This window comes from Anaerostipes sp. 494a (genome assembly GCF_001940315.1).
Lineage (GTDB): Bacteria > Bacillota > Clostridia > Lachnospirales > Lachnospiraceae > Anaerostipes > Anaerostipes faecalis.
In genome coordinates, this window is record NZ_MJIF01000001.1 from 1,840,686 (window position 1) to 1,898,356 (window position 57,671).

Consider the following 57,671-nt stretch of genomic DNA (forward strand, 5'->3'; position numbering starts at 1 on the left):
AAGGATGAGGATATTCAATATGGTCGAAAGGTTTTAAAATTAATTGTGTCAGAAAAAAATATTGTTACCTGTATACGAACCAATACTTATCAAAGAGAGGATTACAAAAAAGGCTTTACTGTTGCAATTTCCAACGTCCGAAGAAATGAAACTTCTCCTTTTACCTACCATAAAACGTTAAATTATGGTGACTGCATTATGGAAAAACGCCATGCCAGAAAATCAGGAATTGATGAGCCTGTTTTCTTAAATACAAAGGGGGAAATCGCGGAAGGTGCTACAACCAATGTTTTTTTTGTTAAAAATAAAGAAATATTTACACCACCTCTTTCATGTGGACTGCTTCCTGGTATAATAAGAGAATATTTATTACATACGTTTAAAATTCAAGAAAAAATCATTTTGCCTGAAGATGTTACAAAATATGATGAGATGTTTTTGACCAATTCTTTATTGGGAATTATGCCTGTTAGAAAAATGGAACAGCATGTTTTTGAAAGCATGACCATCGGGACACGATTATCACAAGAACTTTTTCAAGGTTAAATGTTGTTGTATGGGAATTTTTTAGATTCGAGGTGAACATATGCTGAAAAACAGTGATTGGATAATCCTTAACTCAATAACTTATAAAATCCATAGTATATCTGATGAGAAACAAATGAGGCTTTCAATTATGAAGAGGCTGGAGAATTTGATAGATTTTGACAGTGCTTCTTTTTATCTTGCATCTCCGTTTAATGAAAAAGAATTGACAGAACCTGTGGGTATTGAATATTCTCTGGAAGATATGAATGATTATGTGTCACACTTTAAGAATATGGATTATTCTGAGGGGTTGATGTTTACCGGGAAAAATATTGCTTATCGGGAAAGTGACCTGGCAGAGGATGAGGTTCGTAAGAATACAGACTATTATAAAGCGGTTTATGATGTGCAGGGATGGCATTATTCTCTACATTTAAATATTTGCTATCAGGAGCAGTTTTTGGGAGTCATGTCTTTTTTTAGAAAAAAGGGAAAGGAAGATTTTCGATATGAAGATATTTTTGTCCTGGATATGCTAAAAGATCACCTTGCTCTTCGTCTCTATCGGGAAAGGGAAAGCAAAATACATCAGAAATTTTCAGTGTCCCAGTGCGCGGACCAATATCACCTGAGTCCAAAAGAGACTATGGTACTCGGTTATTTGATACATGATGCTTCAGCAGAAGAGATCGCACAGGAATTAGGCATAAGTATCAGTACCTTGAGAAAGCATTGCAATCATTTGTATCAGAAAATGGGAATTAGTCAGCGGATACAGCTTTATGAGATGGTAGATTCCAATTCGGTGGAATAAATGATAAATAGAACTTAGATTCTGCTTTATAGAATCAAAGTTCTATTTATTTATCATAAACAATACATTATTTCTATAATGATAGAATTGAATTTCTCCTTTTTCTTGAATTATAATTACTTCAACAAATAAATTTTCTCTCAAATAAGTTGCAAAGAGGCAATTTCCCCAAAGGGGAGGTTGCCTCTTCTTTTCAATATATGATAGCAATGTTAAGAGAGACATATCAAGAAAGGAAAGACGCACATGAGAAATGTAAAAGTAGCAGCCACACAAATGGCGTGTACATGGAATCTGGAAGAAAATCTGAATAAAGCAGAGAGTATGGTAAAAGAAGCAGCAGCTTGTGGAGCCAATATTATTTTGCTGCAGGAATTATTTGAAACACCATATTTCTGTCAGAGACAGGATTTTAAATATTTTGATATTGCTTCTGCTCCAGAAGATAATAAGGCCATTGCCCGTTTTAAAAAAGTTGCAAAGGAATTAAATGTAGTAATTCCTGTCAGTTTTTATGAAAAAGCAGGAAATACAGCATTCAATTCCATTGCTATTATTGATGCAGATGGAACGGTTCTTGGAATTTACCGTAAAACCCATATCCCAGATGGTCTTCCATATGCAGAAAAATTTTATTTTACACCGGGAGATACAGGATTCAAGGTCTGGAAGACAAAATTTGGAACCATTGGTGTAGGTATTTGCTGGGATCAGTGGTTTCCAGAATGTGCAAGAAGCATGGCACTGCTTGGCGCAGAAATGTTATTTTATCCGACAGCTATTGGAAATGAACCGATACTTCAGCATGATTCCATGCCGCACTGGCGTCATTGCATGCAGGGACATGCGGCAGCAAATATTATGCCGGTAATTGCATCAAATCGAGTTGGTACCGAAAAAGATGGTACGGAAATGACATTTTATGGTTCTTCTTTTATTGCCGATGAACATGGTGATATTATTGAAGGAATGGACAGAGAATCCGAAGGTATTCTAACTGCAGAATTTGATTTGGATGAGATTGCAGAAACCAGAAGAAACTGGGGTGTATTCAGAGATCGTCGTCCGGAAATGTATCAGACATTAATGAGTCACGGCAGATAAGGAAAGGACAGTAGTATGAAGAAAGAATTTCATTTAATGGATGCGGTTATGACGGTTATCTGCGTTGTGTTTGTTGCGGAGGCAGCAGCACCGGTGGCGGCCGTTGGAAATTCACAGTATTTCTGGTGGATTTTCTTATTGATTACATTTCTTCTTCCGTATGGATTGATTTCAGCAGAGCTTGGAACAACCTATGAAGGAGAGGGAGGAATTTATGATTGGGTATCTAAGGCCTATGGAAAGCGTTGGGGCGGACGGGTGTCCTGGTATTACTGGATTAATTTCCCTTTATGGATGGCATCTCTGGCACTGATGTTTCCGGATACCATCGGTATGCTGACTGGAATACAGATGGGAGTGGTTCCGTCATTGATTATTGAACTGGCTTTTATATGGATTGTCATATTTATCAGTTTTTTCCCGGTCTGTGACAGCACATGGATTTTAAATGGTGCAGCTGTGATTAAGGTACTTATTGCACTGACCCTTGGAATTCTCGGAATTTACGGTGCTGTCAATCATGGAATGGCCAACACCTACACGTTGAAATCTTTGTTGCCAAGCTTTGACCTGGATAGTTTATCTTATATTTCCGTTATTATTTTTAATTGTCTGGGATTTGAAGTTGTATGTACCTTTGCAGACGATATGGAAAATCCCAAAAAGCAGATACCACAGGCAATCATTATTGGAGGAGTTGCTATTGCTGCCATTTATATTTTTATGGCATTTGGTATCGGAGTAGCGATTCCTACAGATCAGATCAGTACCAGCACAGGACTTTTGGATAGTATTCAGCTGCTGACCGGACATCCTACAGGAATTATTGTAACTGTGGTTGCAATAGCATTTCTGCTTACTCTGTTTGGAAATATGATTTCCTGGTCTTTGGGTGTTAATAATGTTGCAGCATATGCGGCAGATAATGGTGATATGCCGTCTGTATTTGGTATACGCAGTGCAAAAAATGATATGCCGGTCGGGGCATCTATTATGAACGGGATTGTTGCAAGTCTTATTTTGATCATTGCTCCGTTTATTCCTAATCAGGAATTGTTCTGGTGTTTCTTCGCACTGAATCTTTTTATGTTCCTGCTGGCTTATGTGCCGGTATTTCCAGCATTTTTGAAGCTTCGTAACATAGATGGAGATCGTCCGCGGCCGTTTAAGGTGCCGGGCGGACCGGCTGCAATTCACATCATTGCCATTGTGCCTATGATTATGCTGGTGATTTCATTAATTTTTACAGCAGTTCCGTTATCTTTAGATAGGGAAACTCTGGAAGGAGTGCTGCCGATTACCATAGGAGCTATTTTGTGTATTCTTATAGGAGAAATTATTGTATGTATGAAACGAAAAAACTGCAGAAAGGAAGGTTGCTAGTTATGTCAAAAAGAATTTTAAATACAACACCGAAACAGGATGGATTCCGTATGCCTGGAGAATTTGAGGAACAGGAGCAAATCTGGATGCTTTGGCCGGAACGCACGGATAACTGGAGAGAAGGGGCAAAACCAGCCCAGAAAACATTTATGGAAGTAGCTAAAGCTATTCGTCAGTTTGAACCTGTGACTGTCTGCGCATCTCCTGCTCAGTATGGAAACTGCAGAGCGCAGCTGCCAGATAACATCCGGGTTGTGGAAATGACAAGCAATGATGCATGGATTCGTGACTGTGGACCGACATTTGTCATCAATGACAATGGAGAGATCCGAGGATGTGACTGGACTTTCAATGCATGGGGAGGTCTGGTGGACGGACTGTATTTCCCATGGGATCAGGATGATCAGGTTGCACAGAAAGTATGTGAGATGGAAGGAATCGATTCTTATCGTACTGAAGGATTTGTTCTGGAAGGGGGATCTTTCCATGTGGATGGAGAAGGAACAGTTATTACTACAGAAATGTGTCTGTTGAGCGAAGGAAGAAATTCACATATGACGAAAGAGGAAATTGAGCAGATGCTGAAAGATTATCTTAACTGTGAAACGGTTATCTGGGTTAAAGATGGTGTGGATCCATATGAAACCAACGGACATATTGATGATGTGGTACAGTACATCCGTCCGGGAGAAGTAGCATGCATCTGGAGCGATGATCCAAAACATCCATTTTACAAAGAAGCAAGGGCTGCTTATGAAACACTGTCTCAGGCAGTGGATGCCAAAGGACGTAAGCTTAAGGTACATAAAGCCTGTGTTACTAAAAATCCTGTATATTTAAAGGGTGCAGACACCATTGATAAAATGGAAGGAACCATTCCAAGAGAAGACGGTGAAATTTCTATCGCATCTTATATGAATTTCCTGATTGTTAATGGAGGAGTTATTGTACCACAGTATGGAGATGAAAATGATGCTCTGGCACTGGAACAGATTCAGGCAATCTTTCCTGAACGAAAAGTTGTAGGAGTACGGACAGAAGAAGTTGCATATGGTGGTGGAAATATCCACTGTATTACACAGCAGCAGCCAAAAGTGAAAAATAAATAGATTCAAAGATTAAACTTGAGGATATGCTTGACATATTATATATGAATTTTATAATCCCATCTTTGACAGTTAATAAAAGACAAAACAGCCGAAAAGCCTGTATTTATAGGCTTTTCGGCTGTTTGTTCGTTTGCATCGATATGTGCTATATTTTTGCTTTTGTGCTAGTTATCTTTTTTGTCTTTGAAATAATTCCTCGCATGGAGGCTTTTGATATAAATTCAAAGTCTGTTCTTAATCCAAATGAACTGTGAAGAGCATCTGTTAGTTTTGTGCGTTTGTAAGAAGGAATGTAACCACTGTCCTTGCTTAATAGTGTCATATTCATACCACGTAGTGTTTCCAAAATCTGAGTACATGTAAACCCTTCCCCCAGTTTCTTTTCTAATAATCTATATACTAAGAGACTGATATAACACGTAAGAAAATGTGCTTTGATACGATCGTCTCTCTGTACATAGACGGGTCTGGCTTCGAAATCGGATTTCATGATCCGAAAGTTCTCTTCGATTTCCCAACGTTGCTTGTTAATCTTAATGATTTCTGCTGGGTTATCTTCAAGGTTTGTTACAACAGCATAAAAACCATCATACATGGATTCTTCATTTATGCGTTCTTCATCCAATTCATAAACAGACTTATCTGCGATTTCACCATCTGGTGTAATGCTAGTCTTTTGAATGAATCGTGCAGGATCGTTTTGATTCTTCCCTCGTCTGCATTTTCCTGGAGACTGAATCATTTTCAGTGCACGGTCAATCTGACGATTACGAATTTTTTGTTGATAAGCTTTATATTTAGGAGAGTAAGTAACAATAATCGTTTCATCCATATCTCCGGTCACAAGAGGTACTTCTTTGTAATAAACCGTATGAAATACATCCGGATCCGTTTCGTCAAGGGTTCTTAGATCAATCATTTTATTCGAACCAGGAACTTTAAATTGAGTTGGATTCAGGGCTATTTCACGATCTTCCTGTTTCATTTTTTTTAATGAGTAAGTGATCACATAAGAACGATTCCCAAAGCTGTTTAGAAATCTGTTTTTTACGCTTCCTAAGCCGGCATCCGAACAAAAGATAAATTCGCTGCAATCAAAATCTTTAATTACTTTTGTCTCTAATGGTTTTAGTGTGAGCTGTTCGTTTTGATTTCCGGGGAAAATATCAAAAGCAAGTGGTATGCCATCAGCATCCATAAAAAGTCCCATAGTAACGATTGGATTCGGCCTATGTTCTTTATTTTTACCGTATTTTTTGTCACCACTTTCTTCTTCGATTTCGAAATAGTAATTCGCGCAATCGTAATACAAGATTTTTGAATTGCGATGATGAACAAAGTTTGAATTTCGATAAAGTTCTTCTTGGATGTAATCCGATTCCTCTGCCATAACAGAAAGAGCACGATAAACATTCTGCAAAGAATATTTAGGCGGTTCCAAAAGAGAATGACAGAAAGAATAGCTGCTCATCTTGCTGGAAGGAGATAGGATTCTCACATAGATCAAATCTGTGAGAATCGCGTGAAAGTCGTAAGTGAATTTATGACGGTTACGAATGTTCCTGCAAATGTTAGTTAGTCTTAATTCGGAACATAACTGCTGCAAAAAGAGATATCCTATGTTGAATAAACGCTCTTCCTCCAAAGGAATACGTGCTGTTTGAGAAAATCTGACAGAGATTTGTTCTCTTTGCTGATTATAAAGGGCAGTTTCTTTCGCAGCTTCTGCCTTGGCCCAATCCATCATTTTTTCTTTGTCGCCTGAAAACCGTTCTAAAAGGTCATTGTATTTTCCAAGTTTTTTGTAAATGCGAGAAGACGATTTTCCGTTTTCTTTTCTGTAAGATTGGTAAATATATACGTCCTTGTTGTTTTGACTACCAGTAATGTTTATATACATAACAAATCACTCCTTATATATATTATAACACACAAGCACAAACAAGCACAGATAAAAACGTTAAATTTGACAAAAAAATAAGCCATAAATGGCTTAAATAAAGGATTCTTTATAATATTACTAAAATACAAGTGTCAAAGACCCGTCTTCAAGATAAAAGATAAAAATTTAATATAAACTTCTTTATAACGGTAGCTTATATGCTATGGTTAGGCACCAAAAATATCACGGCAAAAGTCGTGATATTTTTGCGTTTAGATAAAAAGGCAAAACTTGACGTGAAATCTGCAAAGATATATAATGGAGCTTCAATAAAAAAGTTAATTCATAATAATTGTCCGTTTTTTACAATTATTTTGTAAAAAAAAGAATAAAATAATAGATATCAGGAAGACAATGGTGTCTGCGATAGCAGATGCTGTTGTCTTCTTTTTTTGTATAAGAAATGCCGTCAGATTCTTTATACAATAAAAAATTCAGGAGGGATAATTTATGGATAATAAAAGGAAAATTGATTTTTTATATTTAAGTGAGCCAGATATGATTAAAGCAGGGGTCACAGATATGGCAGGCTGTATTGACACAATGGAAGAAGTGTTACAGTTACTTGCAAAGGGGGATTATATGATGGCAGGATCCAATCATAATTCTCATGGAGCAATGGTATCATTTCCAGATGATCCAGTTTTTCCAAATATGCCAAAAAACGGACCGGATCGAAGATTTATGGCAATGCCGGCATATCTTGGTGGTGACTTTGATATGGCAGGGATGAAGTGGTATGGATCTAATGTTGAAAATCATAATGTGGGATTACCAAGATCAATTTTGACTATGATGCTAAATGATAAGGAAACCGGGGCACCTGTTGCCATGATGTCTGCTAATCTGGTAAGTGCATATCGGACCGGAGCTGTTCCTGGAGTAGGAGTTCGTTATCTGGCAAAAAAAGATGCGAAAGTCTTAGGGATTATTGGTCCTGGAACCGTAAGTAAGGCGATGGTTGAGGCTTTTGCAATTGCATGTCCTACATTAGATACCCTAAAGATTAAGGGAAGAAGAAAAGAAACGATAGATGCTTTTCTGGAATTTGTAAATGAAAAATGTCCACAGTTTACAACGATCCAGGTGGTAGACAGTAACGAAGATGCAGTTAGAGACTGTGATATTGTTGGTGTTGCAACATCCAGTCCTGTGCTGGTAAAAGATTATGTGTTTATCAAAGAAGAATGGATTAAACCAGGTTGTTTATTCTGCCTTCCTGCAACTGTAAATTTCGATGATGATTTTATTGCAAACAGATGCACAAAAATTGTTGATAATCAGGCGTTATATGATGCCTGGGCAGAAGAATTTCCATATCCGACATTTGGCGATATTACAATTATAGGTTCCAAATTTACAGATATGATCCACGAGGGAAAAATGAGTCCGGACGAGATTACCAATATAGGAGATATTATCAGTGGAGACAAGCCGGGTAGAACCAGTGATGATGAAATTATCTTATATTCTGTCGGAGGAATGCCGGTAGAAGATGTTGCATGGGGAAAACGTGTATATCAAAATGCGAAGAAAAAACATATAGGAATAGAATTGAATTTATGGCATGAGCCGACAATGGCTTAAGTTAGGAGCTTTTCATGAAAGAACAAAATATATTAATACCACGTCAGCCATATATGGTCATGGTGGCAGATCACTATTAAAAAAAAGTGATCGCAAAGTATGGTATATCACATTTTTATTATTTTAAGGCTAAAGAAGATATAAATGAGATACCCACGTCTTTTCCAGATGGCTGTGTGGATCTGATGTTCTTTCGTGATAAAAAAAGTGGAAAATATGGGGCCGAGATTTATGGAAGTCTGATGACACCACATCCGGTAGAAATCCATCCTGGATATGAATATTTTGGTTTGCGTTTTCTGCCGGGGATGAATCCTTTGGTAGTAGATGCTCGTTTAGGAGATCTGATTGAATTAGTTTCACCTTTGCAGGAGATGATTAAAAATCCGTATTTGGAAAAACGGATCTGTATGGCTGAATCGTTTGAAAATCAGATTTATATCTTTATGGAGCAATATGGTAAGGAATATGATGAGGTTTCAGAATACTGTCCAGTATTTAGAACAGCAGCATTTGAAAGGAATTCATTTTACGGAAATATGTAATGAAAAATACTATGATCAGTCCCATATGATTAGAGAATTTCGAACAATGGCAAAACGAAGTCCCAGTGATTTTATCAAACGATCTAGCAAGAATACTCCCACTTCAAGCCCGTAGAGGGATAAGTGGTGAGATGAATTGCCGAAGCCGTGCCCTAGTAGAAAATAGAGCCGGAATTTCCGGCTCATACGCCTACTCTCGTCCAATCCCACATCGCACCATTTCACGCTGCATTGCTCGTGTTGCTGGCGCTTGGGTTTTGGCTGAATCAATTAAATTATCAACAGATTTCGAGTCTATAGTATTCCTCTCTTTCATTTTGGGCTATTTTATAAAAAGCTTTTGCCAACTCAAACTCATTCTCGCAATCCCACCCTATCCATTACGCACTCTTCAAGTTCGTCTCAATGATAATCATTCAACCTTGAAATAAATATATTCGAAAACGTTTTCCTTGGGCGTTTCTGGTCTTGATTTGTCATATTTGTTTTCTTCCAAATATTCACAAATCATATCCTCCTTAAATTATATTCTTATATACAATTATACCTCGTACGGCAATAAAAACGTATAGTATCTGGTTGAAATTTTCAAAAAATCCCCTTATAATAAAATCAGTCTTAAATGTAGAAAGGGCTAGATACCAATGGAATTACAAACAAATAACCATTCAGTCTTTGCATTGCACTATCATCTGGTGATGGTAGTCAAATACCGCAGGCGTGTACTGGATGACACTATCTCTGACAGACTGAGAGAAATCTTTGAAAACGTGGCCGGTAACTATCACATTACCGTGGAAGAATGGAATCATGACATTGATCATGTCCATGTATTGTTCCAGGCACACCCAAAGAGCGAATTATCCAAATTCATCAACGCCTACAAGTCTGCCAGTAGCCGTCTCATCAAGAAAGAATATCCGGCCATCCGGAAGAAACTCTGGAAGGAAATGTTCTGGAGCCGTTCTTTCTGCTTGTTGACCACAGGCGGTGTCACCATGGATGTCATTCTGCAGTACATCGAGGATCAAGGAGAGAAAGAGTAAGTATGAAAGGAAAGAAAAAGGACAAACACTATCTTTGTGTAAAACAGCAATTGAAACGTCTGACGAAGGAAGAATACCTCATCCTTCGTGAACTTTGTCATGCTGCAAAAAACCTCTACAACGAGGGCTTATACAGTGTTCGTCAGCATTTCTTCCAGACGGAAGAATATCTTCCTTACGCCAAAAACTATCATCTCCTTAAAAACAGCGAAAACTATAAGCTGTTAAACAGTAACATGGGCCAACAGATTCTCAAAGAAGTAGACGGAACTTTTCAATCCTTCTTTGGACTCTTAAAATTGTCCAGACAGGGAGAATACAGCTTCCAGGATATTTCCCTGCCTCATTATCTGCCAAAAGACGGATACATGACGCTGGTAGTGGGATTTGTACGCTTAAATGGGAACCAATTCATCCTCCCTTACTCCAATGCGTTCAAAAAGAACCATAAACCAATCATTATCACCATCCCACCAATCCTGATGGATAAAAAGATCAAAGAGATCCGCATCATTCCAAAAGCCAATGCAAGGTTTTTCGAAATTCAGTATACATATGAAGCTGAACCTATCGAAATACAGATCAATCCAAACAAAGCACTTGCCATTGATTTTGGAATCAATAACTTAGCTACCTGCGTCACTGACGAAGGTGCTTCTTTCATCGTGGACGGAAAACACATCAAATCCATCAACCAGTGGTACAACAAGGAAAACGCCAGGCTGCAGAGCATCAAAGACCTGCAAGGCATCAAAGGAAGCACCAAACGCCAGGCTATCCTTGCCAGAAAACGCAACAATGCAGTGAATGACTATATCAACAAGACTTGTCGCTATATCATCAATTACTGCATCGATAACCAGATTGGTCATGTAGTCATCGGCTACAATAAGGATCTGCAGAAGAATTCCAATATCGGACATCGAAACAATCAGAACTTGGTGAATATCCCAGTTGGTGAGATCCGCAAAAAATTGGAGTATCTTTGTGCCCTCTATGGCATCCACTATATGCTGCGTGAAGAAAGCTATACATCCAAAGCTTCCTTTTTTGATAGGGATGTTATGCCTGTCTATGGCGAAGAAGATAGCCAAACACCTGCAACATTCAGCGGAAAAAGAGTGAAAAGAGGACTCTATCGGACTTCCACGGGCTATGAATTCAATGCAGACGTAAACGGTGCACTCAATATCCTTCGTAAAAGTAATGTTGTGTGCTTAGATGCACTATACAGTAGAGGCGTCGTGGCAACGCCTATGAGAATACGTATGGCTTAATTGCCATGCGCTGTTCTCATGAAGCCCCCACTTCTATAAGTGGTGGGTAGTTCACTTGTCCTTCAGTCCATTTTAGGAGTTGGAATGACCCAGTATGTAAAATTAAGCCAACTGGCAGGAAGTGACACGCCACATATGATTTTCGCAACAAATCTTTTAGGCCATGCAGGAAGTATTTGGATGGGGCTGGTAACAGTACTGGCAGGAATTTCAACATTGAATACGATACTTCCAAGTACTTCGAAGATTATGCAAGGCATGGCAGAAGAAGGAATGTATCCGAAAATTTTTGCAAAAACCAATCGTCATGGGGTTGCATTGGCCGGCATGTGCCTGATGTGTGGAGTTGTTGCCATGATTTTGATTACAGGATATGCAAATTCCAGTGGCTTATCTAATATGATCCTTGCCGCTTCATGTTTTTGGTTGGTATCTTATGCACTGACACATTTAAATGTTATGGTTTTAAGAAAAAGATATCCGGAGGCACCAAGAAATGAGAAACTTCGACTTGCAAATATTCCACAGATTATCGGAATCATTGGGATAATCTATATGATCTGGAATATCAGTTCAGATATGGAAAGCCGCTTGATGATATACAAACTATTTTTTATAATTTTTGCATTACTAGTCATCTTTGCTTTTTGCTGGGTCAAATTTGTCATGAAAACAAAACCATTTAAAGCAGTACCTATCGAAGAAGTAAGTGAGGAAGCTTCCAAATGGAGAAAGGAAGCGGAACGTCAGGAGTATGTCTATCAGGAAGGGCAGACAGTATTATTATAGAAATTGTTATAGAAAACTAAAGTTGCAGAATCTGTCGGTTATGGAATATAATAAAAGAAATATGTATTCAATGAACAATGTGATAAAATAATAAAAAGGAATTATTATGGACATAAAGCAACGTTTTTTAAATTATGCAACGATATATACAGGAAGCTCTGAAGGCAGTTCTGTCACTCCGTCTACAAAGGAACAGTTTAATCTGGCGCATGAGCTGGAACAGGAAATGAATGAAATCGGATTATCAGATGTGCTAGTAGACGAGAACTGTTATGTGTATGGCTTTTTACCTGCCACAAAAGGCTACGAAAACTGTAAACATATTGGGTTTATTGCACATCTGGATATTGTGAGCGATTTTGGAATAAGGGAAATTAAACCACAGGTTGTAAAAGATTATAATGGGAATGCTATTTCTCTTGGAACCAGTGGACGTTTTCTGGATACAGAACAATTTCCTCATTTGAAAAATGCCTTGGGAAAGACAATTATCACAACAGATGGAAATACAGTACTGGGTGCTGATGACAAAGCGGGAATTGCCGAAATCATGACCATGTGTAGTGAACTGATAGAGAAACAGATTCCACATGGAAAAATCAGCATTTGTTTTACTCCTGATGAAGAAATCGGTCATGGAGCAGCATTGCTGGATCTGGATAAATTTGATGCAGATTATGCATTTACTGTGGATGGAAGCAGTCCCGGTGAAATTGAATATGAAACATTCAATGCAGCCAGTGGAATATATGAAATTAAAGGGATATCTGTGCATCCGGGAGATGCCAAGGATAAGATGGTAAACGCATCTCTTGTGGCAATGGAAATAAACAGGATGCTTCCAGAAGAAGAGATTCCTGCTAATACAGAGGGAAGAGAAGGTTTTTTCCATCTGTGCTCCATGGAGGGAGATGTAGGAAGGGCAAAATTAACCTATATTGTCCGTGATCATGATTCTCATATTTTTGAAAATCGTAAAGATAAAATGAAGAAGATTGAAACTGTCTTAAATAAAAAATATGGAAAGGGTACCGTAACATTAACTTTAAAAGACCAATATAAAAACATGGCAGAAATTATGAAACAACATCCTGAAGTTATTGGAAAAGCCCGAAATGCCATCAGTGAAAGAGGATTACAGCCGGTTTCTAATCCTGTAAGAGGAGGAACAGATGGAGCACAGCTTTCTTTTCGTGGATTACCATGTCCGAATCTTGGGACAGGAGGATATGCAATGCATGGACCATATGAACATGTTATTGTGGAAGAGATGGAAGAAATAGTCCAGATATTAATAAATATTGTTAAGGAATCTTATAACTGATGAAGCCTCCGATAGACCCCGTTATTTAAGCAAAAAATATCTCTTGACAGTGATGGAAGACAGTGCTATATTCAAATCAAGCAACAAAAGGGAGTAGCTGAACATCCATTTATGGATGGGTTTGAGATCGTCAGCCGATACTGTAAGGTATCCGTATCAAATGAGATAGCAAGACTTTTATTGTGACGAATGTCATGATAAAGGTCTTTTTTTATTACATAGGAAAATCCTTTGAATTGCCTATGTAATAAAAAACGCTCCGCAGGAAAGACCTTGTCGGCTTTGTTTATAAATCAAATGATATCCGTCACGAAAGTTGCCGAGAAAGTGAGGTATTACAATGGAGGAAGTAATGAAAAGTGAAATGAGAGAAGCTGTGGAAGCTGGAGAGAAGGTACTGATAACTTTAAAAGCTGCACAGAAGGAATTAAACAGTGCAGGATGTCGAAATTCCGATGGATCTTCATGTAGAAGTGGAAGGGTTTTTAAAATTTGCAGATTTTTTCTTTGATGGAATTGTGGCAGATTATTTTGTCCAGTCAAAGATCGAGAATGCAAAGAAACAGCTGAATGATGCCGTTTATCAGGTAGAAAGTATACTTATGGATCTGAAAGAAAGGAGTAGATAAAGGAGAAAGCAGATGTATTAAAAACAGCAGAATTATATTATAATGGATGTAAGGATATAAAATAATTGTTTTGAAGGGAGAAATAAAATGATTGCAGGAATTATTATTGGAGTGCTGATATTATTATTGGTGATTTATGTTGTAAGTTCATACAATGGTTTTGTCAGTTTGAGAAATAAGACAGAAGAAGCATTTTCAGCTATGGATGTATCTTTGAAAAAAAGATATGATCTGATTCCTAATTATGTGGAAACTGTAAAAGGGTACGCAAAGCATGAATCAGAAACTTTAGAAAAGGTTATTTCAGCAAGAAACTCAGCTATGGGGGCATCTTCTGCAGAAGAGCGTATTGAGAATGAAAATGTATTAAATGGTGCTTTAAAATCTTTGTTTGCTGTAGCCGAGAGTTATCCGGATCTGAAAGCAAATCAGAACTTTTTACAGCTTCAGGATCAGCTTCAGAGGCTGGAGGAAGAAATTGCAGGTTCCAGAAGATATTATAATGGAGTTGTTAATAAATTTAATACAAAAACAGAGATGTTTCCTGGAAATATTATTGCAGGTATATTTGGATTTAAACGGAAACCTTTATACGAAGTAGAAAATACAGAAGAACGTGAAAATGTTAAAGTGTCTTTCTAGAAGACTATGAGGTAGGATTATGAAAAAGATCAGAGCATGGGCAGTCATTATTATAATGGCTGTTGCAAGCATTATTTTTTGCAGAGCAGATTCAGTTAAAGCAGCTGAAAATGTTTCCTATGATTCCAATATGAAGACAGAAAAATATGATGTGGATGTTGTGATTAGCGAAGATGGAAGCTATACAGTAACAGAAAAGATAGCGGTTAAATTTTTAAATCCACGACATGGAATATACCGTTATATTCCCAATAAGGGGAAAATCATTACGGCAGATAAAAATGAAAAACAGAAAAAGCTTTTATATTTTGCAGATATAAAAGTTCTGGAAAGTAATACTACCTGTGAAAAATCATCAGAAAATGGAAATATTGTATTGAGATTTGGAGATGAGGATACGTATGTGAAAAATAAAACCTACCGTTTTACTTATCGCTTTACCCCTCGCTATGAAGATGAAAGTTTCCACAGTATATATTTTAATATTTTCCCGACAGGATGGCAAAACAGAATTCCTGCAGGCAGTCACTTCAGTATTCAATTTCCGAAAAAAACGGATGTAAGCCAGCTGAAATTTTCTTATGGAGCCTACGGAGAATCAAAGAATGGAGAAAATATTTTAAATCTTTGGATAGATGAAACAAATCATCAGTTGTCAGGAACCTTAAAGAAAAAGCTGGACCTGGGGAATGGAATTACGGTTTATGGGGAAATGGAGGAAGGATATTTTTCTCAATACCATCAGTCTCATATGGATAAAGTTGTCTTTGCGGCAACCCTGGCAGTTCTGGTTTTGGCTTTGGGATTGTATTTTAAGTTCGGAAAAGATGAAAAAATTATTCCTTCTATTCAGTTTCAGCCTCCGGAAGGGTTAGATAGTGCAGCAGTTGGATATATTATTGATGGCACAATTGAAAATGAAGATCTGATTTCTCTCATTATATATTGGGCAGATCATGGATATCTTCGTGTGGAGGAAAAGAAGAAGGGAAAGGTTACCCTTTATAAATTAAAAGATTTAAAGAAGGATGCACCGGGATATCAGACATATCTGTTTGATGCGTTGTTTGATGGAAAAGATTCCGTTAAAATCTCATCATTACAATATAAATTTGCGGATCATTTACATAATGCAAAAGATAAGCTGAAATATTATTACAAAGATCAGATTTATACAAAGGCATCAAAGGCAGTAAGAATGGTAATGTTACTTGTAATCCCGATTCCTTTTGGAATCTTTCTTCTCATGATGGGTTATTATAATTATATAGGAGGTTTTGGGATTTTCCTGGAAATTGCCCTATGGTTACTGTTTTTAGCAGGTGCTGTCATTTCATGTATTACGGTGGATAAATGGTATGCCATATCCGCATCTGCAAGAAAAGTACGAATTGCCATAAGTGTTATTTTAACAGGTGGCAGTATTTTAGGATATGGAGCCTATTACATCTGGAAAACAGCTCAAGGAGATATGTTTAATTACAGATGGCTGTATGCAGTGATAGCAGCAGTATCAGTGACAGCTGTTGTGCTTGTAGCATTTATGAAAAAAAGAACTGATCAGTGTATTCAGTGGATGGGATATCTGTCTGGATTAAGAGATTTTATTGAAACTGCCGAACTGGATCGTATGAAAGTCCTGGCAAAAGATCATCCGGAAATGTTTTATCATATTTTACCGTATGCTATGGTTTTTGGATTATCTGATGTGTTTGCAGAGAAACTGGAAGATCTGAAGATTCCGGCACCTGACTGGTATGACTCTTATGTTGAAACACCATATTTCCATTATTATATGTTAAGCAGATGTATGGAGAATACCATAGCAGAAACTTTGTCAGTACCAGAACCGCCAGTACAGGATGAGGGCGGTGGTTTCTCAGGAGGATCCTTTGGAGGATTTTCAGGAGGAGGCTTTGGCGGCGGAGGCGGCGGAAGCTGGTAAAAAAGTAACTATAAAAAGAAGGTGCAGAATATGAGAAAATATAAACGTATTTTTACAATTGTAATTGATTCTCTTGGAGCAGGAGCCATGGAAGATGCGGGGAAATATGGTGATAAAGGAACCGACACATTAGGGCATATATCTGAATCAGTGGGTAACTTTGAAATCCCCAATCTTCAGAAACTTGGTTTAGCCAATTTGCATAAGTTAAAACAGGTGAAACCAGTGGAAAATCCTATGGGCTATCATATGCTGCTTAATGAGGCAAGCGTTGGAAAAGATACTATGACGGGACACTGGGAGATGATGGGCCTTCATATTACAAAGCCATTTAAAACATTTACGGAAACCGGCTTTCCAAAAGAACTAATTGAGGAGCTTTCCAGGAGAACCAGACATAAAATCATCGGAAATAAAAGTGCCAGTGGAACAGAAATTCTGGATGAACTGGGGGAGGAAGAAATTGCCACAGGGCATATGATTGTTTATACTTCGGCGGATTCAGTATTACAAATATGTGGAAATGAAGAGACTTTTGGACTGGAGGAGCTGTACCGATGCTGTGAGATAGCCAGAGAACTGACTTTAAAAGACCAGTGGAAGGTGGGACGTGTTATTGCAAGACCATACATTGGAAAGAAAAAGGGAGAATTTAAACGAACCAGTAACCGCCATGATTATGCTTTGAAGCCTTACGGGAAAACTGTTTTAAATGCATTAAAAGAAGCTGGATTTCAGGTGATTTCTGTGGGGAAAATATATGATATTTTCGATGGAGAGGGGCTGACAGAATCTAATAAATCTAAAAGTTCAGTTCATGGAATGGAACAGACTATAGAAATTGCCAGGAGGGATTTTGAAGGGCTTTGTTTTACCAATCTGGTTGATTTTGATGCCCTGTGGGGACACCGTAGAAATCCTCATGGATATGCACAGGAACTTGAAAAATTTGATAAAAAACTGGGGAAATTGTTGCAATTATTAAAAGAAGATGATTTGCTGATTATCACTGCAGATCATGGAAATGATCCGACTCATACAGGAACAGATCATACAAGGGAAAAGGTACCATTTCTTGCTTATTCACCGTCAATGACAGGTGGTGGAAATCTTGGAGAAGCAGACACTTTTGCCATAATAGGAGCAACGATAGCAGATAATTTCCAGGTGAAGATGCCAGAAGGAACAATAGGAGAATCTATTTTGGACCGGTTAAATTAAATAAAAAGACAAAATAGGAATAAAAAAAGGAGCTATTACAATTAAAATATTGTAACAGCTCCTTTTTAAGTGTTATCTTTTAAATGAGGAATTATTGCAGATAATATTTCAGCAATCTGGTTACGTTGTTCTAGAGTCAGGTGTCTGGTCAGTTCCCATAAAGCATCATGTTTAGATGGATAGTCTGCTTCTAAAAGAGTATCTCCAAATAATAAATAGTCTGCTGATACGTTCAGGGCATTGGAAATAGATGCTAGTATATGAATAGACATGGATTTCAGACCAGATTCAATTTCATAAACATAATGTGGTGTAATTTCAGCTATCTCAGCCAGTTTCTCCTGGGTCATATTACGTTGCTTTCGAATTTCTTTAATTCTTTGTCCGGTTGCTTTAACGTCTGTTTTCATTTGATACCTCCCATGAGAAAACAAGCTTTTCAACATAAGAAAATACTATAACTAACAGCAACAGATAGCCACGAGCTTACAGCTACATTATTTGTTGCTATAAGCAACATGTGATGGTATGATAGATAGAGTATGAAGATAACACGCAATAAAGCAGTAGGAGTTGTATGATAATATGCAAAAGAATCAGGGGTTGTTTCAGAATAAATGTCCCAAAAGTATTGAGAAAAATATCATATATCATTTGATAAATTATAACAAAAACAGGAAAATATTAGAAAAACTTCCGCATATACATTATGAAGATCTGGCAATAGTTTTTCGCTTTGTACAGAAAAAAGTCGGACAGATAAACTCAGTACTTATCGATTGTAAAATGACAGAAGAATGGAAAATGGATGAAGAGGATTTGTGGAGATGTGCCAAAAAGAATACACCGGAAATGTTTCCGGAGAAAATAGAATCCATAAATGAAATGTTTCATCGCCATAAAAAAAATGAAGAACCGGCATTAATCTTATCGAATCAGCAAGGCCTGTATGGAGCAGGAGTTATTTTGTATGAAGATATTCTTAAAAATCTGGCAGACCGGTATGGATGGAATTTATTTTTACTTCCAATCAGTATTCATGAAGCTATGATACTATTCGACCGGGGACAGTATGTACAGGAGGAATTGTTGAAAATCATACAGATTTCCAATCAGACCGTTGTATCAGAAAATAATTTTTTGTCGGATAATGTATATTATTATGACCGGATGGATCATGAATTGTTTTGTCTTTTTTAATTAATATGATTAAAGCAAATCTGGATTGGAGATTTTATTGAGAATTTAATATAATAGAAGCAGAAAATTAAGAGAAGGAGCTTATTATGGAGAAAGTTAGATTAAATTCTCAGTGCATTCGTTGTTTGGTGAAGAAACAGATGGAAAATTTTGATAATAATATAGCTGAGAATCAAAAGGTTCAATATATGCAGGAAGTTTTAAAGATTATTGCACAGGCAGGACCGTCAGAAGGAGGGCCCGTGATTTCGGGACGTATTTTTGAACTGCAAAAGAGAATGTTTGGAGAGAAGGTTGATTATAAACCGATTAAACACCGATACAACCAGATGATGCTGGATATGGAATATGAAATCAGTCAGAAAATAGAAAATTCTGAAGATCCGCTGAAGCAGGCACTGAAATATGCAATGACTGGAAATTACATTGATTTTGGAGCTTTGTCCAATGTAGATAATGAAAAACTGATGGAACTTTTGGAACAGGCGGGAAAAAATGCAGTCAGCCAGGAAGAGTATCAAGCCTTAAGGGAAGATCTGAAACGGGGAGGAAAACTGGTATATCTGACAGATAACTGTGGTGAAGTTGTGTTGGACAAGCTATTGATAAAACAGTTGAAAAAGGAGTATCCGGATCTTGATATTACGGTAATTGTAAGAGGTCAGGAAGTGTTAAATGATGCAACCATGGAAGATGCGAAGCAAATCGGAATGACAGATATTGTAAAAGTTATAGGAAATGGATCTGATATTGCAGGAACTTATGAGGAAGAAATTTCACAGGAAGCATTGCATATGATAAATCAGGCAGATGTGATCATTGCCAAAGGACAGGGAAACTTTGAGACTTTGTGGGGATGCGGTAGAAATATTTACTATATGTTCCTGTGTAAATGTGAGCTGTTTACTGAAAGGTTTGGAGTTAAGCAGTTTGAAGGAATTCTTGTGAATGATAAGCAATGCTAAAAGTAAGTTTGAAAGGAGTGTTATACGATGACAGAGCGTGAAAAAATGGAAAAAGGACTTTGGTATGATGCAAACTATGACAAAGAATTATTAGAGGAAAGAGACAATGCAGAAGAACTTTATTTTTGCTTCAATCATACTAGTCCAAAGGATAAAGAAAAAAGAGAAGAAATATTGAAAAAACTTTTACCAAACAGAGGAAAGGATACTGTAATTCTCTCCCCGTTTTATACAGATTATGGATATAATTGTCTGATTGGTGATAAAACGTTTATTAATCATAATGCTTATCTGATGGATGGTGCTAAAATTACGATAGGAAAGAATTGCTTTATTGGTCCAAATTGTGGAATGTATACTGCAATTCATCCTTTAATCGCAGAGGAAAGAAATCAGGGGATGGAAATGGCAAAGCCGATTACGATAGGCAATAATGTGTGGATTGGTGCAGATGTTACTATTTTGCCAGGAGTGACAATTGGAGAAGGCTGTGTAATTGGCGCAAAAAGTGTTGTGACAAATGATATTCCTGACAATGTAATTGCTGTTGGAAATCCATGTCGTTCACTTCGTCCAATTACAGAAGAGGATAAGATCAATCATCCTTTTCTTTAAGACAATGATTCTGATCAAAAAAATTCTCCATAACTTCTGTTATAACACCGGTGTTATTATTGTTTTTACAAATATAATCACATTGTTCTTTGATATCTTTTACAGTGTTGCTTGGTGTAATACTTAAATCGGCTTTTTCAAGCATTGACAAGTCGTTATAATTGTCACCAACAGCTATAATTTCTTCTGGAGCCACATCTGGTATTTTTGCTAATTGTAGCATAGTATTGCCTTTTGTGACTCCAATCTTGTTAAGTTCAATAAAATAACGATTAGAAGAATAGTTGATTGTTATTTTATCTTTGATAATAGGCTTCAATTCTTTTTCAACAGAACATAAATATTCTGTATCGTGTGAATTTTCACGTGTTTTGTTCAAAGTGACGTAATATAAGCTGTATTTCCTAAAAAGATTAGAAATATTGAACAAAGATTGAGGCTTTGTTATATTAGCCATATCAGCTAACAAGGAAACAAGCACATAAAAAAGAAAGGATGAACAAAATTATGATGCAAAAAATTCAAAAGTTCGGTGGAGCGATGTTTACACCAGTTCTGTTATTCGCTTTTGCGGGTATTATGATCGGGATTGGAACATTGTTTACGACTGAAGTAATTATGGGGAGCCTGGCAGCACCGACCAGCATGTGGTATAAATGTTGGAATGTTGTTTTACAGGGCGGATGGACGGTATTCAATCAATTGCCGTTGCTGTTTGTTGTAGGACTGCCAATTGGAATGGCCAAAAAACAGAATGCAAGGTGTTGTATGGAAGCATTGGTACTTTACTTAACATTCCACTATTTCTTAAGTACCATTCTTTCCCAGTGGGGCGGAGTATTTGGCGTTGATTTTTCGGCCGAAGTCGGAGGAAGCAGCGGATTAACAATGATTGCCAATATTAAAACATTGGATATGGGAATGATCGGAGCTTTGGCAATTTCCGGAATTGTAATTTTCTTACATAATAAATATTTTGATACAGAACTTCCAGAATGGCTTGGAATTTTCAGTGGTTCCACATTTGTTTTCATGATTGGATTCTTTGTTATGATTCCAGTAGCCGTAATTGCAGCACTTGTATGGCCAAAAGTCCAGTTAGGAATGCAGGCGTTTCAGGGATTTGTCATCGGAGCCGGAGCAGCAGGTGTATGGGTGTTTGTATTGTTAGAGCGTTTGCTGATTCCATTTGGACTGCACCATATTTTGTATTCTCCATTCTGGTATGACAATGTCGTTGTTCCCGGTGGATTATATGCATACTGGGCAAAGAAGTTACCAGAAATTGCAGCTTCCACAGCTTCTTTGAGATCTCTCGTACCAGCAGCAGGATTTTCATCTACAGGATTTTCAAAAATCTTCGGATGTCCAGGTATTGCTCTTGCATTTTATGCTACAGCAAAACCTGAGAAAAGAAAGAAAATTATGGGTCTGTTAATTCCAATCACTTTAACAGCAATCTTTTGTGGGGTTACCGAACCAATCGAGTTTACATTCCTGTTTATGGCACCAGCATTGTTCGTAGTACATGCAGTATTAGCAGCATGCTTATCTACAACTATGTATCTTGCAGGAATCGTTGGTATTCATGCAGGTGGAGCGATTGAAATGGCTTCCCTAAACTGGATTCCATTAATGGGTAATCACTGGAAACAGTATTTGTTAATGCTTGGCATTGGTTTAGTATTTACAGGAATCTGGTTTATTGTATTTAGAACATTAATCTTAAAATTCGATTTTAAGACACCAGGTCGTGAAGATGATGAAGAAATCGAATTTGGTTCTAAAGAAAAATTCCGTGAGAAGCAGGCTGGAAAGAAAGGTGGAAAAGCTACATTTGCAGAAATGATTCTGGAAGGTCTTGGAGGAAAAGACAATATTGTTGATGTTACAAACTGTGCAACCAGACTTCGTGTTAATGTAAAGGATGAGACATTATGTAAAGGTGATGCATATTTCAAAGCCATTGGTGCTCATGGATGTTCTGTAAATGGTAAATCATATCAGGTTATTGTTGGATTAACAGTACCAAGTGTTCGTGAAGATTTTGAAGGTTTATTGTAATCAGTTAGGAGAAAAAAATGACAGATAAAAAATATTCAATTACAGTTGCAGGTGGAGGAAGTACATTTACACCAGGTATCGTATTAATGTTATTAGATCATATGGATCGTTTTCCAATCCGTTCCATCAAGTTTTATGATAATGATGCCCAGCGTCAGGAAACAGTGGCAAAAGCATGTGAGATCTATCTGAAAGAACATGCACCGGAAGTGGCATTTGATTACACAACAGATCCTGAAACAGCATTTACAGACATTGACTTTGTCCTTGCACATATCCGTGTAGGAAAATATGCAATGCGTGAGCTGGATGAAAAGATTCCTTTGAAATACGGGGTTGTAGGACAGGAAACCTGCGGACCAGGAGGAATCGCATATGGAATGCGTTCCATTGGAGGGGTTATCGAAATCCTTGACTATATGGAAAAATACTCTCCAAATGCATGGATGTTAAACTACTCCAATCCGGCAGCCATCGTGGCAGAAGCAACCAGAAGATTAAGACCAGATTCAAAGATCTTAAATATCTGTGACATGCCGATCGACCTGATGGAAAAGATGGCTGATATGGCAGGACTGAAATCCAGAAAAGAGATGCAGTACGGATATTATGGATTGAACCACTTTGGATGGTGGAATAAGATTTATGACAAAGACGGAAATGATCTGATGCCTGTTATCAAAGAGCATATGGCAGCCAATGGATATGCAGATGCATTATCTGACAGCAACCAGCATGTAGATGAAAGCTGGGTACATACATTCCAGAAAGCAAGGGATGTATATGCAGTGGATCCGGAAACCATTCCAAATACATATTTAAAATATTATTTATTCCCAGATTATGTTGTAGAGACATCAAACCCTGAATATACAAGAGCAAACGAAGTCATGGACGGACGTGAAAAGTTCATCTTCGGAGAATGCAGAAATATTATCGAAAAGGGAACAAGCGAAGGATGCGCATTTGAACCGGATGCCCATGCAACATATATCGTAGACCTGGCATGTGCTATTGCTGAAAATACACAGGAAAGATTCCTGCTGATCGTGCCAAATGAAGGAGCAGTGGAAAACTTTGATCGAACAGCTATGGTGGAAATCCCATGTATCGTAGGAAGCAACGGATACGAGAAGATCTGTCAGGGAGCAATCCCACAGTTCCAGAAAGGATTGATGGAACAGCAGGTAAGCGTAGAGAAACTGACAGTAGAAGCATGGATTGAAGGAAGTTACCAGAAGTTATGGCAGGCACTGACACTGTCTAAGACAGTACCAAGCGCAAAAGTAGCAAAACTGATATTAGATGATTTAATTGAAGCAAACAAAGACTTTTGGCCGGAATTAAAATAGGATTATAAGAAGAAAGCAGGTAGAATCATGGTTAATACGAAGAAAAAAATGAAATTAGATCGTTATTATAATATAGCAAAAGTTTTATTAGCATTATCTCCATTTGTGGCATTGGCCTATATTTCAATGAATGCCGCAAAAATGGGAATAACAATGGCAGCAGCAGTCGGGCAGGATCCGAATATGACCGTCATGTTTTTAGTTGCTATGATTAATCCATTTATTGCCTATTTACTGATTTTTGTCCATAGAAAGATTGATCAAAGAGATAGTGCCTATGCAATTGTTAATTTGGTATTTCTAATTGTGGCAGAAATTATGTTAGAAAATATGATTTATATTCTTCTCCTTGGATTTATTTTATATCAAACGATGAATGCTGGTAATATAACGATAAAAGAAAGTTTTCAGACAAAGATTCATGATCGTTTTTTAAGTACAGTTTCAGGAAGTTTGGTTGTCATCGTATTAGCCGGAATCTGCCTATTTGCCAGAATCAGAATTGGAGCATAAACGTAGCTGAATATATGATAGAAAGAGGAGTCCATTCATTCTACAAATGAAAAGGGTTCCTTTTTCTTTATGAAAATATTAGCAAAAATTAAAGGAGTACATTGGTGAAAAGACATTTATTTTTTTGTGTTTTTGGAGTTTTAGTGCTGGGATTTGGTTCTGCCATTTGTAGGATTGGACAGGTGGGACTTGATCCGTGTACATCAATGAATGTAGGAATTGCCCAAGGAATACATTCCACTTTAGGAATCACGATGATGACATTTCAGGTAATTTTACTAGCAGCAGTATTTATTCTAGACAAAAGTTATATTGGATGGGGAACTTTTATTAATGCATTGTGCCTGGGATATTGCATTGATGGGTTTACAGCATTTTTTATGGCAATATTTTCTTTGCCTGATGTTCCGGGAATCATAATGCGTATACTATGTATGATATTTGGAATTTCATTTATTACGTTAGGTGTATCTTTATATTTTACTGGAAATCTGGGATTGTCGCCTTATGATGCTGTAGGAAAGATTTTTAGTGATAAAACACCATTGTCATATCCAATCTGCAGAATTCTGACAGACGTGTTATGTGTGATATTAGGATTTTGTTTGAAGGGACCTATTGGACCAGGAACAGTTATAACAGCGTTTTTTATGGGACCGCTTATTCAATTTTGGAATAAAAAAGTGAGCGAACCATTGTTTAATAGATATTAAAATACTTGTGAAAATTCACAGATTTTGTGTAAAAACACGCTTTTACGGTGTATTCCCTAAAAAGCCTCAATCTATTGTTTTGGTGGATTTTGGAGTGTATCATGAAGTCAGAAATTAAAAAAGAAATAAAACTTTAGGAGGTTACAAGAATGAGCAGTAATAAAAAATATTCAATTACAGTTGCAGGTGGAGGAAGTACATTTACACCAGGTATCGTATTAATGTTATTAGATCATATGGATCGTTTTCCAATCCGTTCCATCAAGTTTTATGATAATGATGCCCAGCGTCAGGAAACAGTGGCAAAAGCATGTGAGATCTATCTGAAAGAACATGCACCGGAAGTGGCATTTGATTACACAACAGATCCTGAAACAGCATTTACAGACATTGACTTTGTCCTTGCACATATCCGTGTAGGAAAATATGCAATGCGTGAGCTGGATGAAAAGATTCCTTTGAAATACGGGGTTGTAGGACAGGAAACCTGTGGACCAGGAGGAATCGCATATGGAATGCGTTCCATTGGAGGGGTTATCGAAATCCTTGACTATATGGAAAAATACTCTCCAAATGCATGGATGTTAAACTACTCCAATCCGGCAGCCATCGTGGCAGAAGCAACCAGAAGATTAAGACCAGATTCAAAGATCTTAAATATCTGTGACATGCCGATCGACCTGATGGAAAAGATGGCTGATATGGCAGGACTGAAATCCAGAAAAGAGATGCAGTACGGATATTATGGATTGAACCACTTTGGATGGTGGAATAAGATTTATGACAAAGACGGAAATGATCTGATGCCTGTTATCAAAGAGCATATGGCAGCCAATGGATATGCAGATGCATTATCTGACAGCAACCAGCATGTAGATGAAAGCTGGGTACATACATTCCAGAAAGCAAGGGATGTATATGCAGTGGATCCGGAAACCATTCCAAATACATATTTAAAATATTATTTATTCCCAGATTATGTTGTAGAGACATCAAACCCTGAATATACAAGAGCAAACGAAGTCATGGACGGACGTGAAAAGTTCATCTTCGGAGAATGCAGAAATATTATCGAAAAGGGAACAAGCGAAGGATGCGCATTTGAACCGGATGCCCATGCAACATATATCGTAGACCTGGCATGTGCTATTGCTGAAAATACACAGGAAAGATTCCTGCTGATCGTGCCAAATGAAGGAGCAGTGGAAAACTTTGATCGAACAGCTATGGTGGAAATCCCATGTATCGTAGGAAGCAACGGATACGAGAAGATCTGTCAGGGAGCAATCCCACAGTTCCAGAAAGGATTGATGGAACAGCAGGTAAGCGTAGAGAAACTGACAGTAGAAGCATGGATTGAAGGAAGTTACCAGAAGTTATGGCAGGCACTGACACTGTCTAAGACAGTACCAAGCGCAAAAGTAGCAAAACTGATATTAGATGATTTAATTGAAGCAAACAAAGACTTTTGGCCGGAATTGAAGTAAAATATAAAAGAAACTGATTGTAAAACAATGAAAGGAGGAAAATATGTTTTTTAGACGTAAGAAAAAATCAGATGCTGTGGAAGTAAAAGCTTTTTTTCAGGGAACAGCATGTCCATTAGAGCAGGTAAATGATGAAACGATTGCAAATAAGCTGCTTGGTGATGGAGTAGCAATCGAGCCGGAAGAAGGGACATTATATGCGCCGGTAACGGGAACTATCACATCTATCTTTGATACGAAACACGCAATTGGGTTTGAATTGGAAAATGGTGCCGAAGTTCTGCTTCATATTGGAATTGATACAGTAGAGCTGGAAGGAAAAGGATTTGATCTGGATGTTTCTGTAGGAGATAAAGTAAGTGCTGGAGATCTTATGGGAAAAATGGATGTTGATTTTATCAGATCAGAAGGGAAACAAGCGATTAGTCCGATTATACTGACAAATGTAGATGACTATAAAATAGAATTTCTGAAAACAGAAGATCAGGTGAATATTGGAGAAGTTTTATATAAAATTTCCAAGAAGTAATCTACAGTTTCAAAAAGAACTTGAAATTAAGCCATAATAAAACAGGGATACTGTAAACAAGACAGTGTCTCTGTTTTTTTTCAAAGATGCAAGAGATAAATAGTCGTGTTATAATAACATTATAACCAGATTAATGAAATGGAGTAAATATATGAAATTAGAGGAACTTGTAAATAAATATTATAGACAATTAAATGAAAATGATTTGCATATATGGAACTATATTTCAAACCATCGAAAGGAATGTGAAAAGCTGGCAATTGATCAGCTGGCTTATAAATGTAATGTATCCAGAACGACAATTCTAAGGTTTGCTCAAAAGCTTTCTTTAAAAGGATATGGGGAACTGAAAGTATTATTAAAATTGGATAATCAGAAGGCAAAGGAGAACCTGGATGATGTGGATGCAATCAGTCAGTCTTACCAGATGGTTGTGGATAATATAAAAAATCTGGACTGTACAGAGATATTTAGGAAGATGGATTCTGCCAGGAATATTTATATTTATGGTATAGGAATGATTCAGTCATCGATTAAAAGAGAATTTAAAAGGTTGTTTATGACTGCAGGGATCATTGTTTATAATTTAAGCGGATATGCAGAAGCAGAAAGCGTTTTAGATACGGTAAATGACGAAGATTTGTTTTTTATGATTTCTGTTAGAGGAGAGAATCAATTTGTTTTGGATTTTGCAAAAAAATTAAAAGTGAGGAATGTTCCAATTGTGTCTATTACATGTCTGAGGGATAATAGATTGTCGCATTTATGCGATTATAATCTTTATACTGCCGATACAAATGTTCAATGTATATTTACTGATGAAGGTTATGTGTCTCTGACAACATATTTTATTTTAATGGAAATCTTTTTCTTAAAATATGAACAGTATAAACATGAGAAAAAAGGAAAGGTAGAAGATCATGCAGTTAGAAGAAATGATTAATGATCATTATAATGAACTAAATGAAAATGATTTGTACATATGGAATTATATTCTCCATCATAAGGAAGAATGTAAAAATATATCTATACAGGAATTAGCTTCCAAATGTAATGTATCTCATACAACTATTAACAGATTTACTAAGAAAATTGGATTAGAAGGCTATAGTGAATTAAAAGTTTACCTGAAATGGGACAGCAGAAAGAAGGAGGAATTCAACTCCTCGGAAATCGAAAAAGCTTATCAGGATTTCATAAAAACAATGGATGTGGTCCGAAATCAGGATTTGACAAAAATATTTAAAATGTTAAAGTTATCTAGAAAAATTTATGCGTATGGTTCGGGGGCTGTTCAGAAAAATGCAGTTAAAGATTTAAAACGAGTGATGGTGTTTGCAGGTCATCTGATTCATACAATTGAAGGAAGAGATGAAACAAATGTAATTTTAAACCATGTACATGAAAATGATGTGGTTTTTTTGTATTCTTTATCTGGAAATAATTCATTTATGAATGAATTTGCTCAAAGATTGAAGGCTAGAAATGTGAGAATTATATCTGTAACCCAGGTGGGAAACAATGAATTGTCCAGATTAAGTGATGTAAGCATCCAGTTCTATTGTCATCCAATAGTAAGAAAAGAGCATGGCAACGATCTTTATATGGTTTCACAATTTTTCCTGATTAATGAATTTCTTTTGCTTAAGTTATTAGATTATCAACAATTTTAGACAAAAAGTGCTATAATGATAAGAAAAATCTACCAAGACCTGATGATTGGGTTGATAGGATATATGGAAGGTGAGTAGAAAATGTACAATATAGTTTCAAAGTTATTAATTTATGGAGATATGGACAAAGATTCTATTTTAATGGAATTAAGTGATATATTTCGCTGCATGGATGAAGGAACTGAGAGTAAAGATATTCTGACGACCAGAGTATTTAAGCAGATTAAGAGAATTTTACAGGTGGCAACAGATTATGCCTTCGACAAAAATTTATGGCATAATTATCTGACATTTTTACTGATTACCAATGAGAATCCTTTTAGTATTACATGTGAAAAGGTTGGAGCAAGTGAGGGAAGTGTAAATCATTTTGCCAAAAATGATTTTAAGGCATTTAAAGAACTGTTTGATTTTGATTTCAGTAAAATTGAAGAGAATCTTGGAATCGATTGTTTTAGCAGGATTTCTGACTATAAGGCTATTGGTAAACCTGAATTAATGTATAACAAAAATGTAAGTGAGAAAGTCCGTGCTTTAAGTGAAAAACTGGAAGCCACTAAAGATGAAAATGAGTTTTTTGATGTGGTAACTGATTTTTATAAAGCCTATGGTGTTGGCATGTTTGGGCTTAATAAGGCATTTCGTATTGAAGAGACAGGTGATGGAGACATCCGCTTCCGTGCAATCAATAATATGGACAAAGTTGTGTTGGATGACCTGGTTGGATATGAAATCCAGAAGAAGAAGCTGGTGGACAATACAGAAGCCTTTGTTCAGGGGAAAAAGGCAAACAATGCTTTGCTTTTTGGAGACAGCGGTACAGGAAAATCCACAAGTATCAAGGCTATTGTTAATGAATACTATGACCAGGGTCTGCGTATGATTGAGATTTATAAGCATCAATTTAAGGATTTGTCCAATGTGATTGCCAAGATTAAAAATCGTAATTACCGTTTTATTATCTATATGGATGATTTGTCTTTTGAAGAGTTTGAAATTGAGTATAAATTCCTGAAAGCTGTTATCGAAGGAGGAGTGGAAACAAAACCGGAGAATATTCTGATTTATGCAACTTCTAACCGTCGTCATCTGATCAAGGAAACATGGAATGACAGAAATGATGTGGAAAATAGCAATGGAATGCACAGATCTGATACTATGGAAGAAAAGTTATCTCTGGTAAATCGTTTTGGAGTAACCATTAATTATTCTAAGCCAAGCCAGAAAGAATATTTTAATATTGTTATTCAGCTGGCAAGAAAAGCAGGAATTACCATGTCAGATGATGATTTATGCAAAGAAGCAAATAAATGGGAATTAAGTCATGGGGGAATTTCAGGAAGAACTGCACAGCAGTTTATCAATTATCTGTTAGGAGTGCAGGATTAAATTCTGAAAATAAAAATTTGTAATGCTTTCATAAAATTAGGTAAAAAGGAAGAATCTCAAGGGGAAGGTTCTTTCTTTTTCTCATTTCATAGGGTATACTAGTTCTTGTATAACAGAAAATAATTAAAATTACAGATAGAAAGAGAGAAAACATATGTGGGTAGCAGATCAATGGAAAGATTATGAAGTACTGGACACCTCAAATGGTGAAAAGCTGGAAAGATGGGGAGATTATTATCTTGTTCGTCCCGACCCGCAGGTTTTATGGACAACACAAAAAAAATTAAGACAATGGAAGAAGCCTAATGGACATTATCACAGAAGTAATAAAGGCGGCGGTCAGTGGGAGTTTTTTGATCTTCCAAAAACATGGGATATTCAGTATAAAGATTTGAAGTTCCATCTTCAGCCATTTAGCTTTAAACATACTGGATTGTTTCCGGAACAGGCAGTAAACTGGGACTGGTTTTCTGATAAAATCAGAAATGCAGGAAGACCGGTAAAAGTATTGAACTTATTTGCTTATACCGGCGGTGCAACTCTGGCGGCAGCAAATGCAGGAGCAGCAGTCACCCATGTGGATGCTTCCAAAGGCATGGTAAACTGGGCGAAAGAAAATGCTCAGTTATCAGGATTAAGAGAAAGACCAATTCGCTGGCTTGTGGATGACTGTGTGAAATTCGTCGAACGGGAAATTCGACGTGGAAATCACTATGACGGGATTATCATGGATCCACCTTCTTATGGAAGAGGACCAAAAGGAGAAATCTGGAAGATAGAGGAGAAAATTTATCCTTTTGTACAGCTTTGTACTAAAATTTTATCAGATGATCCATTGTTTTTCCTGATCAATTCATATACAACAGGACTTCAGCCGGCAGTACTGACTTATATGCTGGAGACAGAAGTAAGATCAAAATTCGGTGGTAAAGTCATGTCTGATGAAATCGGACTTCCAGTCAGTTCCAACGGGCTTGTTTTGCCATGTGGAGCTTCAGGAAGATGGGAAAAATAACGAAGATTACAGAAATCTTAAGTTTTACTAAATTTTTTTATAATCTAAAAAAAACAATTGAATTTTTTGTCGGATTGTTTATAATTAAGAGAGTATGTATACGAATAATCAATCATTAACATAATAATAAAAAATTGAAAGGGGAATTTGTTACCATGGCATCAGGAACAGATATTGGAATTGACTTAGGAACAGCCAGCGTCTTAGTATATGTTAAAGGTAAAGGCGTTGTTTTAAAAGAGCCTTCAGTTGTGGCTTTTGATAGAGATACAAACAAAATTAAAGCAATCGGAGAAGAAGCACGTTTAATGCTTGGAAGAACACCGGGAAATATTGTGGCAGTTCGTCCGCTGAGACAGGGTGTTATCTCTGATTATACAGTTACAGAGAAGATGTTAAGCTACTTTATTAATCGTGCAATAGGCAAATCATTATTTGGAAGAAAGCCTCGCATCAGTGTCTGTGTTCCAAGTGGAGCAACAGAAGTTGAGAAGAAGGCAGTTGAAGATGCAACTTACCAGGCAGGAGCCAGAGATGTATCTATTATTGAAGAACCGGTTGCAGCAGCAATTGGAGCAGGAATCGATATTTCCAAACCATGTGGAAATATGATCGTAGATATCGGGGGAGGAACTTCTGATATTGCTGTTATTTCTCTTGGAGGAGTTGTTGTAAGTAATTCTATCAAGATCGCAGGAGATGATTTTGATGAAGCTATCGTTCGTTTTATGCGTAAAAAGCATAATCTGTTAATTGGAGAACGTACGGCTGAAGAGATTAAGATTAATGTAGGTACAGTATTTAAACGTCCTGAAAATCTTACAATGGATGTACGTGGACGTAATCTGGTAACAGGATTACCTAAGACTGTCACTGTAACTTCTGAAGAAACAGAAGAAGCCTTAAGAGAACCTGCATACCAGATCGTTGATGCAGTTCATAACGTTCTGGAGAGAACTCCACCTGAACTGGCAGCAGATATTTCTGACAGAGGAATTGTATTGACAGGAGGAGGATCATTGATCCAGGGTCTGGAAGAGCTGATTGAAGAAAAGACAGGTATCAATACAATGACTGCAGAAGATCCGTTAACAGCTGTAGCGATCGGTACAGGAAAATTTATTGAATTTCTTGCCGGAGAAGACGATAAACGTAAATAATAAGTGTTAAATTAAAAACAAAGCGGACAAGTGCCTCATGATACTTGTCCGCTTTATTTTTCTTCGGGAAATCTTATAAAAGCTTCTTAAGAAAAAATACTCCGTGCAGCATGCAATCAGATACGTATGGAAAGAGAGGACTGAATGGAACATCTGGAAGGATATGTTGATCATATTAGATTTCGAAATGAAAATAATGGATATACGGTGTTAAGTCTTGATGTGGAGGATGATGAGGAAACTGTAGTTGGATTGTTCCCTTTTTTGAATGAAGGGGAATATATTTCTATGGAAGGGGAATATGTTGATCATTCGGTTCATGGACCTCAGTTTCAGATGAAAACTTATGAAATTACGGCACCTGATGATATACATAGTATGGAACGATATCTGGGTTCCGGTGCTATTAAAGGTGTTGGACCGGCAACAGCTAAAAAAATTGTAAAAAAATTTAAGATGGATACTTTCAGGATTATAGAAGAAGAACCGGAAAGATTGGCAGAAATCAAAGGAATTACAGATAAAAAAGCTCAAATGATTGCTGTGGAATTTAATGAAAAACAGGAAATGCGTCACGCCATGATGTTTTTATCCGGATATGGAATTAACAATAATCTTGCAGTTAAAATCTACAAAGAATATGGAGACCATCTTTATACCATTATTCAGGAAAATCCATATCGAATGACAGATGATATTGCAGGTGTGGGATTTAAGATTGCAGATGAAATTGCTAAAAAAGTAGGTATTGGAAGTGACTCTGATTACCGAATCATATCTGGAATATTCTATACATTGATGCAGGCATTAAATGAAGGCCATATATATCTTCCAAAACATATTTTGTGCAGAAATGCAGCATATATTCTTGGAGTGGGGGAAGAAGCCATTGAAGAACATTTACTGGGGATGATGATTGACAAAAAAATTGTAATCGTTGAGGAAGAAGAGATTAGAATTTATGGAGCTGCTCAATATCACATGGAAGTAAATACAGCAAGAATGCTGTGTGATCTGAATCTTCATTATGATGTTTCTGTTTCAGAGATTGAAACGATGATTGCAGGCATTGAAGAGGCCGAGCAGATTACATTTGCCAATAAACAAAAAGAGGCAATTGAAGCTATTGCCAGCCACAGTATCGTGATTTTAACCGGTGGTCCGGGAACTGGAAAGACAACCACGATCAATGGTATGATTCAGTATTTTGAAAGGGAAGGTCTTGATATCCGTCTGGCGGCACCAACCGGAAGGGCTGCAAAGCGTATGACAGAAGCTACAGGATATGAAGCTATGACCATTCACAGATTGCTGGAGATTAATGGAGAGGCTGAAAGAGATCTGAATCATGGTGGAATGCCCTTTGAGCGTAACAGTGCCAATCCTCTGGAAACAGATGTGGTTATCATTGATGAAATGTCTATGGTAGATTTATATCTGATGAATGCACTTTTGCAGGCAATGGTTCCGGGGACCAGACTGGTGATGGTAGGAGATGCTAATCAGCTTCCATCTATTGGTGCGGGAAACGTGTTAAAGGATATGATATCTTCCAAAGAATTTAAGGTAGTAGAACTAAATCAGATCTTCCGTCAGGAAGAAGGAAGTCATATTGTAAGAAATGCTCATTTAATCCATCAGGGAAGAACGGTAGAGCTTGATAATAAAAGCAGAGACTTTTTCTTTCTTCAGAGGAATTCTGTTCAGGATGTATTGGGAGTTCTTGTCTATCTTGTCAGAGATAAGCTTCCGGCATATGTCAATGCCGAGCCATATGATATTCAGATTCTTACTCCTATGCGAAAAGGTGAACTGGGAGTCGAAAGACTAAATCAGGTTATGCAGCAGTATCTGAATCCTCCAGACAAGGAAAAGAAAGAAAAGGATACATCTTTTGGAGTTTTTCGTGAAGGTGATAAAGTGATGCAGATTAAAAACAATTACCAGCAGGAATGGGAAATCCGAAATAAAAAAGGGTTTACTGTGGATAAAGGAGTTGGTGTGTTTAACGGGGATATTGGAATTATTACGGAAATTAATGATTTTACAGAAAAAGTAACGGTAGTATTTGATGATACAAGGGAGGTTCAGTACGGCTATGCATCGCTGGATGAACTGGAACTTGCTTATGCTATTACGATACATAAATCTCAGGGAAGCGAGTATCCGGCGGTAGTAATGCCTCTTTTAACAGGACCAAGAGTACTGTTTCACAGAAATCTGCTGTATACAGGAGTTACCAGAGCAAGAAACTGTCTGACGATTGTTGGAGATAGAGGAACGTTGTTTTCAATGATTCAGAATGTAAATGAACAAAGACGATATTCTACACTGACAAAACGGATTCAGGAAATAGCCGGCGAATCAGAAGAAAATCCGTTTGACGAAGGGTGGATAGAATAGAATAAAGTTTTTTCATAAAATAAAAAAATTAGCTAAAACCGTCATCTTTTAGAGGACGGTTTTTCTTGTTTCATAAATAAGTCCTTGATACACTAAAATACGAAGAAAGCAAGGAGGGGGCTTATGAGAGAAAAGAAACGTATGATATCAGAAGCAGCCCGGGAATTGGGACTGGAAACTTATAATTTAAGAACCTGGGAAGATGAATTTGGGCTGATGATTCCACGAAATGAAAAAGGATACCGATGCTATGGAGATAAAGAAATCCAGACATTCCAGATAATTCGAAATATGAAAAATGAAGGTATTGATACAGAACAGATCAGGAAAAAGCTATTAGGGAATATTATTCCTTTTCCAAAGGAAACTCAGGTGGGAGTACCGGATAAAATGGCGCAGTTTCAGGATGTAATGGTGAAGATCATGGGACAGGCTCTTAGAGAGCAAAAAGGTTTTCTGGAGAAAGAAATAGGAGATCAGGTTTCTCAAAAAATTTCAAAAGAGATAGATTATCAGTTCAGACTGAGAGAAGAACAGCAGGAAAAGCATTTCCAGAAATTAGATGAACTGATTCGAATACAGCAAAAAACAAGAGAAGAAATTGCGGCTTCCAAAGAAAAGAAAAAATTCTTTCGACGTAGAAGAAAAGAAAGATAAGATTGTATTTCTACAAGAACAATATTATAATGAATTCAGAAACAGAGTGTATTTCAAACAGCATAAGTGAGGAATTGATTATGGGTAAAAGACCAAAGATATTAGTTGTGGGAAGCTTTGTTATGGATCAGATTGTCACTACCAGAGTATTTCCACAGGAAGGTGAAACTGTCCTTGGGAAGACTTTTCATAAGGCACCTGGAGGGAAAGGAGCTAATCAGGCAGTACAAATGGCTCGTCTCGGTGCAGATGTTACGATGATAGGTAAATTAGGGAAAGATTCCAATGGAGAAGAACTTCTGGATGTATGTAAAAAAGCAGGGATAGACACTGGTAAAGTATTATTTGATGAGACTGAAGCATCAGGATGTGCCATGATTATTTTGGAGTTAATTCCTGGAGGAAGCACAAGGAATCGCATTATTGTTATTCCGGGATCCAATATGACCATAAAACCGGAGGAGATTGCTTTTCTTGAAGATGAGATCGAACAATATGATCTTGTTTTGCTACAGCATGAGATTCCTATGGAGGTTAATGAAAAAGTTGCTTCATATGCCCATGCGAAGGGGGTACCGGTGATGCTGAATCCGGCCCCGGCAGCACAGCTGTCAAAAGAGTTTATTGCAAATCTGACATATATTTCTCCAAATGAACATGAAGCTGCAGCTATGACAGGAATAAAGATACATAGAGATAAAGGAGTATTTAATCTGGAGGAAGCAAAAGTTGCTGCTTTAGTATTAAGAGGTTTTGGTGTTGATAATGTTGTTATAACGTTGGGAGAATCGGGAGTTCTGATGGATACTCCCCAAGGGATGATTTATAAACCGTCTGTTCCAGATGTGAATGTAGTAGATCCTACAGCTGCAGGAGATTCTTTTGTTGGAGCGTTTTGTACGAGAATATGTATGGGAGATAGTTTTGGTGAAGCATTGACTTTCGCAAATCATACGGCGGCACTTACAGTATCTAAAATGGGGGCTATGCCATCGCTTCCTCACCTTGATGAAGTGGAAGAATATATTCGATCAAAAAAAGATTAATAGTTGTAGATTTCCTGTATTCCTCAATCATGAGAGACTTGCTCCGCTTTAGTGTAGCAAGGTCTTTCCTAATAAAATAAAAAAAGAGATGCAATAGTGCATCTCTTTTTTATGTACGTTTCTGGATTATTCCTGGCTGATAGCACCAGCTGGACATCCATCTGCACAAGCACCACAATCCATGCATGTATCTGCATCGATTACGTACTGTCCATCTCCTTCGCTGATAGCTCCTGCTGGGCAAGTTCCTTCACAAGCACCACAAGAAATACAAGCGTCTGAAATTACATATGCCATAGTTAAGTCCTCCTTATATAGTATAGTCAATTAAAACGGAAACCCGCTTAACTACATCTTATTTTAATATACTTAATCAAGAATATCAAGCAATTTGTTGTTTTTTTAACGATAATGTATTATACTATAAACATTAGTCTTATAAAACTTCAAATGGAGAGTCTGTTTGTTGTTTTTTAAGTAAAAATATAAGTATATGGAGGAATTTTAGAATGACAATTTCAAAAGATATGGTAATTGGTGATTTACTGGCAATTGATCAGAATTTTGCAGCTATTTTAATGAGATCCGGAATGGGATGTGTTGGATGCCCATCTGCACAGGGAGAAACTTTAGAAGAAGCAGCATTTGTTCATGGAATGGATGTTGAAGAGCTTCTTGGAAAATTAAATGAATATGCAGCTACAAAAGAAGCATAGTCAAATCATTATATCAGATGAGGGATGACTCCCGCCTCTGTAGGCGATGAGCAACAATTATGTATCAGTGGCGGGTTTCAATCCCCCATCTGATATACGCTCCGCGAGGATGCGCAGGAATTCGGATTGGAAGTATGTCTGCTATGCAGACCCGAATTCCGCGCCAAGACTCGCGAGCGAGTCTTGAATAACAGGAATATAAAGCTTATAAACAGAGAAGGGATTTCTATAAAAATAATATGGAAATTTCTTCTTTTTTTCTTGTAAAAAAAGGTTTGTTCAGCTGTTTCGTAAATATATAGTATACTGTTCAATTGTGTTAAAGAGGTAAAATATAATAAAAAAATCCACGGTTTTAGGCGGTTTTTATGAATTATTTATAAATTTTTAATAATTGCACAACGTTGTGCAAAGGAAATGTTCATCACAGGAATGAGCAACAGATGGCGCATTATTCGAACTCAAAGAAGATTGTATATATAAAAATACTGAAATATAATGAGTACAACAGGTGATGGACAAGAAGTACCGAGTCATAAATAACAGATTATCCTGATTATTGAAAAGGAGAGTGATACAAGGTGGCTAATCGTGACACAATTTACAGAGAACTAATTCAGCTTGACTGGGAAGTGGCAGATCAGACAGAATTCTTTGACAAGATGGCAGCTAAGTTGGTTGAACTTGGATATGTAAAAGAAACTTTTGCAGATGCCATTAAGACAAGAGAAGCTAATTTTCCAACTGCACTTCCGGTAGAACCTTATCCAGTTGCGATTCCTCATGCAGATCCACAGCATATTATTAAACCATTTATCGCATGTACCAGATTAAAGAATCCGGTAAAATGGTGTGAGATGGCTAATAATGATGAAGAACATGATGTAAAATTTATTTTCATGTTAGGTTTCCTCGGTGGACATGGTAATGAAGGGTCTAACGAACATGTAGAGTTACTGCAGGTTCTTGTAATGAACTTCCAGAAACCGGAGTTAATGGATAAGTTAGTAAATGCAAAAACTGAAGATGAGTATATGGAAGCAGTTCTTTCCATGGAAGGTCTTTAGAATTTAAAAGTAACTTTTTAATTATTTTTTAGAAAGGAAGGTCTTAAAATGAAACAGATCGTTGTAGCATGTGGTAGTGGAGTGGCAACATCTCAGACAGTTGCAAGTAAAGTAAATCGCCTTTTAAAAGAAAATAATGTTCCAGCAGAAGTTTTAGCTGTTGATATTAAATCTGTTGATCGTTATATTGCAGGAAGCGTTGCTTACATTGCAATTACAAAAGTTGACAAAGAATATCCAATTCCTGTTATCAATGGTATTGCATTCCTTACAGGAGTAGGACAGGATGCGGAATTCAAAAAATTAGTTGATGCTGTAAATAACGGCTGATTTTAATTTTAAAGAGAGACGGAAGGAGAAAATTATATGAGTATTTTGAGTGATGTTATTAATTGGATATTGGGATTAGGTGCAGCAATTTTCGTACCTATCGTAATCATTATTGCAGGTTTAATCGTAGGAATGAAACTGAAAGATGCTATTTCAGCTGGTGTAACACTTGGTGTAGCATTCACAGGTATGTCAATGCTGATCAGCTTCATGTCTGGAGCAATCGGACCTGCTGCAGAAGCAATGTTAAAGAGTACAGGTATCAACTTACCAATTGTTGACGGTGGTTGGACAACGTTATCAGCTATTGCCTGGTCATGGCCATATGCATTCTTAATGTTCCCACTGATGATCGGAATTAACATCGTTATGTTAATTATCAACAAAACAAAAACATTTAATGCTGACTTATGGAATGTTTGGGGTAAAATCTTTACAGGTGTTTGTGTAACAGCTGTATGTAAACCTTACTTTGGAACAGCAGCTGCAGTAGTAATTGCTTTCGTTGTAGCTGGTATCCAGATTATCTTCGAATTGAAGATGGCAGATATGTATCAGTATCGTATTGAAAAATTATCAGGAATTCCGGGTGTAACATGTACTCATAAGATGGGATTCACATCTATCTTCATGTTCCCGATTGACTGCTTATTAAAGAAAATTCCGGCATTAAACAAACGTTTTGATGCTGCTGTATTAAAAGACAAGATTGGTATCTTTGCTGAGTCTCACATTTTAGGATTTATCCTTGGTGTACTGTTCGGAATCTTAGCAAGATATGATGTTGCTGCAACATTAACATTAGGTATTCAGGCTGCAGCTTCTTTAACACTGTTCCCTGTAATTTCTAAATACTTTATGATGGCTCTGGAACCAATTTCAACAGCTATCAGTGCATTTATGAATAAGAAATTTGATGACAGAACATTAGTTGTAGGTCTTGACTGGCCATTCATGGGTGGTGCAAACGAAATCTGGTTAGCAGTATTCTGGGCTATTCCTGTAACATTAATTTATTCTATGTTCTTACCAGGAAACGAAATCCTGCCATTTGCCGGTATCATTAACAATGCTATCGCAGTAGCAGCATTCCTTGTAACAGGTGGTAACGTAATCCGTATGTTGATTCTGGTTACACTTTTTGCTCCAGCTTATCTGTGGGTTGGAACAATCATGGCACCATTTATCTCTGATCTTGCACGTTCTACAGGAGCTGTAGCTTTGAAAGCAGGCGAATTAATTTCCTGCAGTTCTATTGATGGACCTATCCAGACATATGCATTCTCTCATGTATTCAAGATCATGGATGGTGAATTTATTCCATTGGTACTTTGTGTAATCTTTGTTGTATGCTTTGTTGCACTGTACAAATATCTTGGAAAAGAAGAAGCAGAAGGAAGAGAAATCAACTAATATTTATATTGTATTCGAAAATTGGATAGCATAAAGAAAGAAAAATGAGGTTTAATTATGCAGAGATTTGTAAATGATCCTGATTATATTGTAGAAGATATGTTAAAAGGGTTTGTAAAGGCCCATAGTGATCTGATTGTACGTTCTGAAGCAAATGACCGTGTTGTTAAATACATAAATGCACCAGTGGAAGGCAAAGTTGGGCTTGTTACTGGAGGAGGAAGTGGTCATGAACCTGCTTTTCTTGGCTATGTTGGAAAGAATATGATGGATGCAGTTGCAGTAGGTGAAGTTTTTTCTTCACCTTCTGCACAAGCATTTTATGATGCATTTATGGAGGCAGATTCAGGACAGGGTGTTGCCTGTCTGTTTGGAAATTATGCCGGAGATAACATGAATGTTAAAATGGCTGTCCGCATGGCAAAGAAAAAAGGTGTTACAGTTAAATTTGTAACAGCAACAGACGATGTGGCATCTTCACCAAAAGAAACAAAGGAAAAACGCCATGGTATTGCCGGTGGTGTTTTCATGTGGAAAGTTGGAGGAGCAAAAGCAGCACTCGGCGGAACTTTGGATGAAGTAATTGAAACTGCTCAGAAAGCGGTGGACAATACAAGAAGTATTTGTGTCGGACTGGAGCCATGTACAATACCGGCTGTTGGACATTCTAATTTCCAGATTGCAGATGGAGATATGGAATTTGGTATTGGGCACCATGGGGAGCCAGGTATTAATGTACAAAAATTAAAACCAGCAAAGGAAATTGCCCGTGATATGGCAAAAGCAATTATTGATGACCTTGAACCAGACAGTGGTGATGAAGTTGCGGTTTTACTTTCTGGTTTAGGAGCAACTCCGATTATGGAATTATATGTTCTATATGATGATATAGAAGCTTACCTGAAAGAACAGGGACTTTCTATTTATAAGGTATTCATTGGAGATTATGTAACTTCTCTGGATATGAATGGAGCTGCTTTAACAGTGATGAAACTGGATGATGAGCTGAAAACCTTATTGGATTATGAAGCAAAATCACCAGGAATTGAAGTGTAAAAATACTTTTGAAAGAGGTGCACCATTGTATTTAGATGAAAGAGGTTATGCTGTTCTTAAAACAATTGTGAATAATCCTGCAATTACAGGAAAAGAAGTAGAAGCTTCTTTACAGCTAACAAGAAAGCAGTTAAGCTATACCATTGAAAAAATCAATGATTATCTGCAGGGCAATGGGATGCCGAAAATCGAACGGCTCAGAACAGGAAAATTTATTATTCCGGTTGCTGTGCTGGAACAATATCAGACAGAAGATATTGGAAGAACAGATACAATATATATTTATTCAGATAAAGAGAGAGGATTCCTGATTTATCTGATGCTTTTATGCATCAAGGAAGAGTTATCAATTTATCATTTCACATCAGAATTACAAGTAAGTAAAAACACATTTTTAACAGATTTAAAGAAACTTGAGAAAAAGTTGGAATCTTATCATTTGGAAGTATCCTATAGCCGGCAGGAAGGTTATCATCTGGTTGGAAGTGAATATTCCAAACGGGAAATGATGATTACTGCAGTTCGGGGAATCTTAAAACTTCCAAATGGCAAAGATACGATTATGGGTATCTGCCGTATCAGTCAGGAACTGATGAGGCAGGTAGAGAATCAGATTAATGTCATCGAGAACCGGTTAAAAATCCGATTTACAGATGAGCGGCTGAAGGAACTTCCATTGATTTTGTGTCTGATTGTTATCAGGACAAGAAAAGGAAGGATTCTCCGTGAAGTTCCAGAAACTTTTCAGCATATAGCAGGAACGAAAGAATATTCTGTGATGCTGGAATTTGCAAAGGAATATGATATTACATGGCAGACTGAAAAATTATTTCTGGCTGCACAGATTCAGATTTCTAATTTTCACGGAATACAGAGTAATGAGTCCCAGCAGGAAGAGGAACTGATGAAAGCTTCCGAGGAAGTCATTACCAATTTTGAAAATCTGATTTGTGTCACAATCAATGAAAGGGACATGCTTTTAGAAGCATTATTCCAGCACATCAAACCGGCATTCTACCGAATGAAATACCATTATCATATAGAACAGAGTATTGTAGATATGGTTCTTCCTATGTATAACTCATTACATGCAGTTGTAAGGAAGTCTATTTCACCATTTGAAAAACTTGTGGGAGAGAAGTTTCCTGATGAGGAACTGGTCTATATTACAGCACTGTTTGGTGCGTGGTTGAGGCGAGAAGGAATTCTTGATCTGGTAGAAACCAGAAAGAGAGCTTTAGTGGTTTGTGCAAATGGAGTATCTGTTTCAAATTTCCTTTACTTTTCATTAAGAGAATTGTTTCCCGAAATTGATTTTATTGCATGTTTATCTATGAGAGAATTTGCGGAATATGATGAAAAGAAGTTTGATATTGTTTTTACCATGGTGAGATTGGAAACAAGAAAAATGCAGTTTTTAGTAAAACCATTTATTGATGAAATATCAAAAAGAAAATTCCGTGAAAAGGTTATGGGTGAACTGACAGGAATAGTCCCCCATGAAATCGATGTGATAGGGCTTATGGATATTATTAAAAAATATGCAGATATCCAGGATGAAGAAACTTTAAAACGTGAAATAGCCAATGCACTGATGCCGGATTCCAGGGAGGAGCCGAAAATTAATGTTGGTACCCAGTTATCAATCGAATTGAAAGATGTGTTAGTAAAGGATACCATACAGGTGCTTGATCACACATTGCCTTGGGAAGATGCTGTAAGAATAACAGGTATTCCATTGATTAACAGAGGAGATGTTACAGAGGAATATGTGGAACAGGCAATTGAAAATATAAAGGATGAGCATCCGTTTATTATGATTGCTGATGGAGTTATTATTGCTCATGCAGGAGTAGATGACGGTGCAAAAAGAGTTTGTCTTTCTTTGCTGACTCTGCCAGAAAAAATAAATGTTGATGATTATATGGAAGCGGATGTTATCATCATGATTGGAACACCAGATCCGACAAAACATTTGGAAGTTCTGGAAGAGTTAAATTATATTCTCGAAAATAAAAAGACCCTGCAGATATTAAAAAAGGCAGAAAAACCGGATGATATATTAGAATTAATTCAAAAAGAAAAGGAGAAATAGCGAGATGTTAGAATCATTAAAAAAAGATGTAGTTGCTATGGCAAAACGTGCGCAGGCTGAAGGATTATGCAAACATTTATCTGGAAATCTTAGTGCAAGAGATCCAGAAACAGGATATGTTGTAATTACACCTACACAGGTAGATAGAGAATTATTAACAGCTAGAGATATGGTAGTTCTTGATCTGGATGCAAATGTTATCGAAAATGAATCAGGACTTCGCCCAACAAGTGAATCTCTGATGCATCTTCAGATTTATAAAACAAGACCAGATGTTAATTCTATCTGTCATACACATTCTATGTATGCGACAACATTTGCTGTATTAAATAAACCAATTCCTGCAGTTGTTTATGAAATTGCTAATCTTGGTGTAACAAAATCAAGAATTCCAGTTGCACCTTATGGACGTCCAGGAACAACAGACCTTTCTGACAGTGTAATCGAACCAGTTCAGGAAGCAGATGTATTCTTATTACAGGGACATGGGGCAGTAGCAGTATCTCAGGGAGACATCTATGATGCATACTTAAGAGCTGCTTATATCGAGGAATTAGCTCAGTTATACTTCAATGCACTTTGCGCAGGACAGGGTGAAGAACCATACTTCTTCCCGCCAGAAGAATTACAGAAATGGGAATATCCATCACAGATTAAATTTCCTAACAAATAATTTTTTACTGTATTCATGAGCATAAGGAGTATTTTCATATGAAAAAAATTATTAATTCCCCAGATAATTATATTAAAGAAATGTTAGAAGGAATCTATATTGCACATGCAGATGATTTAACATGTGTTGATGGAGATTTACAGGTTCTTGTAACAAAACATAAAAAAGAAGGCAAAGTAGGTATTGTAACCGGTGGTGGATCTGGACATCTTCCATTGTTCTTAGGATATGTGGGAAAAGGAATGATTGATGGATGTGCTGTTGGTGACGTTTTCCAGTCTCCAAGTGTGGATCAGGCAATTGCTTTAACAAGAGAAGCAGACAATGGTGCCGGTGTTCTTTACATCTATGGTAACTACAATGGAGATATCTTCACATTCCGTCCGGCAGCTGATGAAGTTGAGATGGAAGATGACATTGAAACAGCAGAAGTTCTTGGAGCTGATGATGTTGCTTCAGCAGGGCCATCTGCACCAGGAGAAAAGAGCACACGTCGTGGTGTTGCAGGTATCTTCTTTGTTTATAAATGTGCTGGGGCTGCAGCAGATAAAATGTTATCTTTAGAAGAAGTTAAACGTGTTGCAGACAAAGCCAATAACAATGTTCGTACAATGGGTGTTGCTTTAACTCCATGTACAGTACCAAGAGTTGGAAAACCAAGTTTTGAAATTGAAGATGATGAGATGGAAATCGGAATGGGAATCCATGGAGAACCAGGAATCCGTCGTGGAAAACTGGAACCAGCAGATCAGATTGTTGATGAAATGTTAGAAAAGATCGTAGCAGATCTTCCATATGAAAGTGGAGATGAAGTAGCAGTTCTTGTTAATGGTCTTGGTGCTACTCCATTGGATGAACAGTACATAGTAACTCGTCGTATCAATCAGGTATTAGAAGAAAAAGGAATTAATGTATACAAATACTATGTAGGTGAGTATGCAACAGCAATCGAAATGGCGGGATTTTCCATTTCTTTATTAAAACTTGATGATGAACTGAAAGAGTATATTGATCATCCGGTTGATACACCATTCTTCAAACAGGTTTAGGAGGACATTTCATATGGAGACATCTTACTTAATTACTCTTTTAAAAGAAATCAGCGATATTATGGCTGAAAACAAAGATAAACTGATTGCAATGGATGGTATTGTCGGTGACGGAGATTTAGGCCTCACAATGACAGATGGTTTCAAGGCTGCATATGATGCAGTTGCAGATGGAGCCATCACAGATGCGGGTAAATTGTTATTTGCAGCTGGAAAAGCAATGGCTAATAAAGTTCCTTCAACTATGGGGTCATTAATGGCAACTGGCTTAAAACAGGGAGGAAAAGACCTGAAAGGTAAAGAATCTCTGGAAAATGCAGATATTGTTCAGGTATTTGAATCTTACGAAGCAGGTGTTGCAAAGCTTGGTGGAGCAAAAGTCGGTGACAAAACATTTATCGATGGAATTCATCCAGCAGTTGAAAGCTTAAAGGCTTCTTTAGAAGCAGGAGATTCTTTAGCTGATATGGCAGCAAAAGCTGCAAAAGCAGCTGATGAAGGATTTAAAGCTACAACAACTATGATTGCTGTTCATGGAAGAGCAGCAACAAGAGGAGAAGCTTCCAGAAGTCTGGAAGATCCAGGAGCAAAAGTTGCAGCATTAATATTTGAAGCATTTGAAAAAAGTGTTCAGTAAAATATAACTCATTTATCCCTCGCAAAACGGCTTCCGCGCTTCGCTTGTGCAGATAGTTTTTGCGAGGGATAAATTCGTTTTGAATGGAATTTATAATTAAAGGAGGACGGTATGTTAAATTTCCAGTATTATACACCAACCAAAGTTATTTTTGGCAAAGATAGTGAAAAGGAAGTTGGTGCTCTTATAAAAGAGCAGGGATGTAAAAAAGTTTTGGTTCATTACGGCGGACAGAGTGCAAAAAAATCGGGACTTCTGGATCGTATTTTTAAAGCGTTGGAAGTTGAAGGAGTGGATTATGTAAGTCTTGGCGGTGTTGTGCCAAATCCAAGATTATCTAAGGTTTACGAAGGAATTGAACTTTGTAAGGAAGAAGATGTTGATTTTATTCTTGCTGTAGGAGGCGGAAGTGTTATTGATTCTGCGAAAGCCATCGGCTATGGTATGGCAAACCAATTCTGTGATGTATGGGATTTGTATACAGGAAAAGAGCAACCGACAGGATGTATGCCGATTGGAGCGGTTCTTACAATTGCAGCAGCAGGAAGTGAGATGAGCAATTCTTCTGTAATTACAAATGAAGACGGATGGTATAAAAAGGCATTGGATATTGATTATGGAAGATGTAAATTTGCAGTAATGAATCCAGAACTGACATATACATTGCCGGAATATCAGACAGAAAGCGGATGTACGGATATTATGATGCATACTATGGAACGCTATTTTGTTGTAGAAGATACAATGGATCTCACAGACAGTTTTGCGGAAGATGTGATGAAAAATGTAATGGTTAATGCAAAAATTCTTTTGGATGATCCGAAAAATTATGATGCACGGGCAGAAATTATGTGGGCAGGTTCTGTATCACATAATGGTCTTACAGGTTGCGGAACCAATGGTGGTGACTGGGCAACTCATTTGATCGAACATGAATTAGGAGGAATGTTTGATGTGGCACATGGGGCAGGACTTGCAGCAGTCTGGGGAAGCTGGGCAAGATATGTAATGGATGAAAAACCGGAACGTTTTGCAAAGTTTGCTAAAAATGTGATGGGAGTAGAAGATCAGGGCGATGTTAAGAAAACAGCATTGGCAGGAATTGAAGCTGTTGAGGATTTTTACCACTCCATTAATATGCCTGTTAATATGAAAGAACTTGGTATTGAGCCAACAGATGAACAGATAGAAGAAATGGCAATGAAAGCAACCAATGAAAATACCGTGGAATTAGGTGCATTTAAAAAATTAAAAGCAGAGGATCTTGTAAAGATTTATACAGCTGCAAAATAAGTCTCTTATGATTGAGGGAGACAGGAGATTGACAGGGAACTTGTCCCTTTAATTTTATTGACTATATAAAAACATGGTACTCCGAATGTATCTGACCAAGCAGAGCCTCGGGGACCATGTTTTTAAATTTCTAATATTCAGCCATCTCTTCTATGGCCTGTTTTGGGATAATGGTTTGTAGATGTTCATTAAATAAAGCTTTGGTTGCATAAGTGTTTGGCAAACGTTTGCAGTATTCAGAAAGTATAGAATGAATTTCATCCATACGATGGTTTTCATCTGTTTCCGATAAAATGTTTAATGTCAGATAATAACAATGGTTCATTGGATCTTTATATAAACTACTCTGAGTATCATAATCTTTGATTAGTTTTACTGCGGCTGATATGTCTTCCAGTGAATGGAAACAGTATATACTCGTATTAGAATCCGTTAATGCATCTTTCATGGATTTTTCAAAATCCTTCATTGGATGTTCAACTGCATCTCCAAGTATGTCTAACAATTCACTGTCATCTGCAAAATGAATATGATCTGGGGAAACATTTTTAGCCAGTTTTTTATAGTGGTCCTGGAAGTCCTCCGGATTATCAACTCTGGTAATTACAAGAATCAGACATTCTTTTGAAACGGGGATGGCTTCTACCATTAATGGAATATCATTTGTTTCAAAACCAAGCTCTGCAGAGGCTTTTTGCATTAATTCACGAAAAAGTCCTTTTGCTTTATCAGATCCAAAAGCCAGCTCGTTTAATAGTGTTTCCTTTCCTGCAAGATCTTCTTTATTTAAAGTACATCGTATTTGATTATCGCTGATACGTTCTATTTTCATAATCATCACTCCTTACTTTGTTGTTATTATAGTATTACTTTTGACAGGTGTAAAGTGTTTCTATTGAATTTACAAATTTCCCCAATTTTTATATTGAAAAAATTTACAATTAAGTATATAATAGGAATATGTCGCGACAGAACCTTACATTTTGGTACAGTAAAGGATATGACTACCACGAAATACTGCTTCATATGTAAGCAGCAGAAGGAGGTACATATGGCGAATCATGACGAATTATCTAAATATTTATCTGAAGGACTGGCAATCCGTTTGGATGGCATTGCAATAAGTGATGTGAACCTGGAACATGTGAATCTAATATTAAAGGAAGATGATTCATACATGAAAGAGTTTATTGATAACGGGGAAGGGGAGATTTGTGCTGTCAATTTTCAAAAAATAAGAGAATGATTACAAGGAGTTCATTGCCGGGAGTAATTCCCGGCATTTTTTTATTACTATTCTGATGAAGAGGAAAGATACTCTTTTAATCCCTGATATATACATTGTGCAGCTTTTTTCTGATAAGAGCTGGTCATAAGTTTTTGCTTTTCTTCTTCATTCGATAGGAAGCCACATTCCACAATCACTGTAGGATATGGATTATTTTTTAGAAGATAGTAATCCGTGTTGGATTTTGCCTTGCGGTGATTTGATGGATCTAATCCCTTAACTAATTCAGACTGTATGGAATCAGCCAGATGCTTGCTTTTTGAAGAACCCAGATAGTAGAAAACCTGTGCACCATGAACTTCTTCACTGGGATAACTATTCTGATGAATACTGATGACAGCAATGGGATCCTGATCGAATATCTGTTGTTTTCGATTTTTCAGGTCTGATAATTTTACATTTGTTGAAGATGACGCCAGATTATAATCACCGTTTCTTGTTAAAAATACTTTGAAGTTTGCTTTCTCCAGAATTTTTTTCAGTTTTAGGGAGAGAGAAAGATTAATATCTTTCTCCAGAACATTACCAGAACCTACTTTTCCAGGATCAGAGCCGCCATGACCGGGATCTATATATATAATATTCCGATTATGGATTGTTTGATTCACAAAAATGGGAAAAGTAAATGAAGAAACAGAAAGTAGAAATAGAATAAAGAAACTTCCTAAAAATATCATTTTTGAATCTTGTTTCATACGAGCAGCCCTTGCTTTTTTTATATTATAAGAAAATTTATGAAACAATATTCTCATATTATAGGAAAATATAAGTTTAAAGGATTTGTCTTTTCCGTTAAGCGGAAAAAGGATGAGGAATACGGACTTTTTTTTTGTACGGATTAATGATATAATTGTTAAGTATGTTTAGGAGATATTATGAAGACAAAATTAGTAAAAATTCAGCAAATTGAAGAATCAGATGATGGATTCAATGAAGCTGCAGGGCTGATAAGGAAGGGCGAGGTCGTTGCATTTCCAACAGAAACAGTTTATGGACTGGGTGGGAATGGCTTTATGGAAGATGCGGTCCATAAGATTTATGAAGCCAAAGGACGGCCTTCAGATAATCCATTAATCTTACATGTGTGTGACATAGATATGGTGGAAAGACTGGTTAAGAAGATGCCGCCAGCCGCCAGAAAGGCCATGGAAGTTTTCTGGCCAGGTCCGTTAACTGTGATTCTTCCAAAGACAGAGATAGTCCCTGGATGTGTTACAGGAGGCTTGGAATCTGTAGCAGTGAGGATGCCATCACATCAGGTGGCATTGGAACTGATTCGAAGATCAGGAGTGCCAATTGCCGCCCCTAGTGCCAATACATCAGGAAGACCAAGTCCTACAAAGGCAGAACATGTTATGGAGGATCTTAAGGGAAAGATTCCTATGATATTGGATGGAGGAGCTGTTTTGGTTGGGGTGGAGTCAACAATTGTTGATTTTACAGAGGATATTCCTGTTATTTTAAGACCAGGTCGTATTACAAAGGAAGATATAGAAAAAGTAATTGGATGTAAGGTGCAGATGAATACATCTTTTCGTGGAGAAGATAATGGGATACCTAAAGCACCAGGGATGAAATATAGACATTATGCACCAAAGGCACAGATGACATTGATTCTGGGAGAAAAGCAGGCGGTAGTTGATGAAATCAACCGTTTGGCTGAGAAAGACAGAAAACAGGGAATAAGAACAGGAGTTATCGGCACAGATGAAACAGTGGATTTATATTGTGCAGATGAAGTTGTCTCTGTGGGACAACGTAAGAACATGGAAACAGTAACAGCAAATCTGTATGATGTTATACGTGGATTCGATCATAAAGATGTGGATGTGATCTATTCAGAGGGTTTCGAAGGGGAACCTTTGGAGGAGGCGGTCATGAATCGTCTTGTGAAAGCAGCAGGTCATAGGATCATTCGAGTTTGAAAAAGGAGAATGTTTTGAAGAAGATTATCATAGTGAGTACAAATAATACCTGCCGCAGTTTTATTGCAGAGTCTGTATTGCGTCAGTATCTGAAAGAGGCTCATCAAAAAGATGTTGAGGTGGTTTCCAGAGGGCTGGTTGTGCTCTTTCCGGAACCGGTACATGTAAAGGCAGCAGATATGGTCCGGGAAACCGGAATTGAGATTGTAGACTTTCAGTCTTCCCAGCTTTTGCAGGAAGAAGTTGAAGAAAGTGATTTGATCCTCACGATGACAGAAGAACAAAAAGAAAAGGTCATAAGTGATTATCATGGATACAAAGAAGTTGCTACTATTAATGAATATGCCAGAGTTGAGGGAGCGGTCATTGATCCCTATGGTATGGAAGAAGAAGACTATGAGCGTTGTTTTATTCAGATTACGCGATTAATTAAAAAAATATGGGAAGAAAGATTAGGAGGAAACAAAATGATAGGTATTGGAAGTGATCATGGCGGATTTGCATTGAAACAGGCAGTAATCAAGCATTTAGAGGAAAAGGGTTATGCAGTAAAAGATTATGGCTGCTATTCTGAAGAATCCTGTGATTATCCTGTTTATGCAAAAGCAGTTGCAAAAGGAATCAAAGATGGTGAGATCAAACAGGGAATTCTGATTTGTGGAACAGGTATTGGAATTTCTATTACAGCAAACAAGATTCCTGGAATCCGTGCTGCTCTTTGTGGAGACACATTTAGTGCAAAAGCCACAAGGGAACATAACGATGCAAACATTCTTGCAATGGGTGCAAGAGTAACAGGAGAAGGACTTGCTCTTGAAATCGTAGATACTTTCCTGGAAACAAAATTCTCAAATGATGAAAGACATATTCGTCGTATCAATATGATTGAAGATTAATTAGAAAGTGAACCTTGGGAAACAGCCGGAATCGGCTGTTTTTTTATTACATAGGAAATTCCTTTGAATTTCCTATGTAATAAAAAACGCTCCGCGTGGATGTCCGCTTTGTTCTGTTATAGCGTGTTATAGCATTTTTCACAATAAAAAAAACTGCATTTTGTACAATATAAACAAAAATTTAACGGGAAAATAATTGACAAATAGAAATCAGGGGAATAAAATAGCAGACAAACAAAGGTGTTTACAATTTCTGTTAAGCAGAAACTGTAGGCACCTTTTGTTAAAAAAGAATACCAGACAGGAAAAGAAGGTGAGAAAATGGGTTCATTGGCAAATGAACTAATGAAGGCCCTGGAACTTCGGACAAGCTTTGTGATCCCTGTTGGGAAGGGAATTCCGGTGCCTGAGTCAACGGTAGTTACCTGGGGTATCATGGCAATTGTTGTATTGCTGTGTATCATTTTTGTAAGGAACCTGAAAATCGAACCAGAAGGACCGCAGCTTTATGTGGAAGCGCTTGTTGGATTCATTTATGGATTTATAGGTGATATTGTGGGAGAAAAAGGAAAACCATATATTCCTTTCCTGGGAACGGTGCTGATTTATCTGGGCTGTTCCAATGTATCAGGATTCTTTCGGGTAGCACCGCCTACAAAAGACCTGAATGTAACTGCAGGGCTTGCAGTAATCAGCTTGTTTCTGATTATTTATTCCGGCATACGCGAAAAAGGTGTCAAGGGATATCTGATGAGTTATGGACAGCCAATGGCAATGATGATTCCAATTAATTTGCTGGAGATCATCACCAGACCTTTATCATTATGTATGCGTCTTTTTGGAAATATTTTAGGTGGTTTTGTTCTGATGGAACTGATTACCATTGCAGCGCCGGCAATTGTGCCATTGCCGTTCAGCTGTTATTTTGATTTCTTTGATGGATTATTACAGGCATATGTTTTTGTTTTATTAACATCACTGTTTATTAGTGAATCACTTGAGTAAAAGAAAAGGAGATATGATTATGGGATTAGCAGCAATAGGAGCAGGAATTGCGGTATTAACAGGTTTAGGAGCAGGAATTGGAATTGGAATAGCAACAAACGGAGCTTTGGGAGCTATTGCCAGACAGCCGGAGGAAGCTGGAAACATTAACAAAACATTACTTCTTGGATGTGCACTGGCAGAATCAACAGCTATTTATGGACTGGTTATAGCTATTTTACTGATTGTATTAAAATAAAACCGGGAGGCAGAAGATATGTTTCTAAAATTAGACTGGGCCATAATCTGGCCAATTGTAAATATCTTTGTATTTTATCTTCTGCTTCGGAAATTTTTGTTTGGTCCGGTAAATGCGATTATGGAAAAAAGGAAAGAGATAATCACAAAAGATTTAACAGAGGCAGCAAACCAGAAGCAGGAAGCTGCAGAACTGAAAAAAGAGTATGAAGCATCTCTTACAGCAGCAAAGGATCAGGCAGGACAAATCGTTTCCGATGCAAGAGAACGTGCAAAGGCAGAATATCATGAGAAAATAAGTCAGGCAGATGAAGAGATTGCGCTGATGAAGGAAAATGCCCAGAAGGATATGGAAATTCAGAAGCAGAAAACACTGGCAGGATTGCAAAGTGAAATCGCAGGAATTGCACTGATGGCAGCAGCAAAAGTGGTAGAAAAGGAAACAACCAGTCAGGACAATGAAAAAATGTTAGATGATTTCTTAAAAGAGGCAGGTGTCTAGAAATGAAAATGGTATCTATGGCATATGGACAGGTTTTATTTGATCTGGATATATCCACAGAAAGTATTCATGAATCAGAATGTATTTTAAATGAGAACCCTGAACTGATGAAGGCATTGGAAAATCCATTGATTTCCAAAAAGGAGAAAAATAAAGTAATTGAGCAGATTTTTCCAGGAGCTATGCAGAAGTTTTTAAAAACGGTTTGTGCAAACAGAAATACGGACAATCTGAAAGAAGCATTTGCATATTACCATATACTCAGATCGAAAAAAGAAAAAAAGATTCAGGCAGAGCTGATTTATGTGACAAAACCAGAAGAAATACAGAAAAAAAGAATAAAGAAATACCTGAAAAAGAAATATGATGCAGATAGTGTGGAGCTTATTTTAAAACAGGATCATTCGCTGATTGGAGGATTTGTCATAAAAGTTCAGGATTATGTGATTGATAACAGCCTAAAAGGGAAACTGGAAAAAATGAAACAGGATTTAACGTGGAGGTGAGAATCAGGTGAGCAGTATTAAACCAGAAACTGTTGTTTCTGTCTTAAAAGATCAGATTGAACATTATGATGAAAAGACAGAAGTGAAAGAAGAGGGAAGAGTTATACAGATTGCAGATGGAATTGCAACTGTTTATGGAATGGATCAGGTTATGTACGGAGAGCTGGTAATTTTTGAAACCGGTGTCCGTGGAATGGTCCTGAATATTGAAAGAAGCTGTATCGGATGTGTTCTCCTGGGTTCCGATTATGGATTGATGGAAGGTTCCAAGGTTACACGAACCGGAATTCAGGCAGAAATCCCGGTAGGTAACGCTATGATTGGACGTGTGGTGAATGCCATAGGAGAGCCGATTGATGGAAATGGGGAAATAGAGACAGATGAATACAGACCGATTGAACATGAAGCAGCAGGAGTTATAGATCGAAAATCTGTAGATCAGCCTTTACAGACAGGAATTCTAGCTATTGATTCCATGTTTCCGATTGGACGAGGACAAAGGGAACTGATCATCGGAGACCGTCAGACAGGAAAGACTTCTATTGCAGTAGATGCGATTTTAAATCAAAAAGGTCAGGATGTGATATGTATATATGTTGCAGTTGGACAGAAGGCATCAACGGTATCACAGATTGTAACAACCCTGAAAAAACACGGTGCCATGGATTATTCTATTGTTCTTGCATCCACAGCAAGTGACACGGCATCTTTACAATACATTGCGCCTTATGCAGGAACTGCAATCGGAGAGCACTTTATGTATCAGGGAAAAGATGTACTGATTGTATATGATGATTTGTCCAAGCATGCAGTGGCTTACCGTACTATCTCATTGCTGCTGGAGAGATCTCCTGGACGAGAAGCTTATCCAGGTGATGTATTTTATCTCCATTCAAGGCTTCTGGAACGATCCTGCCGTCTGGATGAAGCACATGGAGGCGGCTCTATAACAGCGCTGCCAATTATTGAAACACAGGCAGGTGATGTATCTGCATATATTCCAACTAACGTGATTTCCATTACCGATGGGCAGATTTTCCTGGAAAGTGAACTGTTCTTTTCAGGTGTTCGACCGGCAGTTAATGTCGGATTATCAGTTTCACGTGTAGGAGGTGCAGCTCAGACAAAAATCATGAAAAAAGTTGCAGGAAATCTGAGAATTGATTTGGCACAGTATCGCGAACTGGAGGTTTTCACACAGTTTAGTTCAGATCTGGATGAGGGGACAAAAGAAGTCTTAAACCATGGAGCACATCTGATAGAATTGCTGAAACAGCCATTGTATCATCCAATGAGTCTTCATAAACAGATTATTCTGTTATATGCAGCATCTCATAAGATGCTTGACAATATTCCTTTAAGTGAGCTTAAGAAGACAACAGAAGAAATGGTATCTGTTTTTGAACAGAAATATCCGGAAATTATTCAGGAAATCGATGATGGAAAAATCCTGACGGAGGAACTTGCTGCATCCATTCAGCAGGGAATTGAGACTTTTTTTAAGTAGGTGATGTCTTATGGCAAATATGAGAGAAATTAAGACAAGAAAGAGCAGTATTGAAGATACAAGAAAAATTACCAATGCAATGTATCTGATTTCATCATCAAAACTTAAGAAAGCAAGAAAGCAGCTGGAGGCTACTGCGCCATATTTTGAAATGATACAGGCTACATTAATGGATATTATGACTCATTCGCCCAAATTGAAGCATCCGTTTCTGGAGAGTTCCAGAAAGTCTGGACAGAAAAAGGGTTTTTTGATTATGACAGCGGATCGTGGACTTGCAGGTGCCTACAACCATAACGTAATTAAAATGGCAGAAGAGCAGATGGGGAAAGTTGAAGACTGCAGATTGTTTGTTATGGGATATATGGGAAGAAATTATTTTGGAAAAAGAAATGAGGCTCAGACCGATGAAGATTTCTTTTATACGACCCAGGATCCGACCATTTACCGGGCAAGGAGAATAGCAGAAAAAATACTCAAAATGTATGTTGAAGGAGAACTGGATGAAGTTTATGTTATTTACACGAAGATGATAACATCAACAGTATCAGAGCCTCAAATGGTTAAAATACTGCCGTTAAATGGCGAAAATTATATTATGGCAGAGAAACAATCAGGGAGAACGACAGATTTTCAGCCTTCTGTTGAAGCTGTTATGGACCGGCTGGTGCCAAATTATATCAAGGGGCTGGTGTATGGGGCTATGGTTGAGTCCTTCTCCAGTGAACTGAATGCCAGAATGATGGCAATGGAAGGTGCAAGTAAAAGTGCCAGTGAGATGATTCAGAAATTAGATTTACAGTATAATAGGGTCCGCCAGGCAGCTATTACTCAGGAAATAACGGAAGTTGCCAGCGGGGCAAAAGCATTAAGAAAGAAATAAGAACGAAGGAAGGGATAATCAGATGGAAAAAGGAAAAATTGTTCAGGTTCTGGGTCCTGTTATAGATGTGGAATTTGAGACAGAACATCTTCCTTTGATAAAAGACGCATTAACCGTCAAAAATAAAGGGAAAAATGTTGTTATGGAAGTGGCACAGCATATGGGAAACCGGACGGTACGCTGCATTCTTCTTGCGGCAAGTGAAGGTCTGCATAAAGGAATGGAAGTAATGACAACAGGGGGACCAATTAAAGTACCTGTAGGGAAACAGACACTTGGCCGAATGTTTAATGTTCTTGGAGAAACCATAGATAATGGAGAACCTATTGAAACAGAAGAAAAGTGGACGATTCACAGGGAACCACCGAAATTTGAAGATCAGAGTCCTGTTGTAGAAATGTTTGAAACAGGAATTAAGGTTATTGATCTTCTTGCACCTTATGCAAAAGGTGGAAAGATTGGTTTATTTGGAGGTGCAGGTGTAGGAAAAACTGTATTGATTCAGGAATTGATTCACAACATTGCAACAGAACATGGAGGATATTCAATTTTTACTGGTGTAGGAGAGCGTTCCCGTGAGGGAAATGACCTTTGGGGTGAAATGACTGAATCCGGGGTTATTAAAAATACAGCGCTGGTGTTTGGACAGATGAATGAACCACCTGGATCCCGTATGAGGGTTGCACAGACAGGACTGACCATGGCAGAATATTTCCGTGATCAGGAAAAACAGAATGTATTATTATTTATAGACAATATCTTCCGTTATGTACAGGCAGGATCTGAAGTTTCAGCGCTTCTCGGGCGAATGCCGTCAGCAGTAGGTTATCAGCCGACACTTGCCAATGAAGTTGGAGAACTGCAGGAGCGAATTACATCCACAAAAAACGGTTCCATTACATCTGTACAGGCTGTTTATGTACCTGCCGATGACCTGACAGACCCGGCTCCGGCCACAACATTTGCACATCTGGATGCGACAACTGTATTGTCCAGAGCAATATCTGAGCAGGGAATTTATCCGGCAGTTGATCCGCTGGAATCCAGCTCAAGAATTCTTGAGCCTGATATTGTAGGTGAAGAACATTATGAAACAGCCAGACGTGTGGAAGAGGCCTTGCAGAAATATAAAGAACTGCAGGATATCATTGCAATTCTGGGAATGGAAGAACTGGATGAAGAAGATAAACTTACCGTTTACAGGGCAAGAAAAATTCAGAAGTTTCTTTCACAACCATTCCATGTGGCAGAAAACTTTACGGGAATTCCTGGTGTCTATGTGCCAGTCAGTGAAACAATCCGTGGATTTAAAGCGATTCTTGATGGTGAGATGGATGAATATCCGGAAACAGCATTTTTGATGGCAGGAACAATTGATGATGTAAAGGAGAAAGCGAAAGGGGTGTCATAAATGGCAGAGACCTTTTATTTTGAAATTATTGCCAGTGACAAGAAATTTTACAGCGGGGCATGTGAACATGTCATATTTCCTGCAGTGGATGGTTCTTACGGTGTCCTTGCCAATCATGAAGATACAGTTACTGCAGTTGTTGCCGGGGAAATGAGATTTAAGGTAGATGGAGAATGGCATACGGCAATTGTAGGAGAAGGATTTGCAGATATCACACGGGATTTTGTGATTATTGTTGTTGATACGGTAGAACGACCAGAAGATATTGATATCATCCGGGCAAGAGAAGCAAAAGCTCGTGCAGAAGAACGGTTAAAGCAGAAGCAGAGCAGGATACAGTATTATCATACACAGGCCGCATTATCCAGAGCCATGGCGAGACTGAAAGTAACAGCAAAGTATACAAGAAAATAGGGAATGGGATATAATCTTATCCAGAAAAAAGAGAATGTTGAAAAAGTAGATTTATAATCTGCCAGGTCAACATTCTCTTTTTTACATCACATCCAAAAGCGA

Annotated in this window: 60 protein-coding genes (2 of these 60 cut by a window edge); 53 read left to right on the plus strand and 7 right to left on the minus strand. The window is 37.5% G+C overall.

Going from position 1 to position 57,671, the window contains the following annotated elements; all coding sequences use genetic code 11:
* The 5 genes from BHF70_RS09160 to aguA form a co-directional block, all read left to right on the plus strand.
* Window positions 1-546 carry the 3' portion of an aminotransferase class IV gene (locus tag BHF70_RS09160; RefSeq protein WP_083638394.1) on the plus strand. The gene continues 78 nt to the left of window position 1, outside the view, so only the last 546 of its 624 coding nucleotides appear in the window; its start codon lies off the left edge, out of view; its stop codon occupies window positions 544-546.
* A 115-nt stretch (window positions 547-661) separates the two neighbouring features.
* Entirely contained in the window at window positions 662-1,342 is a 681-nt protein-coding gene (locus BHF70_RS09165; RefSeq protein ID WP_158024886.1) for a helix-turn-helix transcriptional regulator, read from the plus strand.
* Between the two features lie 246 nt (window positions 1,343-1,588).
* Window positions 1,589-2,446 carry an N-carbamoylputrescine amidase gene (aguB, locus tag BHF70_RS09170; RefSeq protein WP_075759935.1) on the plus strand — a complete coding sequence of 286 codons (858 nt, stop codon included), beginning with the start codon at window positions 1,589-1,591 and terminating at the stop codon, window positions 2,444-2,446.
* Between the two features lie 15 nt (window positions 2,447-2,461).
* Window positions 2,462-3,829, plus strand: a complete 1,368-nt coding sequence (locus BHF70_RS09175) for an APC family permease (RefSeq protein WP_075759936.1) — start codon at window positions 2,462-2,464, stop codon at window positions 3,827-3,829.
* Window positions 3,830-3,831: 2 nt separating this feature from the next.
* On the plus strand, window positions 3,832-4,938 hold the full coding sequence (aguA, locus tag BHF70_RS09180) for an agmatine deiminase (protein WP_075760580.1): 1,107 nt from the start codon (window positions 3,832-3,834) through the stop codon (window positions 4,936-4,938).
* 145 nt (window positions 4,939-5,083) lie between these two features.
* Here the strand turns inward: aguA and BHF70_RS09185 are convergent, their stop codons facing one another.
* Window positions 5,084-6,838, minus strand: coding sequence for an IS1634 family transposase (locus BHF70_RS09185; RefSeq protein ID WP_075759937.1), 1,755 nt, complete (start codon window positions 6,836-6,838; stop codon window positions 5,084-5,086).
* A gap of 492 nt (window positions 6,839-7,330) precedes the next feature.
* Here BHF70_RS09185 and BHF70_RS09190 point away from each other — a divergent pair, with 492 nt between their 5' ends.
* From BHF70_RS09190 to BHF70_RS09235, 10 genes are all read left to right on the plus strand, one after another.
* A complete protein-coding gene (locus BHF70_RS09190; protein ID WP_075759938.1) occupies window positions 7,331-8,467 on the plus strand; it encodes a tyramine oxidase subunit B in 1,137 nt (378 codons plus the stop codon).
* Window positions 8,468-8,553: 86 nt separating this feature from the next.
* Window positions 8,554-9,012, plus strand: a complete 459-nt coding sequence (locus BHF70_RS09195) for a DUF6597 domain-containing transcriptional factor (RefSeq protein ID WP_075759939.1) — start codon at window positions 8,554-8,556, stop codon at window positions 9,010-9,012.
* Window positions 9,013-9,656: 644 nt separating this feature from the next.
* On the plus strand, window positions 9,657-10,058 hold the full coding sequence (gene tnpA / locus BHF70_RS09200) for an IS200/IS605 family transposase (protein WP_075759940.1): 402 nt from the start codon (window positions 9,657-9,659) through the stop codon (window positions 10,056-10,058).
* A 2-nt stretch (window positions 10,059-10,060) separates the two neighbouring features.
* Window positions 10,061-11,335, plus strand: a complete 1,275-nt coding sequence (locus tag BHF70_RS09205; protein ID WP_075759941.1) for an RNA-guided endonuclease InsQ/TnpB family protein — start codon at window positions 10,061-10,063, stop codon at window positions 11,333-11,335.
* Between the two features lie 42 nt (window positions 11,336-11,377).
* On the plus strand, window positions 11,378-12,124 hold the full coding sequence (locus BHF70_RS09210) for an APC family permease (protein WP_278277200.1): 747 nt from the start codon (window positions 11,378-11,380) through the stop codon (window positions 12,122-12,124).
* 106 nt (window positions 12,125-12,230) lie between these two features.
* Window positions 12,231-13,448 carry a peptidase T gene (pepT, locus tag BHF70_RS09215; RefSeq protein ID WP_075759943.1) on the plus strand — a complete coding sequence of 406 codons (1,218 nt, stop codon included), beginning with the start codon at window positions 12,231-12,233 and terminating at the stop codon, window positions 13,446-13,448.
* A 434-nt stretch (window positions 13,449-13,882) separates the two neighbouring features.
* Window positions 13,883-14,077 carry a hypothetical protein gene (locus BHF70_RS09220; RefSeq protein WP_075759944.1) on the plus strand — a complete coding sequence of 65 codons (195 nt, stop codon included), beginning with the start codon at window positions 13,883-13,885 and terminating at the stop codon, window positions 14,075-14,077.
* A gap of 87 nt (window positions 14,078-14,164) precedes the next feature.
* Window positions 14,165-14,719 (plus strand): LemA family protein, encoded by a 555-nt coding sequence (locus tag BHF70_RS09225; RefSeq protein ID WP_075759945.1) that lies wholly within the window; start codon window positions 14,165-14,167, stop codon window positions 14,717-14,719.
* Window positions 14,720-14,738: 19 nt separating this feature from the next.
* A complete protein-coding gene (locus BHF70_RS09230; protein ID WP_075759946.1) occupies window positions 14,739-16,664 on the plus strand; it encodes a DUF2207 domain-containing protein in 1,926 nt (641 codons plus the stop codon).
* 30 nt (window positions 16,665-16,694) lie between these two features.
* Window positions 16,695-17,885, plus strand: a complete 1,191-nt coding sequence (locus BHF70_RS09235) for a phosphopentomutase (RefSeq protein WP_075759947.1) — start codon at window positions 16,695-16,697, stop codon at window positions 17,883-17,885.
* Window positions 17,886-17,950: 65 nt separating this feature from the next.
* On the opposite strand, the gene BHF70_RS09240 is transcribed toward BHF70_RS09235, so the two are convergent.
* A complete protein-coding gene (locus BHF70_RS09240) occupies window positions 17,951-18,295 on the minus strand; it encodes a helix-turn-helix domain-containing protein (protein ID WP_075759948.1) in 345 nt (114 codons plus the stop codon).
* Between the two features lie 175 nt (window positions 18,296-18,470).
* On the opposite strand from BHF70_RS09240, the gene BHF70_RS09245 reads away from it, so the two are divergent.
* The 3 genes from BHF70_RS09245 to BHF70_RS09255 all read left to right on the plus strand — a co-directional run bounded on the left by BHF70_RS09245 (window position 18,471) and on the right by BHF70_RS09255 (window position 20,665).
* Window positions 18,471-19,085: a DUF5688 family protein gene (locus BHF70_RS09245; RefSeq protein ID WP_075759949.1), complete on the plus strand. Its 615-nt coding sequence runs from the start codon at window positions 18,471-18,473 to the stop codon at window positions 19,083-19,085.
* 86 nt (window positions 19,086-19,171) lie between these two features.
* Entirely contained in the window at window positions 19,172-20,050 is an 879-nt protein-coding gene (locus tag BHF70_RS09250; protein ID WP_075759950.1) for a damage-control phosphatase ARMT1 family protein, read from the plus strand.
* 27 nt (window positions 20,051-20,077) lie between these two features.
* A complete protein-coding gene (locus tag BHF70_RS09255) occupies window positions 20,078-20,665 on the plus strand; it encodes a sugar O-acetyltransferase (RefSeq protein WP_075759951.1) in 588 nt (195 codons plus the stop codon).
* Here the strand turns inward: BHF70_RS09255 and BHF70_RS09260 are convergent.
* On the minus strand, window positions 20,646-21,122 hold the full coding sequence (locus BHF70_RS09260; protein ID WP_143249385.1) for an HAD family hydrolase: 477 nt from the start codon (window positions 21,120-21,122) through the stop codon (window positions 20,646-20,648). The genes BHF70_RS09255 and BHF70_RS09260 overlap by 20 nt on opposite strands.
* A gap of 50 nt (window positions 21,123-21,172) precedes the next feature.
* Between BHF70_RS09260 and BHF70_RS09265 the strand changes: the two genes are divergently transcribed.
* From BHF70_RS09265 to rbsK, 14 genes are all read left to right on the plus strand, one after another.
* Window positions 21,173-22,729, plus strand: coding sequence for an alpha-glucoside-specific PTS transporter subunit IIBC (locus tag BHF70_RS09265; RefSeq protein WP_075759953.1), 1,557 nt, complete (start codon window positions 21,173-21,175; stop codon window positions 22,727-22,729).
* A gap of 17 nt (window positions 22,730-22,746) precedes the next feature.
* On the plus strand, window positions 22,747-24,081 hold the full coding sequence (locus tag BHF70_RS09270; protein ID WP_075759954.1) for a 6-phospho-alpha-glucosidase: 1,335 nt from the start codon (window positions 22,747-22,749) through the stop codon (window positions 24,079-24,081).
* A 27-nt stretch (window positions 24,082-24,108) separates the two neighbouring features.
* The gene (locus BHF70_RS09275) at window positions 24,109-24,594 is read left to right on the plus strand and encodes a hypothetical protein (RefSeq protein WP_075759955.1); all 486 of its coding nucleotides are present in this window, start codon (window positions 24,109-24,111) and stop codon (window positions 24,592-24,594) included.
* 104 nt (window positions 24,595-24,698) lie between these two features.
* Window positions 24,699-25,307 carry a YczE/YyaS/YitT family protein gene (locus BHF70_RS09280; protein ID WP_083638401.1) on the plus strand — a complete coding sequence of 203 codons (609 nt, stop codon included), beginning with the start codon at window positions 24,699-24,701 and terminating at the stop codon, window positions 25,305-25,307.
* A 149-nt stretch (window positions 25,308-25,456) separates the two neighbouring features.
* Window positions 25,457-26,794, plus strand: a complete 1,338-nt coding sequence (locus tag BHF70_RS09285) for a 6-phospho-alpha-glucosidase (RefSeq protein ID WP_075759957.1) — start codon at window positions 25,457-25,459, stop codon at window positions 26,792-26,794.
* A gap of 43 nt (window positions 26,795-26,837) precedes the next feature.
* Window positions 26,838-27,323, plus strand: coding sequence for a PTS sugar transporter subunit IIA (locus BHF70_RS09290; protein WP_075759958.1), 486 nt, complete (start codon window positions 26,838-26,840; stop codon window positions 27,321-27,323).
* 151 nt (window positions 27,324-27,474) lie between these two features.
* A complete protein-coding gene (locus BHF70_RS09295; RefSeq protein WP_075759959.1) occupies window positions 27,475-28,266 on the plus strand; it encodes a MurR/RpiR family transcriptional regulator in 792 nt (263 codons plus the stop codon).
* A complete protein-coding gene (locus BHF70_RS09300) occupies window positions 28,244-28,996 on the plus strand; it encodes a MurR/RpiR family transcriptional regulator (protein ID WP_075759960.1) in 753 nt (250 codons plus the stop codon). Before BHF70_RS09295 ends, BHF70_RS09300 begins: the two co-directional genes overlap by 23 nt.
* 81 nt (window positions 28,997-29,077) lie before the next feature.
* Window positions 29,078-30,385: an ATP-binding protein gene (locus tag BHF70_RS09305; RefSeq protein WP_075759961.1), complete on the plus strand. Its 1,308-nt coding sequence runs from the start codon at window positions 29,078-29,080 to the stop codon at window positions 30,383-30,385.
* Window positions 30,386-30,539: 154 nt separating this feature from the next.
* A complete protein-coding gene (locus BHF70_RS09310) occupies window positions 30,540-31,400 on the plus strand; it encodes a class I SAM-dependent methyltransferase (RefSeq protein ID WP_075759962.1) in 861 nt (286 codons plus the stop codon).
* A gap of 155 nt (window positions 31,401-31,555) precedes the next feature.
* Complete coding sequence (locus BHF70_RS09315) at window positions 31,556-32,560, plus strand: rod shape-determining protein (protein WP_075759963.1); 1,005 nt, start codon at window positions 31,556-31,558, stop codon at window positions 32,558-32,560.
* 144 nt (window positions 32,561-32,704) lie between these two features.
* Entirely contained in the window at window positions 32,705-34,963 is a 2,259-nt protein-coding gene (gene recD2 / locus BHF70_RS09320) for an SF1B family DNA helicase RecD2 (RefSeq protein ID WP_075759964.1), read from the plus strand.
* A 123-nt stretch (window positions 34,964-35,086) separates the two neighbouring features.
* A complete protein-coding gene (locus BHF70_RS09325) occupies window positions 35,087-35,620 on the plus strand; it encodes a MerR family transcriptional regulator (protein WP_075759965.1) in 534 nt (177 codons plus the stop codon).
* A gap of 80 nt (window positions 35,621-35,700) precedes the next feature.
* On the plus strand, window positions 35,701-36,666 hold the full coding sequence (gene rbsK, locus BHF70_RS09330; RefSeq protein WP_075759966.1) for a ribokinase: 966 nt from the start codon (window positions 35,701-35,703) through the stop codon (window positions 36,664-36,666).
* Between the two features lie 126 nt (window positions 36,667-36,792).
* On the opposite strand, the gene BHF70_RS09335 is transcribed toward rbsK, so the two are convergent.
* Window positions 36,793-36,963, minus strand: a complete 171-nt coding sequence (locus tag BHF70_RS09335; RefSeq protein ID WP_075759967.1) for a DUF362 domain-containing protein — start codon at window positions 36,961-36,963, stop codon at window positions 36,793-36,795.
* A 212-nt stretch (window positions 36,964-37,175) separates the two neighbouring features.
* On the opposite strand from BHF70_RS09335, the gene BHF70_RS09340 reads away from it, so the two are divergent.
* The 10 genes from BHF70_RS09340 to BHF70_RS09385 all read left to right on the plus strand — a co-directional run bounded on the left by BHF70_RS09340 (window position 37,176) and on the right by BHF70_RS09385 (window position 46,995).
* Entirely contained in the window at window positions 37,176-37,382 is a 207-nt protein-coding gene (locus BHF70_RS09340) for a DUF1858 domain-containing protein (protein ID WP_075759968.1), read from the plus strand.
* 581 nt (window positions 37,383-37,963) lie between these two features.
* Complete coding sequence (locus BHF70_RS09345) at window positions 37,964-38,449, plus strand: PTS sugar transporter subunit IIA (RefSeq protein ID WP_083638405.1); 486 nt, start codon at window positions 37,964-37,966, stop codon at window positions 38,447-38,449.
* Window positions 38,450-38,497: 48 nt separating this feature from the next.
* Window positions 38,498-38,779, plus strand: a complete 282-nt coding sequence (locus BHF70_RS09350; protein WP_075759969.1) for a PTS sugar transporter subunit IIB — start codon at window positions 38,498-38,500, stop codon at window positions 38,777-38,779.
* Window positions 38,780-38,815: 36 nt separating this feature from the next.
* A complete protein-coding gene (locus BHF70_RS09355; protein WP_075759970.1) occupies window positions 38,816-40,192 on the plus strand; it encodes a PTS galactitol transporter subunit IIC in 1,377 nt (458 codons plus the stop codon).
* A gap of 57 nt (window positions 40,193-40,249) precedes the next feature.
* On the plus strand, window positions 40,250-41,248 hold the full coding sequence (locus BHF70_RS09360; protein WP_075759971.1) for a dihydroxyacetone kinase subunit DhaK: 999 nt from the start codon (window positions 40,250-40,252) through the stop codon (window positions 41,246-41,248).
* Between the two features lie 25 nt (window positions 41,249-41,273).
* Window positions 41,274-43,343, plus strand: coding sequence for a BglG family transcription antiterminator (locus BHF70_RS09365; protein ID WP_075760582.1), 2,070 nt, complete (start codon window positions 41,274-41,276; stop codon window positions 43,341-43,343).
* Window positions 43,344-43,347: 4 nt separating this feature from the next.
* The gene (locus BHF70_RS09370; protein WP_075759972.1) at window positions 43,348-44,016 is read left to right on the plus strand and encodes a class II aldolase/adducin family protein; all 669 of its coding nucleotides are present in this window, start codon (window positions 43,348-43,350) and stop codon (window positions 44,014-44,016) included.
* Between the two features lie 38 nt (window positions 44,017-44,054).
* Window positions 44,055-45,065 (plus strand): dihydroxyacetone kinase subunit DhaK, encoded by a 1,011-nt coding sequence (locus BHF70_RS09375; protein ID WP_075759973.1) that lies wholly within the window; start codon window positions 44,055-44,057, stop codon window positions 45,063-45,065.
* A gap of 13 nt (window positions 45,066-45,078) precedes the next feature.
* Entirely contained in the window at window positions 45,079-45,702 is a 624-nt protein-coding gene (locus tag BHF70_RS09380) for a dihydroxyacetone kinase subunit L (RefSeq protein ID WP_075759974.1), read from the plus strand.
* A gap of 111 nt (window positions 45,703-45,813) precedes the next feature.
* Entirely contained in the window at window positions 45,814-46,995 is a 1,182-nt protein-coding gene (locus tag BHF70_RS09385; protein WP_075759975.1) for an iron-containing alcohol dehydrogenase, read from the plus strand.
* Between the two features lie 130 nt (window positions 46,996-47,125).
* Here the strand turns inward: BHF70_RS09385 and BHF70_RS09390 are convergent, their stop codons facing one another.
* Entirely contained in the window at window positions 47,126-47,827 is a 702-nt protein-coding gene (locus BHF70_RS09390; RefSeq protein WP_242946361.1) for an adaptor protein MecA, read from the minus strand.
* Between the two features lie 219 nt (window positions 47,828-48,046).
* On the opposite strand from BHF70_RS09390, the gene BHF70_RS09395 reads away from it, so the two are divergent.
* Entirely contained in the window at window positions 48,047-48,241 is a 195-nt protein-coding gene (locus tag BHF70_RS09395; RefSeq protein ID WP_075759977.1) for a hypothetical protein, read from the plus strand.
* A 47-nt stretch (window positions 48,242-48,288) separates the two neighbouring features.
* On the opposite strand, the gene BHF70_RS09400 is transcribed toward BHF70_RS09395, so the two are convergent.
* Window positions 48,289-48,978: an N-acetylmuramoyl-L-alanine amidase gene (locus BHF70_RS09400; protein ID WP_075760583.1), complete on the minus strand. Its 690-nt coding sequence runs from the start codon at window positions 48,976-48,978 to the stop codon at window positions 48,289-48,291.
* A gap of 180 nt (window positions 48,979-49,158) precedes the next feature.
* On the opposite strand from BHF70_RS09400, the gene BHF70_RS09405 reads away from it, so the two are divergent.
* From BHF70_RS09405 to atpC, 10 genes are all read left to right on the plus strand, one after another.
* Complete coding sequence (locus BHF70_RS09405) at window positions 49,159-50,208, plus strand: L-threonylcarbamoyladenylate synthase (protein ID WP_075759978.1); 1,050 nt, start codon at window positions 49,159-49,161, stop codon at window positions 50,206-50,208.
* Window positions 50,209-50,222: 14 nt separating this feature from the next.
* A complete protein-coding gene (gene rpiB / locus BHF70_RS12790) occupies window positions 50,223-51,104 on the plus strand; it encodes a ribose 5-phosphate isomerase B (RefSeq protein WP_278277201.1) in 882 nt (293 codons plus the stop codon).
* 321 nt (window positions 51,105-51,425) lie between these two features.
* The gene (locus tag BHF70_RS09415; RefSeq protein ID WP_075759980.1) at window positions 51,426-52,109 is read left to right on the plus strand and encodes a F0F1 ATP synthase subunit A; all 684 of its coding nucleotides are present in this window, start codon (window positions 51,426-51,428) and stop codon (window positions 52,107-52,109) included.
* A gap of 19 nt (window positions 52,110-52,128) precedes the next feature.
* Entirely contained in the window at window positions 52,129-52,347 is a 219-nt protein-coding gene (gene atpE / locus BHF70_RS09420) for an ATP synthase F0 subunit C (protein ID WP_075759981.1), read from the plus strand.
* An 18-nt stretch (window positions 52,348-52,365) separates the two neighbouring features.
* Complete coding sequence (atpF, locus tag BHF70_RS09425) at window positions 52,366-52,848, plus strand: F0F1 ATP synthase subunit B (RefSeq protein WP_075759982.1); 483 nt, start codon at window positions 52,366-52,368, stop codon at window positions 52,846-52,848.
* A 2-nt stretch (window positions 52,849-52,850) separates the two neighbouring features.
* Window positions 52,851-53,354: an ATP synthase F1 subunit delta gene (gene atpH / locus BHF70_RS09430; protein WP_075759983.1), complete on the plus strand. Its 504-nt coding sequence runs from the start codon at window positions 52,851-52,853 to the stop codon at window positions 53,352-53,354.
* 7 nt (window positions 53,355-53,361) lie between these two features.
* Window positions 53,362-54,861, plus strand: coding sequence for a F0F1 ATP synthase subunit alpha (gene atpA / locus BHF70_RS09435; protein WP_075759984.1), 1,500 nt, complete (start codon window positions 53,362-53,364; stop codon window positions 54,859-54,861).
* A gap of 10 nt (window positions 54,862-54,871) precedes the next feature.
* Entirely contained in the window at window positions 54,872-55,744 is an 873-nt protein-coding gene (atpG, locus tag BHF70_RS09440; protein ID WP_075759985.1) for an ATP synthase F1 subunit gamma, read from the plus strand.
* Window positions 55,745-55,766: 22 nt separating this feature from the next.
* Window positions 55,767-57,155, plus strand: coding sequence for a F0F1 ATP synthase subunit beta (gene atpD / locus BHF70_RS09445; protein WP_075759986.1), 1,389 nt, complete (start codon window positions 55,767-55,769; stop codon window positions 57,153-57,155).
* Window positions 57,156-57,569, plus strand: coding sequence for an ATP synthase F1 subunit epsilon (atpC, locus tag BHF70_RS09450; protein ID WP_075759987.1), 414 nt, complete (start codon window positions 57,156-57,158; stop codon window positions 57,567-57,569).
* 86 nt (window positions 57,570-57,655) lie between these two features.
* Here the strand turns inward: atpC and BHF70_RS09455 are convergent, their stop codons facing one another.
* A protein-coding gene (locus BHF70_RS09455) for an acyltransferase (protein ID WP_075759988.1) crosses the window boundary here: on the minus strand, window positions 57,656-57,671 show its end. Its footprint extends 1,049 nt past the window's final position; 16 of the gene's 1,065 nt are visible here — the last part of the coding sequence; its start codon lies off the right edge, out of view; it ends in the stop codon at window positions 57,656-57,658.

Bases quoted from the DNA above. Each gene is read 5' to 3' on its own strand.
- BHF70_RS09165 (WP_158024886.1), top strand. From the start codon at position 662: ATGAGGCTTTCAATTATGAAGAGGCTGGAGAATTTGATAGATTTTGAC.
- aguB (WP_075759935.1), top strand. From the start codon at position 1,589: ATGAGAAATGTAAAAGTAGCAGCCACACAAATGGCGTGTACATGGAAT.
- BHF70_RS09175 (WP_075759936.1), top strand. From the start codon at position 2,462: ATGAAGAAAGAATTTCATTTAATGGATGCGGTTATGACGGTTATCTGC.
- aguA (WP_075760580.1), top strand. From the start codon at position 3,832: ATGTCAAAAAGAATTTTAAATACAACACCGAAACAGGATGGATTCCGT.
- BHF70_RS09185 (WP_075759937.1), bottom strand. From the start codon at position 6,838: ATGTATATAAACATTACTGGTAGTCAAAACAACAAGGACGTATATATT.
- BHF70_RS09190 (WP_075759938.1), top strand. From the start codon at position 7,331: ATGGATAATAAAAGGAAAATTGATTTTTTATATTTAAGTGAGCCAGAT.
- tnpA (WP_075759940.1), top strand. From the start codon at position 9,657: ATGGAATTACAAACAAATAACCATTCAGTCTTTGCATTGCACTATCAT.
- BHF70_RS09205 (WP_075759941.1), top strand. From the start codon at position 10,061: ATGAAAGGAAAGAAAAAGGACAAACACTATCTTTGTGTAAAACAGCAA.
- pepT (WP_075759943.1), top strand. From the start codon at position 12,231: ATGGACATAAAGCAACGTTTTTTAAATTATGCAACGATATATACAGGA.
- BHF70_RS09225 (WP_075759945.1), top strand. From the start codon at position 14,165: ATGATTGCAGGAATTATTATTGGAGTGCTGATATTATTATTGGTGATT.
- BHF70_RS09230 (WP_075759946.1), top strand. From the start codon at position 14,739: ATGAAAAAGATCAGAGCATGGGCAGTCATTATTATAATGGCTGTTGCA.
- BHF70_RS09235 (WP_075759947.1), top strand. From the start codon at position 16,695: ATGAGAAAATATAAACGTATTTTTACAATTGTAATTGATTCTCTTGGA.
- BHF70_RS09240 (WP_075759948.1), bottom strand. From the start codon at position 18,295: ATGAAAACAGACGTTAAAGCAACCGGACAAAGAATTAAAGAAATTCGA.
- BHF70_RS09245 (WP_075759949.1), top strand. From the start codon at position 18,471: ATGCAAAAGAATCAGGGGTTGTTTCAGAATAAATGTCCCAAAAGTATT.
- BHF70_RS09250 (WP_075759950.1), top strand. From the start codon at position 19,172: ATGGAGAAAGTTAGATTAAATTCTCAGTGCATTCGTTGTTTGGTGAAG.
- BHF70_RS09255 (WP_075759951.1), top strand. From the start codon at position 20,078: ATGACAGAGCGTGAAAAAATGGAAAAAGGACTTTGGTATGATGCAAAC.
- BHF70_RS09260 (WP_143249385.1), bottom strand. From the start codon at position 21,122: ATGGCTAATATAACAAAGCCTCAATCTTTGTTCAATATTTCTAATCTT.
- BHF70_RS09265 (WP_075759953.1), top strand. From the start codon at position 21,173: ATGATGCAAAAAATTCAAAAGTTCGGTGGAGCGATGTTTACACCAGTT.
- BHF70_RS09270 (WP_075759954.1), top strand. From the start codon at position 22,747: ATGACAGATAAAAAATATTCAATTACAGTTGCAGGTGGAGGAAGTACA.
- BHF70_RS09275 (WP_075759955.1), top strand. From the start codon at position 24,109: ATGGTTAATACGAAGAAAAAAATGAAATTAGATCGTTATTATAATATA.
- BHF70_RS09285 (WP_075759957.1), top strand. From the start codon at position 25,457: ATGAGCAGTAATAAAAAATATTCAATTACAGTTGCAGGTGGAGGAAGT.
- BHF70_RS09290 (WP_075759958.1), top strand. From the start codon at position 26,838: ATGTTTTTTAGACGTAAGAAAAAATCAGATGCTGTGGAAGTAAAAGCT.
- BHF70_RS09295 (WP_075759959.1), top strand. From the start codon at position 27,475: ATGAAATTAGAGGAACTTGTAAATAAATATTATAGACAATTAAATGAA.
- BHF70_RS09300 (WP_075759960.1), top strand. From the start codon at position 28,244: ATGCAGTTAGAAGAAATGATTAATGATCATTATAATGAACTAAATGAA.
- BHF70_RS09305 (WP_075759961.1), top strand. From the start codon at position 29,078: ATGTACAATATAGTTTCAAAGTTATTAATTTATGGAGATATGGACAAA.
- BHF70_RS09310 (WP_075759962.1), top strand. From the start codon at position 30,540: ATGTGGGTAGCAGATCAATGGAAAGATTATGAAGTACTGGACACCTCA.
- BHF70_RS09315 (WP_075759963.1), top strand. From the start codon at position 31,556: ATGGCATCAGGAACAGATATTGGAATTGACTTAGGAACAGCCAGCGTC.
- recD2 (WP_075759964.1), top strand. From the start codon at position 32,705: ATGGAACATCTGGAAGGATATGTTGATCATATTAGATTTCGAAATGAA.
- BHF70_RS09325 (WP_075759965.1), top strand. From the start codon at position 35,087: ATGAGAGAAAAGAAACGTATGATATCAGAAGCAGCCCGGGAATTGGGA.
- rbsK (WP_075759966.1), top strand. From the start codon at position 35,701: ATGGGTAAAAGACCAAAGATATTAGTTGTGGGAAGCTTTGTTATGGAT.
- BHF70_RS09335 (WP_075759967.1), bottom strand. From the start codon at position 36,963: ATGGCATATGTAATTTCAGACGCTTGTATTTCTTGTGGTGCTTGTGAA.
- BHF70_RS09340 (WP_075759968.1), top strand. From the start codon at position 37,176: ATGACAATTTCAAAAGATATGGTAATTGGTGATTTACTGGCAATTGAT.
- BHF70_RS09350 (WP_075759969.1), top strand. From the start codon at position 38,498: ATGAAACAGATCGTTGTAGCATGTGGTAGTGGAGTGGCAACATCTCAG.
- BHF70_RS09355 (WP_075759970.1), top strand. From the start codon at position 38,816: ATGAGTATTTTGAGTGATGTTATTAATTGGATATTGGGATTAGGTGCA.
- BHF70_RS09360 (WP_075759971.1), top strand. From the start codon at position 40,250: ATGCAGAGATTTGTAAATGATCCTGATTATATTGTAGAAGATATGTTA.
- BHF70_RS09370 (WP_075759972.1), top strand. From the start codon at position 43,348: ATGTTAGAATCATTAAAAAAAGATGTAGTTGCTATGGCAAAACGTGCG.
- BHF70_RS09375 (WP_075759973.1), top strand. From the start codon at position 44,055: ATGAAAAAAATTATTAATTCCCCAGATAATTATATTAAAGAAATGTTA.
- BHF70_RS09380 (WP_075759974.1), top strand. From the start codon at position 45,079: ATGGAGACATCTTACTTAATTACTCTTTTAAAAGAAATCAGCGATATT.
- BHF70_RS09385 (WP_075759975.1), top strand. From the start codon at position 45,814: ATGTTAAATTTCCAGTATTATACACCAACCAAAGTTATTTTTGGCAAA.
- BHF70_RS09390 (WP_242946361.1), bottom strand. From the start codon at position 47,827: ATGAAAATAGAACGTATCAGCGATAATCAAATACGATGTACTTTAAAT.
- BHF70_RS09395 (WP_075759977.1), top strand. From the start codon at position 48,047: ATGGCGAATCATGACGAATTATCTAAATATTTATCTGAAGGACTGGCA.
- BHF70_RS09400 (WP_075760583.1), bottom strand. From the start codon at position 48,978: ATGAAACAAGATTCAAAAATGATATTTTTAGGAAGTTTCTTTATTCTA.
- BHF70_RS09405 (WP_075759978.1), top strand. From the start codon at position 49,159: ATGAAGACAAAATTAGTAAAAATTCAGCAAATTGAAGAATCAGATGAT.
- BHF70_RS09415 (WP_075759980.1), top strand. From the start codon at position 51,426: ATGGGTTCATTGGCAAATGAACTAATGAAGGCCCTGGAACTTCGGACA.
- atpE (WP_075759981.1), top strand. From the start codon at position 52,129: ATGGGATTAGCAGCAATAGGAGCAGGAATTGCGGTATTAACAGGTTTA.
- atpF (WP_075759982.1), top strand. From the start codon at position 52,366: ATGTTTCTAAAATTAGACTGGGCCATAATCTGGCCAATTGTAAATATC.
- atpH (WP_075759983.1), top strand. From the start codon at position 52,851: ATGAAAATGGTATCTATGGCATATGGACAGGTTTTATTTGATCTGGAT.
- atpG (WP_075759985.1), top strand. From the start codon at position 54,872: ATGGCAAATATGAGAGAAATTAAGACAAGAAAGAGCAGTATTGAAGAT.
- atpD (WP_075759986.1), top strand. From the start codon at position 55,767: ATGGAAAAAGGAAAAATTGTTCAGGTTCTGGGTCCTGTTATAGATGTG.
- atpC (WP_075759987.1), top strand. From the start codon at position 57,156: ATGGCAGAGACCTTTTATTTTGAAATTATTGCCAGTGACAAGAAATTT.